This window comes from Pseudoalteromonas sp. G5_S1_54_S4, from assembly GCF_054968565.1.
The window spans coordinates 1-49,678 of the sequence record NZ_JBQKUL010000034.1 but is presented as its reverse complement, the minus strand read 5'-3'; the positions used below and the strand labels follow the sequence as shown (position 1 = coordinate 49,678).

Annotated in this window: 45 protein-coding genes and 2 tRNA genes; 35 read left to right on the top strand and 12 right to left on the bottom strand. The window is 40.9% G+C overall.

Features of this window, described 5'->3' with window-relative positions; genetic code table 11:
- Window positions 1–120 precede the first annotated feature (120 nt).
- The gene (locus tag ACTRWE_RS13325) at window positions 121–1,944 is read right to left on the bottom strand and encodes a DEAD/DEAH box helicase (RefSeq protein ID WP_350655142.1); all 1,824 of its coding nucleotides are present in this window, start codon (window positions 1,942–1,944) and stop codon (window positions 121–123) included.
- A gap of 160 nt (window positions 1,945–2,104) precedes the next feature.
- Window positions 2,105–2,368, bottom strand: a complete 264-nt coding sequence (locus tag ACTRWE_RS13320) for a GrxA family glutaredoxin (protein ID WP_008114535.1) — start codon at window positions 2,366–2,368, stop codon at window positions 2,105–2,107.
- A 289-nt stretch (window positions 2,369–2,657) separates the two neighbouring features.
- Between ACTRWE_RS13320 and ACTRWE_RS13315 the strand changes: the two genes are divergently transcribed.
- Complete coding sequence (locus ACTRWE_RS13315; protein ID WP_010391385.1) at window positions 2,658–3,104, top strand: Hsp20 family protein; 447 nt, start codon at window positions 2,658–2,660, stop codon at window positions 3,102–3,104.
- Between the two features lie 59 nt (window positions 3,105–3,163).
- Here the strand turns inward: ACTRWE_RS13315 and ACTRWE_RS13310 are convergent, their stop codons facing one another.
- The 4 genes from ACTRWE_RS13310 to ACTRWE_RS13295 all read right to left on the bottom strand — a co-directional run bounded on the left by ACTRWE_RS13310 (window position 3,164) and on the right by ACTRWE_RS13295 (window position 7,585).
- On the bottom strand, window positions 3,164–3,676 hold the full coding sequence (locus ACTRWE_RS13310; protein WP_013464529.1) for a hypothetical protein: 513 nt from the start codon (window positions 3,674–3,676) through the stop codon (window positions 3,164–3,166).
- Entirely contained in the window at window positions 3,673–4,863 is a 1,191-nt protein-coding gene (locus ACTRWE_RS13305; RefSeq protein ID WP_013464530.1) for a peptidyl-prolyl cis-trans isomerase, read from the bottom strand. The genes ACTRWE_RS13310 and ACTRWE_RS13305 overlap by 4 nt, the downstream gene beginning before the upstream one ends.
- A complete protein-coding gene (locus ACTRWE_RS13300; protein ID WP_462880135.1) occupies window positions 4,863–5,876 on the bottom strand; it encodes a phospholipase C/P1 nuclease family protein in 1,014 nt (337 codons plus the stop codon). Before ACTRWE_RS13300 ends, ACTRWE_RS13305 begins: the two co-directional genes overlap by 1 nt.
- Before the next feature lie 155 nt (window positions 5,877–6,031).
- Window positions 6,032–7,585 carry a cryptochrome/photolyase family protein gene (locus ACTRWE_RS13295; protein WP_013464533.1) on the bottom strand — a complete coding sequence of 518 codons (1,554 nt, stop codon included), beginning with the start codon at window positions 7,583–7,585 and terminating at the stop codon, window positions 6,032–6,034.
- 224 nt (window positions 7,586–7,809) lie between these two features.
- Between ACTRWE_RS13295 and ACTRWE_RS13290 the strand changes: the two genes are divergently transcribed.
- The 25 genes from ACTRWE_RS13290 (at window position 7,810) to ACTRWE_RS13170 (ending at window position 32,598) form a co-directional block, all read left to right on the top strand.
- Window positions 7,810–7,886 (top strand) — tRNA-Met (locus ACTRWE_RS13290).
- 279 nt (window positions 7,887–8,165) lie between these two features.
- Window positions 8,166–8,621 carry a ribosome maturation factor RimP gene (gene rimP, locus ACTRWE_RS13285; RefSeq protein ID WP_008114543.1) on the top strand — a complete coding sequence of 152 codons (456 nt, stop codon included), beginning with the start codon at window positions 8,166–8,168 and terminating at the stop codon, window positions 8,619–8,621.
- Between the two features lie 38 nt (window positions 8,622–8,659).
- Window positions 8,660–10,159 carry a transcription termination factor NusA gene (gene nusA / locus ACTRWE_RS13280; protein ID WP_013464535.1) on the top strand — a complete coding sequence of 500 codons (1,500 nt, stop codon included), beginning with the start codon at window positions 8,660–8,662 and terminating at the stop codon, window positions 10,157–10,159.
- A 25-nt stretch (window positions 10,160–10,184) separates the two neighbouring features.
- Window positions 10,185–12,842: a translation initiation factor IF-2 gene (gene infB, locus ACTRWE_RS13275; protein WP_013464536.1), complete on the top strand. Its 2,658-nt coding sequence runs from the start codon at window positions 10,185–10,187 to the stop codon at window positions 12,840–12,842.
- A gap of 157 nt (window positions 12,843–12,999) precedes the next feature.
- A complete protein-coding gene (rbfA, locus tag ACTRWE_RS13270; RefSeq protein WP_008467148.1) occupies window positions 13,000–13,407 on the top strand; it encodes a 30S ribosome-binding factor RbfA in 408 nt (135 codons plus the stop codon).
- Window positions 13,407–14,351: a tRNA pseudouridine(55) synthase TruB gene (gene truB / locus ACTRWE_RS13265; RefSeq protein ID WP_013464537.1), complete on the top strand. Its 945-nt coding sequence runs from the start codon at window positions 13,407–13,409 to the stop codon at window positions 14,349–14,351. Before rbfA ends, truB begins: the two co-directional genes overlap by 1 nt.
- Before the next feature lie 109 nt (window positions 14,352–14,460).
- Window positions 14,461–14,730 carry a 30S ribosomal protein S15 gene (gene rpsO, locus ACTRWE_RS13260; RefSeq protein WP_006793376.1) on the top strand — a complete coding sequence of 90 codons (270 nt, stop codon included), beginning with the start codon at window positions 14,461–14,463 and terminating at the stop codon, window positions 14,728–14,730.
- A gap of 362 nt (window positions 14,731–15,092) precedes the next feature.
- Window positions 15,093–17,219 carry a polyribonucleotide nucleotidyltransferase gene (gene pnp, locus ACTRWE_RS13255; protein ID WP_013464538.1) on the top strand — a complete coding sequence of 709 codons (2,127 nt, stop codon included), beginning with the start codon at window positions 15,093–15,095 and terminating at the stop codon, window positions 17,217–17,219.
- A 185-nt stretch (window positions 17,220–17,404) separates the two neighbouring features.
- Window positions 17,405–18,277, top strand: coding sequence for a lipoprotein NlpI (gene nlpI, locus ACTRWE_RS13250; protein WP_013464539.1), 873 nt, complete (start codon window positions 17,405–17,407; stop codon window positions 18,275–18,277).
- On the top strand, window positions 18,261–19,400 hold the full coding sequence (locus ACTRWE_RS13245) for a hypothetical protein (RefSeq protein ID WP_013464540.1): 1,140 nt from the start codon (window positions 18,261–18,263) through the stop codon (window positions 19,398–19,400). Before nlpI ends, ACTRWE_RS13245 begins: the two co-directional genes overlap by 17 nt.
- Before the next feature lie 289 nt (window positions 19,401–19,689).
- The gene (locus ACTRWE_RS13240) at window positions 19,690–22,482 is read left to right on the top strand and encodes a monovalent cation/H+ antiporter subunit A (RefSeq protein WP_462880134.1); all 2,793 of its coding nucleotides are present in this window, start codon (window positions 19,690–19,692) and stop codon (window positions 22,480–22,482) included.
- Window positions 22,482–22,829, top strand: coding sequence for a Na+/H+ antiporter subunit C (locus ACTRWE_RS13235; protein WP_013464542.1), 348 nt, complete (start codon window positions 22,482–22,484; stop codon window positions 22,827–22,829). Before ACTRWE_RS13240 ends, ACTRWE_RS13235 begins: the two co-directional genes overlap by 1 nt.
- Window positions 22,826–24,343 (top strand): monovalent cation/H+ antiporter subunit D, encoded by a 1,518-nt coding sequence (locus tag ACTRWE_RS13230; protein WP_350607728.1) that lies wholly within the window; start codon window positions 22,826–22,828, stop codon window positions 24,341–24,343. The genes ACTRWE_RS13235 and ACTRWE_RS13230 overlap by 4 nt, the downstream gene beginning before the upstream one ends.
- Window positions 24,343–24,879 carry a Na+/H+ antiporter subunit E gene (locus ACTRWE_RS13225; protein ID WP_350607731.1) on the top strand — a complete coding sequence of 179 codons (537 nt, stop codon included), beginning with the start codon at window positions 24,343–24,345 and terminating at the stop codon, window positions 24,877–24,879. Before ACTRWE_RS13230 ends, ACTRWE_RS13225 begins: the two co-directional genes overlap by 1 nt.
- The gene (locus ACTRWE_RS13220) at window positions 24,873–25,142 is read left to right on the top strand and encodes a K+/H+ antiporter subunit F (protein ID WP_008114565.1); all 270 of its coding nucleotides are present in this window, start codon (window positions 24,873–24,875) and stop codon (window positions 25,140–25,142) included. The genes ACTRWE_RS13225 and ACTRWE_RS13220 overlap by 7 nt, the downstream gene beginning before the upstream one ends.
- 9 nt (window positions 25,143–25,151) lie before the next feature.
- Window positions 25,152–25,484, top strand: a complete 333-nt coding sequence (locus ACTRWE_RS13215; RefSeq protein WP_013464546.1) for a Na+/H+ antiporter subunit G — start codon at window positions 25,152–25,154, stop codon at window positions 25,482–25,484.
- Between the two features lie 128 nt (window positions 25,485–25,612).
- The gene (locus ACTRWE_RS13210) at window positions 25,613–26,110 is read left to right on the top strand and encodes a DUF2059 domain-containing protein (protein ID WP_462880133.1); all 498 of its coding nucleotides are present in this window, start codon (window positions 25,613–25,615) and stop codon (window positions 26,108–26,110) included.
- Between the two features lie 209 nt (window positions 26,111–26,319).
- Window positions 26,320–26,757 carry a MerR family transcriptional regulator gene (locus ACTRWE_RS13205; RefSeq protein ID WP_013464548.1) on the top strand — a complete coding sequence of 146 codons (438 nt, stop codon included), beginning with the start codon at window positions 26,320–26,322 and terminating at the stop codon, window positions 26,755–26,757.
- Window positions 26,754–28,997 (top strand): heavy metal translocating P-type ATPase, encoded by a 2,244-nt coding sequence (locus ACTRWE_RS13200; RefSeq protein WP_462880132.1) that lies wholly within the window; start codon window positions 26,754–26,756, stop codon window positions 28,995–28,997. Before ACTRWE_RS13205 ends, ACTRWE_RS13200 begins: the two co-directional genes overlap by 4 nt.
- 22 nt (window positions 28,998–29,019) lie before the next feature.
- Window positions 29,020–29,373, top strand: coding sequence for a cupredoxin domain-containing protein (locus ACTRWE_RS13195; protein ID WP_016899462.1), 354 nt, complete (start codon window positions 29,020–29,022; stop codon window positions 29,371–29,373).
- 382 nt (window positions 29,374–29,755) lie between these two features.
- Entirely contained in the window at window positions 29,756–29,971 is a 216-nt protein-coding gene (locus tag ACTRWE_RS13190; RefSeq protein WP_008467123.1) for a TIGR02450 family Trp-rich protein, read from the top strand.
- A 577-nt stretch (window positions 29,972–30,548) separates the two neighbouring features.
- Window positions 30,549–30,761: an EF-hand domain-containing protein gene (locus tag ACTRWE_RS13185; protein WP_008467122.1), complete on the top strand. Its 213-nt coding sequence runs from the start codon at window positions 30,549–30,551 to the stop codon at window positions 30,759–30,761.
- 160 nt (window positions 30,762–30,921) lie between these two features.
- Entirely contained in the window at window positions 30,922–31,134 is a 213-nt protein-coding gene (locus ACTRWE_RS13180) for an EF-hand domain-containing protein (protein WP_008467121.1), read from the top strand.
- A gap of 69 nt (window positions 31,135–31,203) precedes the next feature.
- Window positions 31,204–31,419: an EF-hand domain-containing protein gene (locus ACTRWE_RS13175; protein ID WP_008467119.1), complete on the top strand. Its 216-nt coding sequence runs from the start codon at window positions 31,204–31,206 to the stop codon at window positions 31,417–31,419.
- A 231-nt stretch (window positions 31,420–31,650) separates the two neighbouring features.
- A complete protein-coding gene (locus ACTRWE_RS13170; RefSeq protein WP_462880131.1) occupies window positions 31,651–32,598 on the top strand; it encodes a general glycosylation pathway protein in 948 nt (315 codons plus the stop codon).
- A 31-nt stretch (window positions 32,599–32,629) separates the two neighbouring features.
- Here ACTRWE_RS13170 and ACTRWE_RS13165 read toward each other — a convergent pair whose 3' ends face one another.
- Complete coding sequence (locus ACTRWE_RS13165) at window positions 32,630–34,243, bottom strand: M28 family metallopeptidase (protein WP_350655128.1); 1,614 nt, start codon at window positions 34,241–34,243, stop codon at window positions 32,630–32,632.
- A gap of 162 nt (window positions 34,244–34,405) precedes the next feature.
- On the opposite strand from ACTRWE_RS13165, the gene ACTRWE_RS13160 reads away from it, so the two are divergent.
- Window positions 34,406–35,776 (top strand): Gfo/Idh/MocA family protein, encoded by a 1,371-nt coding sequence (locus ACTRWE_RS13160; protein WP_024602781.1) that lies wholly within the window; start codon window positions 34,406–34,408, stop codon window positions 35,774–35,776.
- Between the two features lie 53 nt (window positions 35,777–35,829).
- Here ACTRWE_RS13160 and ACTRWE_RS13155 read toward each other — a convergent pair whose 3' ends face one another.
- Together ACTRWE_RS13155 and gloB are read right to left on the bottom strand one after the other, a co-directional pair.
- The gene (locus ACTRWE_RS13155; RefSeq protein WP_350655129.1) at window positions 35,830–37,407 is read right to left on the bottom strand and encodes a lytic transglycosylase; all 1,578 of its coding nucleotides are present in this window, start codon (window positions 37,405–37,407) and stop codon (window positions 35,830–35,832) included.
- A gap of 153 nt (window positions 37,408–37,560) precedes the next feature.
- Complete coding sequence (gene gloB / locus ACTRWE_RS13150) at window positions 37,561–38,334, bottom strand: hydroxyacylglutathione hydrolase (protein WP_036956938.1); 774 nt, start codon at window positions 38,332–38,334, stop codon at window positions 37,561–37,563.
- 53 nt (window positions 38,335–38,387) lie between these two features.
- Between gloB and ACTRWE_RS13145 the strand changes: the two genes are divergently transcribed.
- Entirely contained in the window at window positions 38,388–39,149 is a 762-nt protein-coding gene (locus tag ACTRWE_RS13145) for a class I SAM-dependent methyltransferase (RefSeq protein ID WP_008465729.1), read from the top strand.
- Between the two features lie 14 nt (window positions 39,150–39,163).
- On the opposite strand, the gene rnhA is transcribed toward ACTRWE_RS13145, so the two are convergent.
- On the bottom strand, window positions 39,164–39,628 hold the full coding sequence (gene rnhA / locus ACTRWE_RS13140; protein ID WP_054202172.1) for a ribonuclease HI: 465 nt from the start codon (window positions 39,626–39,628) through the stop codon (window positions 39,164–39,166).
- A 68-nt stretch (window positions 39,629–39,696) separates the two neighbouring features.
- On the opposite strand from rnhA, the gene dnaQ reads away from it, so the two are divergent.
- From dnaQ to ACTRWE_RS13115, 5 genes are all read left to right on the top strand, one after another.
- Window positions 39,697–40,410 carry a DNA polymerase III subunit epsilon gene (gene dnaQ, locus ACTRWE_RS13135; RefSeq protein WP_010391424.1) on the top strand — a complete coding sequence of 238 codons (714 nt, stop codon included), beginning with the start codon at window positions 39,697–39,699 and terminating at the stop codon, window positions 40,408–40,410.
- Between the two features lie 9 nt (window positions 40,411–40,419).
- The gene (locus ACTRWE_RS13130; RefSeq protein ID WP_350655130.1) at window positions 40,420–41,790 is read left to right on the top strand and encodes a TIGR03503 family protein; all 1,371 of its coding nucleotides are present in this window, start codon (window positions 40,420–40,422) and stop codon (window positions 41,788–41,790) included.
- 98 nt (window positions 41,791–41,888) lie between these two features.
- Window positions 41,889–41,965, top strand: a tRNA-Asp gene (locus ACTRWE_RS13125).
- 214 nt (window positions 41,966–42,179) lie between these two features.
- Window positions 42,180–42,326, top strand: coding sequence for a helix-turn-helix transcriptional regulator (locus tag ACTRWE_RS13120; RefSeq protein WP_350607511.1), 147 nt, complete (start codon window positions 42,180–42,182; stop codon window positions 42,324–42,326).
- Between the two features lie 269 nt (window positions 42,327–42,595).
- A complete protein-coding gene (locus ACTRWE_RS13115) occupies window positions 42,596–43,159 on the top strand; it encodes a transcriptional regulator (RefSeq protein ID WP_335674757.1) in 564 nt (187 codons plus the stop codon).
- A 52-nt stretch (window positions 43,160–43,211) separates the two neighbouring features.
- Here the strand turns inward: ACTRWE_RS13115 and ACTRWE_RS13110 are convergent, their stop codons facing one another.
- Window positions 43,212–45,155 (bottom strand): S9 family peptidase, encoded by a 1,944-nt coding sequence (locus tag ACTRWE_RS13110; RefSeq protein ID WP_350607514.1) that lies wholly within the window; start codon window positions 45,153–45,155, stop codon window positions 43,212–43,214.
- Between the two features lie 162 nt (window positions 45,156–45,317).
- Between ACTRWE_RS13110 and ACTRWE_RS13105 the strand changes: the two genes are divergently transcribed.
- Window positions 45,318–45,908: an ABC transporter ATP-binding protein gene (locus tag ACTRWE_RS13105; RefSeq protein WP_350607516.1), complete on the top strand. Its 591-nt coding sequence runs from the start codon at window positions 45,318–45,320 to the stop codon at window positions 45,906–45,908.
- Window positions 45,905–47,017: a DUF6136 family protein gene (locus ACTRWE_RS13100; RefSeq protein WP_069439909.1), complete on the top strand. Its 1,113-nt coding sequence runs from the start codon at window positions 45,905–45,907 to the stop codon at window positions 47,015–47,017. The genes ACTRWE_RS13105 and ACTRWE_RS13100 overlap by 4 nt, the downstream gene beginning before the upstream one ends.
- On the opposite strand, the gene fadE is transcribed toward ACTRWE_RS13100, so the two are convergent.
- Window positions 47,018–49,480 carry an acyl-CoA dehydrogenase FadE gene (gene fadE, locus ACTRWE_RS13095; RefSeq protein WP_013464564.1) on the bottom strand — a complete coding sequence of 821 codons (2,463 nt, stop codon included), beginning with the start codon at window positions 49,478–49,480 and terminating at the stop codon, window positions 47,018–47,020.
- Between the last annotated feature and the right edge of the window lie 198 nt (window positions 49,481–49,678).

Below are 49,678 nucleotides of genomic sequence, written 5' to 3'. Positions count from 1 at the left end.
GTTAAAAATTTAACGCCTAGCTGCTCAAACCTTTCACCTTGAACCTATTATCTTCAAATTTCAGACACAAAAAAACCTTGGCACTTTCGTGGCAAGGTTTTTTTACTAAAGGGTCGTTGCTTACTTAGCGGTGAAGCTAACTGGGCGACGTTCTTTACGAGGACCGCTACGCTTATCAGGGCGTTGGCCTTCTTTATTAAAGCTACGCTTCTTGTCACCAGCAGGGCGTTCAGAACGCTCGCCGCGTGGCTCAGAAGGGCCTTGATCTTGTGTTAATGTCATACCCATTGGGCGTTTACAAATAAACACTTTTTGGAAGTGATCAAGTACATCTTTAGGCATGTTTTGCGGTAATTGTACCGTACTGTGACTGTCGTGAAGACGAATGTCACCGATAAACTTGCTTGAAATGTCTGCTTCGTTAGCAATTGCGCCAACAATGTTCTTAACCTGAACACCATGCTCACGACCTACTTCGATTCGGTATGTATCCATAGGGCCTGCATCACGGCTGTTGCGCTCGCGTGGTTTACGCTCAGCGCGCTCACCACCGCGTTCGTTACGACGACCACGGTCATTGCTACGAGGATTACGATCATTACGTTCGTTACGCTCACGCGGTTGAATCTTAACTTCTTCAACTTTAATTGGTGATTGTTGCTGTGCTAAACACAGTAACGCACCCGCTAAGTCTTCAGGAGCAAGCTCAAGTTTTTGTGCCATGTTAGCAGCCACTTCATTGAAGAAAGTAATATCTTTGTTTTCAAGAGCAAGCGTAAGCTTTTCTTGTAAGGCATTGATACGTTTTTCTTCAACAACTTTAGCTGTAGGTAATTCAACTTGTGCGATTTCAGATTTAGTATGACGAATGATATTTTTAAGTAAGTAACGCTCGTTATGCTTAACGAAAAGAATCGCTTTACCAGTACGACCAGCACGACCTGTACGGCCGATACGGTGAACGTAGGCTTCAGAGTCTTGTGGAATGTCGTAGTTGATAACTAAGCTTAAACGGTCTACATCAAGACCACGTGCCGCTACGTCTGTTGCAATAACAACGTTTAGCATGCCGCTTTTTAAACGATCAACTGTGCGCTCACGCGCTTGCTGGTTCATGTCACCGTTAAGTGGAGCAGCAGAGAAACCTTCGCGCTCTAATAACTCAGCTAGTTGCACTGTATCGTTACGTGTACGTACGAAAACAATAGCACCTTCATATTGTTCTGCTTCTAAGAAACGAACAATGGCTTTGTTTTTATGTACGTGTGCATTCCAAAACACTTGCTCTACTGACGATACAGTTGAGTTGCGTGCAGAAATATGAACCTGTTCAGGGTTGTTCATATATTTGCTGCTGATGTTTTGAATTTGCTTAGGCATAGTCGCAGAGAAAAGACATGTTTGCTTTTCACGCGGCGTTTTTTCCATGATGTTTTCAACATCATCGATAAAGCCCATACGTAGCATTTCATCGGCTTCATCAAGTACAAGTGCTTGTAAAGCATCAAACTTGATAGTGCCACGGTTTATGTGATCGATTAAACGACCCGGTGTAGCAACAATAATCTGTGCGCCACGACGAAGTGCGCTCAACTGGATGCTGTAGCTCTGGCCACCATATAGTGCCAGTACTTCAACACCACGAGTGTGTTTTGCATATTGTTCAAATGCCTCAGCTACTTGGATCGCAAGCTCACGGGTTGGTGTGAGTACAAGGATCTGTGGCTGTTTCACAGACGGGTCAATATTATTTAGTAATGGCAGTGCAAATGCTGCTGTTTTACCTGTACCCGTTTGTGCTAGTCCCAGTACGTCCTTTCTTTCTAGCAATAACGGTATACATTGAGCTTGGATTTCAGATGGTGTCTTGTAACCCAACTCTTCAACTGCCTTTAAAATTGCAGGAGAAAGATTTAGAGATTCAAACGTGACTGGTTCTGACATTAATACGCCTCAACGAATTTAAAGAGGCGCGCATTGTATAGGAAATACGAGGCAAATGCTTGTATAAATTACAACTAATTTATATGTGTTTGATGTTGGTCGAAATTTAACCAGCTCAAGTTGTGCGTTAATTAAGCTGGTTAACAATATACCTACAAATTTACTGGTAAAGGCCTAGGTTTTCTTTGGCGTAGGCTTCAAATTCAGTAAAACCACCAATGTGTGTTTGGTCTACAAAAATTTGTGGCACAGTCGGGCATGGCTTGCCTGCAGACTTCTCTAAATCTTCTTTACTGATACCTTCTTTGATGATGTCGATGTAGCGGTATTTAAAATCATCGCGGTCATTAGCAAGTTGCTCTGCAACATCTTTAGCGCGAACACAAAAAGGGCAGCCTTCACGGCCAAAAATTACTGTTAACATAACGCTCTCCTCAAATTAGTTGACCCTAGTTTAACTAATTTCATTATTTATTACAGTGCAAAAAAACGATTATTGTGTTCGCTTTTTTTAGGGCCTGTAAAAAAATAAAAAATATTTTATAAAAAATCTTGAAATAAAATTGTCCGCCCATAAATAGTTATTTGAGGACGCCTGATGGGTCTTCATTTAAACAGAACTATTTGAAAATTATATTATTAATTAAATTTTGCTGTTACTTGTTCAAACGAAAAGTGGCAGCAATATATCGCTTAAATATGAGGATATTATTATGCGTACAGTAGATTTATCACCCCTATACCGTTCATTCATTGGTTTCGATCATTTAGCATCATTAATGGATGCCGCTGCACGAACTGACAAGCAGCCAAGTTTTCCTCCATACAACATCGAAGCGCTTGATAAAGACAAATACCGTATCACTATGGCAGTTGCTGGATTTAGTGAAGACGAGTTAAGCCTACAATCTGAAAACAACACGTTAGTTGTATCAGGCACTAAAGCAGGTAAAGATCAAAACGATGAGCGCAAATTCATTCATCAAGGCATTGCCGAGCGCAACTTTGAGCGTAAGTTCCAGTTAGGTGACCACGTTAAAGTACTTGGCGCAGACCTAGCCAACGGCTTACTAAGCATCGACCTTGAACGTGAGATCCCAGAAGCGCTGAAGCCGCGTAAAATTGAAATTGGCTCAGGCAATATGCTCGAAAGCAAATAGCTAAGCTAGCACACGTATTTTCCCTGTGAAAAGCCGCCATTTGGCGGCTTTTTGCGTTGTTAGTCTTTTAAATCTATTTGCATTTGTTTTAAAGCGTTAATTTTATCTATCGCAACTTGCAGTTGTTCTTGTGAAAGCTTTTTTTGCCGGCCTTTAGCAAGTAAGTCTTCAAGCTTTAATATTTTGGCTTTTGCAGCAATAACAAAACGTTGCTCTAGCTGTCTTTGCTGTTCAAGGTGGAAATCTTGATATGCCTGGTGATTATTTAAATCACCGCTGTACTGAGCAACTGGCTGAGTATTTTTTACTATGTTGGGTAAATAGGCAGGAGAGGTTATTGGTGGCAAAGGCTGAGGGCTAGTATTACTAATTGTAGCCGTTTTCAATTGCGTGCTTTTCAGCTCTTGGGTCATGTCAGCAGTAGTCAGCTCAAGTGACGTTATTTGCTTAACACTTTTAGCTTGGTTAAGGGAATCAATATTCTTTATCGTTGGTTTACTAGTATATTGAGTAAAAAGTGCGTACATACCAACACAAGCTACAACAACAGAAACGAAAACTTTTTTGCTCATAAAATTACTCCTGTCTTATTTTGCCACTTGAGCCAAGTATCCTCATACTGTTGTACCGCTTTTTGTTTTGCGATGGCCTTTGTTGCTTGGTATCGAACGGTTTCATCTTCTGGCGAAAAGTACTCAAACTGATGCTCATAACTGTGTATCACCACCCATTCACCACTGGGTGTACGTATAACAGGAGAAATAGTGTTTTCTTTAGTTGTGAACGCAAGTTGTACAACCCAGCTACTTTTGTTTTTACGGTTTAATTCACTGTTGTATTGAGCATATATATCTTGTTTTCCTGATATTACTAATGCTTGTTTTAGCGTTTTGTTACCGGCCAAGGTGCGAAAACCTACAGCATTGGCTCGATGAGCAAATTGAGCTCCATGTGCTTTTACGTGGCTTAAAAATTTAAACTGCGATTTATTGGCTTGATAAAACGCTTTAATTTCGTTTTTGTTTACTTGTTTCTCTAGTTTTTCAAGAACGGGGCTTTGCATATGCATCATTGTATTTATGCCTAGCCAGCTTTGAATGGAGGGGCGCAGAATATCTCCTTTAGCTATTTCATACAGATGTACAATATCAATATTCTGTTTTGCCAAAATCGGTTTGGCTTTTGAAAACGCTATATTGAATTGCCGTTTTTTTATTAATTCACTTTTGAATAGTTCACTATCTCCTTTGTGGAGTTTAAAGCGTACCTGCATTGATAGTGAATCGACAAATTCATATAAATTAATAGCGTTATACAAAAGAGGGGTTAAATCAAACTGCTGCATTTTTTTGATGGCGCTTTGCACATACTGGCCATTTTTAGGGTAGGGCCCTAATGTGTGTTTAAGCCATTGGTTATCATAAGTTTCAAGCTTTATCGGGCTTGACTGTGTGCTTATAACTAATTGTGAATCGAACAGATTTTTTAAGTAACGTTCAACATGGTATTGAGTACTAAAACCAACGGCAGATTGTCGTTTTATTATCGCAGGTGTTTTTAGCGCAGCTTGTTGTAATAAAAACTGATTCTCATACAGACGAGTTCTAACTTCATTGATTGTAATATCAGGGTTGTGCTTTAAATAAGCACGATGCATAAAGTTAATTTCATCACTGCTGTATTGTGTAAATGATGCCATTACTAGGGAGTGGTAAAACACACCTAGTAATGTGATCACTAAAATAGCCATTTTTTTCATTAGCGAGCAACCATGGCGTGGTTTAATAAGTGCACCACCATTGCTATTGCATGGGGCACGACCTGCTTAGCTATATTAAGGCGATCAAAATGATCTTCTGAGTTGAGTACAATCCCACCTTGTGCATAAGAAAATGAACCGCCTTGAGTTAATAATGGGCGAACATCTTGGCTATTTTTATCTAAAGGCGAGAACGTTTGCATTGCTTGAGTAACGAGTGATAAATCGTTGAGCTGCTCTTGGTCATAGTAATCGTTTACCCAACTTTCCCAACTAGAATGATTTAGATCTGATGTGGTCCATGTGTGGTGAGGTTGTAATAAATCAGTAGTATGAAATACAAACCCTAATACTTGGGGATTGCCGCTTTGTAAGTAACTTTGATACCAATATTGCCCTAAATTATCGATAGGTTGAAATGGCATTTCTTCAAAGTCATCGTACATAGAATAGGTTGAGTTGCTATCGATTCTGTAGTGAGATTCTGTTACACCATAACTGTTATATTTTGAAGAATCGGCATTAAACCAACCTGTTTCTCCCCCTTTACCATCATCAAGATAGTCACCTTTAAGCCAAGCAGATGCAAGATTATCAATATTTCCCCAAACGGTGAGCTTTTCATAATTATAACCACCAAAATCGTTTCCATGTTGGTCTGCACCTTGGGTATGATTTTGAAAATGCCAATAGCTTGTATATTTAACTATACTTTGCGCTGCTCCCCATACTGGCGCTTGAACACATGAACCTGTAATAGCACCACAGAAAAAGGTGTCTTCAAAGTCATCTACATCATAAGCAGCTTGTCCCAGCAGCTCGGCTAATTCAGAGATTGTCAGATTGTTTTGTGCAGCGTACTGACGTAGGGCAGCATATTCGGTGCTGGCTGGGTGTTGCTGCATATAATTTACGGCATCAAGAACAATACGTTTGTGAGTTTCTTGACTAAAAGCTTGAGCTTGGCTTGTACCGAGTAATAAAAGTGTCGCTGCAATTAATTGTTTTTTCATTTTATTCTCATCATAGTTTGGAGTAAGAGGTGCTATTAAAAAATAAGCTCATTACACTGACATGACAAATAAAACATTTAATTAACAATATTACCTATTTTGGTACTTTAATATTAACTATCAAGAATGCTGCCGTCAATTGACGGCATTTATATTTAAAGCTTTTCAATATTATTTAAATAGTTGTTAGCTTGCTCTAAGGTTTCTTGGCGCAATGATTCATCTTGTTTATCCCAATTACGATAAACCATGCCTATTCGCGGGTTTTTCTCAAGTCGTTCTCGGTGTTTTTGCATAAACTGCCAGTAGAGGCTGTTTAGCGGACACGCGTCTTTACCCACTTTTTCTTTTACTTTGTATTGGCAGCTTTTACAGTAGTCGCTCATTTTATTTATATAGTTGCCGCTAGCCGCATAAGGCTTAGTGGCTATGATGCCATCGTCAGCAAACTGGCTCATCCCTCGGGCGTTAGGCATTTCTACCCATTCAATTGCATCGATATAAACACCTAAATACCATTCATCCACTTCATCGGGACTGATGGCGGTTAATAAACAAAAATTGCCTATTACCATTAAGCGCTGAATATGATGGGCATACGCGCTGTCTAAGCTTTGTGTTAATGAGTGGCTTAAGCAGTTCATTTTTGTTTTACCATTCCAAAAATAACGTGGCAGTGCACGGGTTGCATTAAGCTGGTTTTTGTAAGCGTAATCGGGCATGTTTTTCCAATACACGCCACGCACATATTCGCGCCAACCCAGTACTTGACGAATAAAGCCTTCAACCTGAGAAATAGATATTTCATCTTGGCGTTGTTGGTATTCTTTGACAACACGGTCGATAATATAGCGAGGGTGTAAAATTTTGGCATTTAACGCAAATGATAACCGGCTGTGATAAAAGGTATCTTTATCAGGGCATTGATCTGTCATCGCATCTTGAAATTGACCAAAGCGGGGGAGTAAATGTGCACAAAAGTGATCAAGTGCGCTTATTGCTTGTTTACGGGTTGTTGGCCAGCTTAATTGGGTTTCTATTTGCCCAAAGTATTTTATTTTATGTTTATCTAAACGCTCAATGATGGTGCTAACATCATTTTTAAATAATTTGGGTTTGGGGATATCGGCTAAATCGCTTTTTGAAAACTTATTACGGTTATTCGCATCAAAATTCCATTGACCGCCATGAGGTTTTTCATCGTCCATTAAAATATCAAACTGCTTTCGCATTGCCCGATAAAAATGCTCCATAGTGACGTGTTTATCTTTTTTAAAGCGTTTGTCTATATCGTTAAATGCTAATAAAAAATGCTCGCTGTCACAGGCAGTCACAGCTAATTCGCTGTTAGTGGCAAAGTCGTGCAGTTGTGTTTTTAAACGGTACTCATCTGGGTATTGATATTCAATTGAGGTGCATTCATGCTGCTTAGCTAAGCGAGTTAAAAGAGCGGGTAAGTTATTATCGTCTTTGGTGTCATCTAACGTTAAATGCAACACGTTAAAGCCGGCATCTTTTAAGGCGTTAGCTAAGTTTTCCATGGCTTTAAAAAAGGCTGATATTTTTTGCACGTGATGCTTTACGTACTGCGCTTCTTGCATGAGCTCGGCAATCACAAACACGGTGTCATCGGATTTATCTTTAAACCAAGAATGAGCGGGGTTTAGCTGGTCACCTAAAATTAGTTTTAAGGTTTTGAATTTTTTCATAATGAGCCAAAATTATTTTTATACGCTGTATTTTAAAAAGCGATCGATTTCTACATGTCGTTTTAATCATAGAGCAAAGCAATAAACAGCATTGCTTTTTTTATCAACTTATTACTTATTGTGGTTGCTAATTTAGGTGTATATCTTTATAATAACGGCCATTGTTTAGTAGGTTATAAAATTTACTAACAGCGATATTAAGTTATTAACTTTTTATCTATTGGCGCGGGATGGAGCAGTCTGGTAGCTCGTCGGGCTCATAACCCGAAGGTCGTTGGTTCAAATCCGGCTCCCGCAACCAATCTTAATAGTAGGTTTATGCTTACTACTTTATATCGCGCATTCTAAGTAATGCGCGTTTTGCGTTTAAGCTAATGAAGTTTAATTTGGTCAGGGTACTGACTCGCAACCAAGCTTGGCCCTAGGCCACACAGTTTTGCGTTTTTTGGTGTGACGCCCCGCTTGGTTCGGGGCGTTGTTGTATCTGCACCGTTTGATTTAATGTTTATCGATTAAATCAAAATTTAAACTCAGTATTTTAGGGCTATAAGCCCTTTTTTTGTTTGTATGGAGGATTTTCGTGACAAAACTTGAACAAGATTTAGTAACCATGTTAACGCCTGCGGTAGAAATGTTAGGCTTTGAATTACATGGGCTTGAGTTTGTACAAGCGGGTCGCCATTCTACCTTAAGAGTATACATTGCTCATGAGGATGGGATTTCAGTTGACAACTGCGCCGATGCAAGTCGTCAAATTAGTGCGATTTTAGACGTCGAAGACCCAATTACAAACGAATACGATTTGGAAGTGTCGTCTCCTGGTGTTGATCGTCCATTATTCAAACAAGATCACTACGAGCAGGCGCAAGGAGAGGAAGTACGCGTGCGTACTAAGCTTCCACAAGATGGTCGCCGTAATTTTAAAGGCGACTTAATAGCAGTTAGCAGCGATATGATCACACTATCTAGCGATGGTGCGGAGCATTTAATCATGCTTAGTAACATTGAACGTGCGAACATAATCGCAAAGTTTTAATTCGAGTGCGAAGGAATAGGGCAAGCGAGGCATTACCCATGGCAAAAGAAATATTATTGGTTGCTGAAGCCGTTTCCAATGAGAAAGCGGTTCCAAAAGAAAAGATTTTTGAAGCTCTAGAGTTCGCATTAGCGACAGCGACAAAGAAAAAGCATGATGGTGAAATTGATGTACGTGTTGCAATTGACCGTAAAACCGGCGATTACGATACCTTCCGTCGCTGGCAAATAGCTGAAGTTTTAGAAGATGGTTCTTTAGAGAATCCATACAGCGAAATCACGTTAGAAGCTGCTCAAGTTGAAGAACCTGACTTGAAAATGGGCGACTACGTAGAAGAGCAGATTGAATCAATTAAATTTGACCGCATAACAACACAGATGGCTAAGCAAGTGATCGTACAAAAAGTACGTGAAGCAGAGCGCGCCTTAGTCGTTGAAGCATATAAAGATCAAGAAGGCGAGCTGGTAACGGGTGTTGTTAAAAAAGCAACCCGTGATGCAATCGTACTTGATTTAGGTAACAACGCAGAAGCGGTTATTTATCGTGACGACATGCTGCCACGTGAAAACTTCCGCCCGGGTGATCGTATCCGCGGTCTTTTATATGAAGTGAAGCCTGAAGCACGCGGTGCACAATTATTTGTAACCCGTTCTAAACCAGAAATGCTGATGGAATTATTCCGCATTGAGGTGCCAGAAATTGGCGAAGAAATGATTGAATTACGCGCTGCAGCACGTGATCCAGGTTCACGCGCTAAAATCGCGGTTAAATCTAACGATAAGCGTATTGACCCTGTTGGTGCGTGTGTTGGTATGCGTGGCGCACGTGTTCAAGCGGTATCGTCAGAACTTGGCGGTGAGCGTGTTGATATCGTACTTTACGATGACAACCCTGCACAGTTTGTTATTAACGCAATGGCACCAGCAGAAGTGGCTTCAATCGTAATGGATGAAGATACACACTCAATGGATATTGCTGTTGAAGCTGATAACTTAGCACAAGCTATTGGTCGTAATGGTCAAAACGTACGTTTAGCAAGCCAATTAACTGGCTGGGAATTAAACGTAATGACCGTTGATGAAATGCGCGCTAAGAACGAAGCTGAGTCAGATAAGTTAATTAACTTATTTACTGAAAACTTAGATATTGATGACGAATTTGCATCATTACTTATCAACGAAGGTTTCTCAACACTTGAAGAAGTTGCTTATGTTCCGGCTTCAGAGTTTTTAGAAATCGACGGCTTAGATGAAGAAACAGTGGACGTATTACGTTCACGTGCAAAAGATGCATTAACAACGAAAGCGCTTAAAACGGAAGAAAGCTTAGAAGGCGCTGAGCCTGCTGAAGACTTACTTGCGCTAGAAGGCTTAGAGCGTCATTTAGCATTTGTTATGGCAAGTAAGGGTGTAGTAACACTTGAAGACTTAGCTGAGCAAGGCATTGATGAGCTTGTAGATATTACAGAGCTATCTTCAGAGAAAGCGGGCGAGCTAATTATGGCTGCACGTAATATTTGTTGGTTTGCAGACGAGTAATTTATTAACGGAGGTATTAGAGACTATGGCAGAAGTAAATGTTGAAAAACTAGCCGGTGATATAGGTACAACTGTTGATAAATTACTACAGCAGTTTTCACAAGCCGGTATTACTAAACAAGCAGGCGATAATGTAACTGAAGCTGAAAAAGCGACGTTACTTGATCACCTAAGCAAGCAACATGGTGGCACGGGCTCTGAAGGCCCTGCTCGCATGACATTGCAACGTAAGAGCAAAAGCACATTAAGTGTGACGGGCTCTACGGGTAAAGCAAAAGCTGTGCAAGTTGAAGTTCGTAAAACACGCACTTATGTGAAAAAAAGTGCCGTTGAGCAAGAGCAAGAACAGCAACGTCTAGCCGCTGAAGAAAAAGCACGTCTTGAAGAGCAGCAAAAAGCTGAACAAGCCGCTGCTGAATTAAAGGCAAAACAAGAGGCAGAACGTAAAGCGAAAGAAGATGCTGATCGTAAAGCCAAAGAAGAAGCTAAACGCAAAGCAGATGCTGAGCGTAAAGCGAAACAACAGCAGATGACCCCTGAGCAAAGTGCTAAGTCTGAGAAAGATCGCATCGAAGCTGAGCGTCTGCAAAAAGAAGCAGAAGAGGCCGCATTGAAGAAAGCTGAAGAAGAAGCGAAACGTCAAGCAGAAGAGGCAAGAAAGCTAGCTGAAGAGAACTCAGCACGCTGGAAGAAAGAAGAAGAAGAACGTAAGAAACGCGAAGAAACCGCGGATCACCACCTTACGACTTCAACGTACGCACGTGAAGCAGAAGATGTAGCTGATGCTCGCGAAGAGCAAGGCTCTCGCCGTGCGAAGAAAAAGAAAAAAGCGCCAGCAAAAGATAAATTTGCAGCGTCTAAAGGTAAAAAAGGTAAGCTAAAAGCGCCAGCGTCATTACAGCACGGTTTCCAAAAACCAACGGCTGATGTTAAAAACGAAGTGCGTATTAGTGAAACAATTACAGTTGCTGAGCTTGCATCACGCATGGCGGTTAAAGGTGCTGAAGTTGTAAAAACTATGATGAAAATGGGTGACATGGTTACTATTAACCAAGTTATTGACCAAGAAACTGCGCAACTTGTAGCAGAAGAAATGGGCCATAAAGTTATCATCGTTAAAGAAAACGAATTAGAGCAAACAGTACTTAATGACCGCCATGAAGATGGTAAGTCAGAGCCACGTGCGCCAGTAGTAACTGTTATGGGTCACGTTGACCACGGTAAAACATCGACGCTTGATTACATTCGTTCAGCTAAAGTTGCATCAGGCGAAGCCGGTGGTATTACACAGCACATTGGTGCATACCACGTTGAAACTAACGGCAACATGATCACTTTCTTAGATACTCCGGGTCACGCCGCATTTACATCAATGCGTGCTCGTGGTGCAAAAGCGACTGATATCGTGATCCTAGTAGTTGCAGCTGATGATGGCGTAATGCCACAAACTAAAGAAGCGGTACAGCATGCTCGCGCAGCTGGCGTTCCTTTAATTATTGCTGTTAACAAAATGGATAAAGAAGGCGCAGATCCAGATCGCGTTAAAAACGAACTAGCTCAGCTAGACGTTATCCCAGAAGAGTGGGGCGGCGATACACAGTACGTGCACATTTCAGCAAAAACTGGTTTAGGTATTGATGACCTACTAGAAGCTGTATTAATGCAATCTGAGCTTTTAGAGTTAAATGCGCCGACCGAAGGTATGGCTGCAGGTGTTGTTATTGAATCACGTCTTGATAAAGGCCGTGGTCCTGTTGCGTCTATTCTTGTTCAGTCAGGTACGCTTAATCAAGGTGACATTGTATTATGTGGTCTTGAATACGGCCGTGTTCGTGCAATGCGCGATGAAAACGGTAAAGACATTAAGTCTGCCGGTCCTTCTATTCCAGTTGAGATTTTAGGTCTGTCTGGTATTCCAGCTGCCGGTGATGAAGCAACTGTAGTTAAAGATGAGCGTAAAGCGCGTGAAGTTGCACTTTACCGTCAAGGTAAATTCCGCGATGTTAAACTAGCGCGTCAACAAAAAGCGAAGCTTGAAAACATGTTTACTAACATGACTGAAGGCGACGTATCTGAAGTTAACGTGGTACTTAAAGCAGACGTTCAAGGTTCAATCGAAGCAATTTCAGACTCACTAACTAAGCTTTCTACTGATGAAGTAAAAGTGAAGATTGTTGGTTCTGGTGTTGGTGGTATCACAGAAACTGATGCAACTCTTGCGGCAGCGTCTAACGCGATTGTGGTTGGCTTCAACGTTCGTGCTGATGCATCAGCGCGTAAAGTGATTGACTCTGAAAACCTAGATCTTCGTTACTACAGCGTAATCTACGCGCTAATCGAAGAAGTTAAGCAAGCCATGTCTGGTATGCTTGCGCCTGAGTTTAAACAAGAGATCATTGGTCTTGCTGAAGTACGTGACGTATTTAAGTCTCCAAAAATTGGTGCAATTGCCGGTTGTATGGTTACTGAAGGTACTATCAAGCGTAGCGCACCAATTCGTGTACTTCGTGATAACGTGGTTATTTACGAAGGCGAGCTTGAGTCATTACGTCGCTTTAAAGATGACGTTGCTGATGTTCGTAACGGCATGGAATGTGGTATCGGCGTTAAGAACTACAATGATGTTCGCGTTGGTGACCAAATCGAAGTATTTGAAACAGTTGAAGTACAACGTACTCTTTAATTGTTATTAGGTGGTGTTGGACATTCAAGGTTGTACCTCGATAGCCCAACATAACCTATGCTAAGATTTTAAATGGGGGCTCAGCCCCCATTTGTGTATCCATTATTTAGTTAGCTTATTATTATTTTTCAATAAGTTATAATTTTAGGAAAGTGAAATGAGAGAATTTTCTCGCACTGATCGTGTTGCTCAGCAAATTCAAAAAGAAATTGCGGTGATTTTACAACGCGAAATTAAAGATCCACGCTTGGGCATGGTGACAGTGTCTGCGGTAGAAGTATCGCGCGATTTATCTTATGCCAAAGTTTTTATCACCGTGTTTAACACTGAAGATGAAAATGCAGCCAAACAAAGTGCCAAAGTACTTAACGAAGCAACCGGTTATATCCGCTCGTTGCTAGGTAAACGTATTCGTGCGCGTATCATGCCTGAGCTTAAATTTGTGGTTGATAATTCATTAATGGAAGGGATGCGAATCTCTAACTTAGTGGACTCTATCATTCGTGAAGATAATGCTAAGCATGTTGATGATGAAACAGATAGCGAAGAAGGCACTAAAGACTAATGGCAAGACGCAGTAAAGGCCGTCCAGTTGATGGTATTTTGTTGTTAAACAAACCAGAAGGTATTTCATCAAACAAAGCACTGCAGCAAGCGAAAGGTATTTATTTTGCTCAAAAAGCAGGGCACACTGGTGCGCTCGATCCGCTTGCGACCGGTATGCTGCCTATTTGTTTTGGTGAAGCCACTAAGTTTACCCAGTTTTTACTCGATACAGATAAAACCTATGTTGTGCGAGCAAAACTGGGTGAGCGTACTACCACGTCAGACTCTGATGGTGAAGTGGTCGAAACGCGTGATGTTAATGTTACTGCTGAACTGCTTACACAGGAAATTGCTAAATTTTTAGGTGAGTCAGATCAATACCCATCAATGTACTCAGCGCTTAAATATGAAGGCAAGCCTTTATATAAATACGCGCGCGAAGGCATAGAAGTCCCTCGTAAGTGTCGAAAAATTAACGTATTTAGCTTAACGCTTGATGAGTTTGATGAGCAAGCTAACGAAATACAAATGACTGCCCATGTATCTAAAGGCACGTATATTCGTACTATTGTTGATGACTTAGGTGAAAACCTTGGCTGCGGCGCGCATGTGATTATGCTGCATCGTAGTGCTGTAGGGCATTACCCAGCAGATAAAATGGTCACACTTGAGCAGTTAGAAACGTTATTAAATCAAGCGAAAGAACAAGACGTTGCGCCTTCTACTTACCTTGACGAACTATTATTGCCAATGGATACCGCGTTAGTTGATTTACCTGTTGTGGAAATTACTAAAGAGCAGGGAATAGCATTTAGCCATGGTCAAGCTGTGGTGCTAGGTAAAGAATTACCTGAAGGTGCAATAAAAGTTCTGGCTGACGGAATTTTTATTGGTACTGGTGAACGTAATCCTGATGGCCATCTAAAATCAAAACGTGGCTTGTCTAATCAGCAACCAGAGTAAAGTTTAACTTGTAGTTATGCTGATAATTGGTAGAATACGCCCGCTTAATCGTTTTGGCTGAATTAGTGATCGGCTAAAGCACCTATTAAATTTAACTTTTGGAGTTATTATGTCACTAAGCAATCAAGAAAAAATCGATATCATTGCTAAATTCGCACGCGCTGAAGGCGACACTGGTTCACCTGAAGTACAAGTAGCATTACTTACTTTTGATATCAACAAGCTTCAAGGTCACTTTGCTGATCACAAGCATGACTTCCACTCACGTCGTGGTCTGCTTCGTAAAGTAAGCACTCGCCGTAAACTGCTTGATTACCTTAAAGGTAAAGATATCTCGCGTTACACTGCGTTAATCAAAGAGCTTGGCCTACGTCGCTAAGAACTTGATTATCAAAAAGGGAGCTTTTTAGCTCCTTTTTTTGTGCTTAAATTTTCTCGTCTTCCCCAGTACTTTTCAGTAAACCCCTTGAAATATCGAATAAAAGCCATACTATTATCATTCACAAAGCGAATGTTTTTGGCATTGCTGTAAGCACTATTTTATCTCGGTGCTAAGCTCGCAATTTTACCTGACTTTGTTATATACTATGGCGCGTAGATAAAAAGGTTTATCTACGGTTATTTACATCATTGCCAATTGTAGTACTTAATTGATTTCCAACTGAATACAATTATGTACTGTAATTGGTACTTTGATGAAAACTTAATTAATACTAAAAATACATTTAAGGAATATTTTAAGTGCAAGCAATTATAAAAGAATTTCAACTAGGTCAACACACAGTGACGCTAGAAACAGGTGCTATCGCTCGTCAAGCAGACGGCGCAGTACTAGCAAGCATTGGCGACACGTCAGTACTCGTAACGGTTGTTGGTAAGCGTGAAGCTCAACCAGGCCAAGACTTTTTCCCACTAACAGTTAACTACCAAGAGCGTATGTACGCTGCAGGTCGTATCCCAGGTGGTTTCCTTAAGCGTGAAGGTCGTCCTAACGATGGCGAAACGCTAATTGCACGTCTTATTGACCGTCCAATTCGTCCACTTTTTCCAAATGGTTTCGTAAACGAAGTACAAGTTATCGCGACTGTTGTTTCTGTAAACCCTGAAATCCAACCTGATATGGTTGCGATGATTGGTACATCAGCAGCACTTGCTATCTCTGGTATCCCGTTCAGCGGTCCAATTGGTGCATCACGTGTTGGTTACATCAACGGTGAATACGTACTTAACCCAACACTAAAAGAGCTTGAAGAAAGCCAACTTGATTTAGTTGTTGCTGGCACTGATAACGCCGTACTTATGGTTGAATCAGAAGCAGACGTACTTGCGGAAGACGTAATGCTAGGCGCAGTTGTATACGGCCATGAGCAATCACAGTCTATCATCAAGGCAATCAACGAATTTAAAGCAGAAGCAGGCAAGCCTACTTGGGATTGGACTGCACCTGAGAAAAACGTTGCATTAGAAGAGAAAGTAGCAACACTTGCTGCTGATAAAGTAGGCGAAGCTTACCGTATTACTGATAAAGTAGCGCGTAAAGAAGCATTAACTGCAGCAAAAGATGCCGTAGTTGAAGCGCTTACTAGCGAACTTGCTGAAGGCGAAACGCTTGATAAGCAAGAAGTAGGTAAAGTATTCGGTTCACTTGAGAAGAAAATCGTTCGTGGCCGTATCGCTGCTGGCGAAAAACGTATCGATGGTCGTGAACCAGATATGATCCGTGCACTAGATGTAATGACTGGTGTACTTCCACGTACTCACGGTTCTGCAATCTTTACACGTGGTGAAACGCAAGCATTAGTAACAGCAACACTTGGTACAGAACGTGACTCACAGTTAATCGATGATTTAACTGGCACGCACAAAAACCACTTTATGCTTAACTACAACTTCCCTCCATTCTGTGTAGGTGAAACGGGTTTTGTAGGTTCTCCTAAGCGTCGTGAAATCGGCCACGGTAACCTAGCTAAGCGTGGTATCCAAGCTGTAATGCCAACATTAACTGAGTTCCCTTACTCAATTCGTGTTGTATCTGAAATCACTGAATCAAATGGTTCATCTTCAATGGCATCGGTTTGTGGTACGTCTCTAGCGCTTATGAACGCAGGTGTTCCAATTAAAGCTTCTGTTGCGGGTATCGCGATGGGCCTAGTTAAAGAAGAAGAAAACTTTGTAGTACTTTCAGATATCTTAGGTGATGAAGATCACTTAGGTGACATGGACTTTAAAGTAGCGGGTACAACTAACGGTATCACTGCTCTACAAATGGATATCAAAATTGAAGGTATCACGCAAGAAATCATGCAAATCGCGCTTAAGCAAGCTAAAGCAGCTCGTTTACACATTCTAGGTGTGATGGACGAAGCGATTTCTGCACCTTCTGAAGAGTTATCTATGTTTGCACCGCGTATTTACACGATGCAAATTCCACAGAAGAAAATCGCAGAAGTTATCGGTAAAGGTGGCGCAACTATCCGTCAACTTACTGAAGAAACAGGTACTACGATTGAAATCGGTGATGATGGCACAATCAAAATTGCTGCTACAGACGGTGAAAGTGCAGCAAATGCAATTAGCCGTATTGAGCAATTAACTGCTGAGCTTGAAGTTGGGACTATCTACGAAGGTAAAGTTGTACGTATCGTTGACTTCGGTGCGTTTGTAAACATTCTTCCTGGTAAAGATGGCCTAGTGCATATCTCACAAATCAGCACAGAGCGTGTTAACAACGTTGCTGATCACCTTAGTGAAGGTCAAGAAGTTAAAGTTAAAGTACTAGAAGTAGACCGCCAAGGCCGTGTACGTCTAAGTATTAAAGAAGCAATGGAATCAGCAGCACCTGCAGCTGACGAGTCTAAAGACGCGTAATTGCTAATCTTTCATCCAGATAATTACTGGATAGTATAAAAAGGGGCTGTTTAGCCCCTTTTTTTATGCTTTAATGTTAGCAACCTATTATGTTCAAGACGTTAAGTAACATATAACAAGAATGAACCTTACAAGACAGCTTATGTCTTATCTATTTGCTACTTACCTCGGTATTAAGGATTTTAATGAGACTTAAACATTTAGCCTTGGCATCTTTTGCTATTTTGTCTTTAAGCGCTTGTCAGGCTACTACTAAACCCGCTGCTATTATTAATGTGCCATTTACTGCGCCACTTGCATCAGACTTTAGAAATGAAATTGCCATTGCTCGTTTTTCAGAGCTATTAAATAGAGCAGACTTAAGTACAGAGCAACAAGCAAAGCTCTATTATGACCGTGGTGTGCTGTTTGATAGCTTAGGCATGACCACTTTATCGCGAATTGATTTTAACCGAGCAGTTAAACTGAAACCTGATTTGGCTGAAGTGTATAACTTTTTGGGGATTCAACATACCTTGATGCAGCAATACGAAAAAGCATACGAGTATTTTGATTCAGCCATAGAGTTAGACCAAGAACATGAATATGCGTATTTAAATCGTGGTATTGCTTTGTACTATGGTGATAGAGCCACGCTTGCAAAGGATGACTTTAAAACGTTTTTGGAGCGCTCTCCTAACGATCCTTATCGTGTGCTGTGGCTTTATTTAGCGCAGGCCGCACAAGATAAAACTCAGGCACTCGCTTCGTTAAAAGCTAATGCGGCGGCCCTTGATGAAAATGAATGGGCATACCAGCTTATTGCCTTGTATGTAGGTGATATGAGTGAAAAAGCATTTTTTTCAGGGATAGCCGATGGTGTAAGTTCACAACAAGAATATGCTCAACGTTTATGTGAAGCTTATTTTTACTTAGCTAAACAGCACCAAGCCGCAGGTGAGCTTTCAATTGCAACAGATTACTTTAAGTTGGCGCTAGCAACGAACGTTCATGAATTTATAGAATATAAATATGCACGTTTAGAGCTTGAGTTGATGGCTAGTGAAAGCGCGGGCTAACTTTTTTAAATTAAGCGTTTTATTACTGTGCACTAGCTTAATTAGTGGCTCCAGTAATAAACAAAATAGCATTGGCTTTTGGCAAGTATTGCACGCCAAAGCCAATGTGATTGATAGTTATTGGCAATTCCCTGGTTACTTTGCATCGCATATTTTACAACTCCCCCCGACCTCATTAGCCACCTTAGCACGCAATAAAATAGCCCATGCACAATACGGATATGGGTTATCATTAATAGCCAATAATCAAACTGAAACCGCCAAGCTCTTTTGGCAAGCAAGCCTCGATGAGATAACAATTAAACAACAAAAACATCTCGCAGCTTCATTGCTTGCTCAACGGCGTTGGCAAGATTTAGCGTTATTAAAAGCTCACAATAAGTTACCTAAAGGGGATGCCTTTTATCATTTACAGTTACAACAGCGTGCTCCCTTCGATGCATTAAACCAACCCTTTATGAATAAATTAGGGTTTTTGGTAGCGAGCGAGCAAATTGAGATACAAAAGCAATGCACATTTAATGTGCTAATGCTGAGCGATCACCGTGATGGTTTATATAGGCTCAACCACTTTGTGAAAAAATACGCACAACACCCAGAGCCTAGTAGTAATGCATTTTGTTTTTCAAAGCCTATATATGTTGGTAATACAATTGCTTGTAACAGCACTAAAGCAACGCTTGCGCAGTGCGATTGGCAACAGTCATCACTTAAGCAGCGGCTTCCTAAAGGATTCGATTTTGCGATTATGATGCCCAAGCAAGGTACTGCCAATGTGCATCAGGGCTTAATGCATATTAACTCGCAGGCTAATTATGCAGTCTTTTTACATGAATTAATGCACTTTAATGGTTTTGAAGATGAATACGCTTTACCAGCAAAAAAACAAGCTTGGCTTTGTCAGCTTGAGGGGTTGGTTGCCCCTAACTTATTTATTGCTCATAACACTGATGCGCCAAAAGGATGGCACAAAAGCAAAAGCTGTCAGCAAGGAGGTGTTGCTTATAAGCCAAGCGCACAGTGGTCTATTATGCAATATCAACAGGTTGGACTTTCAGAGCAATATCGGGCTTTGTGGCAAACTCATATAGAGCAACATGCAGATTTATTCCCGCGCTTTTAATCATTAAATAGAGTGCTTTTAGGTTGTTTAACCAATGATTATATGAGCCTATTAAAACTGCTTAAAAGCTGAGCCGGTTTTATCCCAGTTCATTAATTTATAGACTTTTTTGTTTGATTATTGCCCCGCTAGAAGCGCTTTCTATAGACAAAAACCGTGTTTATCAGTATAACTGTACGTATTAATGTTGTTAAAAAACAGATATAAAACGTATACCCAAGTCACTTTGGTATTTAATAATAACAAGTAGCGAATTGATAAACTTTATGATTCAAAAAGGCCCTTCATTATGACTTTGCTCTGGATACCCCTGTTATCCTTATTAGGCAGTGTTATTTCTGCATGCACCGGCAAACTTTCTCGAAATCAGGCAACGAGCCTAACGGCTATTGCGCCTTTAGCCGCGCTTGCAATTACACTTTATCATGCGCCTGCGGTTCTCGCGGGAGAAACCATTCGTTTTAGCGCGCAGTGGATACCTGCTTTAGGGCTGGATATTTCCTTACGCTTAGATGGATTGAGTTTACTGTTTTTATTTATGATTTTAGGAATAGGGCTGCTGGTTATTTTGTATGCCCGTTATTACCTAAGTCAAAACGATTCACTGCCAAAGCTATTTAGTTACTTAATGTTATTTATGACTGCCATGCTGGGCATTGTTATGTCAAACAATGTGATTCAGTTATGGGTATTTTGGGAGCTAACCAGTATTAGCTCGTTCTTGTTGATTAGTTACTGGTGGCATAAATCAGAGGCGCGCAAGGGGGCGCGTATGGCACTGGCGGTAACCGGTGCGGGTGGTTTAGCATTACTGGGCGGCTTAATGCTGCTAGGTGATATTGTTGGAAGCTACAACCTAGACACTATTTTAGCTAGCAAAGCGATTATTCAATCACATGATTTATACGAATTAGCGCTGGTGTTAGTATTACTAGGCGCCTTTACCAAGTCTGCACAATTTCCGTTTCATTTTTGGTTACCCCACGCCATGGCAGCACCTACGCCTGTTAGTGCCTATTTACACTCTGCCACTATGGTAAAAGCGGGTATCTTTTTACTTGCGCGTTTTTATCCAGCACTGGCGGGAACCGACACTTGGTTTTTATTAGTCGGTTTGACGGGTTTAACTACACTTTTATTTGGCGCTTACATTGCGCTATTCAAACATGATTTAAAAGGCTTATTAGCCTATTCAACAATTAGTCATTTAGGCCTAATTACTCTATTACTCGGCCTAGACACACAACTTGCAACCGTAGCCGCTATTTTTCATATTATTAACCATGCTACGTTTAAAGCGTCGTTATTTATGGCCACGGGTATTATTGACCATGAAACCGGCACGCGTGATATGCGCAAACTCAATGGCATGTGGCGCTACTTACCTTATACAGCCACATTGGCGATGGTGGCCGCTGCCGCTATGGCGGGTGTACCGCTATTAAATGGTTTCTTATCTAAAGAAATGTTTTTTGCTGAAACACTGCGTCAGCAAGTACTTGGCTCTATGTCGTGGTTAATTCCTGTGCTGGCAACCGTTGCAGGTGCGCTGTCGGTAGCGTACTCATCTCGCTTTATTCATGACGTGTTCTTTAATGGTGAACCGATAGACTTACCACGCACCCCTCATGAGGCGCCACGTTATATGCGTGTGCCTATCGAAATTTTAGTGGTGCTATGTATTTTAGTGGGGATTTTTCCGCACTTTGCAGTAGATGGTATTTTATCGGCTGCCTCATTGGCCGTACTTGGTCAAGCTATGCCTGAGTACAAGCTAACTATTTGGCACGGTTTCAATTTACCTCTACTTATGAGTGGTATGGCGGTGATTGGTGGTTTATTTATTTACGTTAATCGTAAGTACTTGTTCCAGTTTCAGGCGTCGTTACCTCCTTTTAACGCTAAAAAAATCTTCGAGCGTTTTTTAGCGGTTGTGGTTAATTGGTGTCAAAACAAAATCCAATCAACAGAAAATGGCTCATTACAACGCTATGTATTTATTATGTTAGGCGTTGTATTACTTGCCTCAGGTTGGCCATTATTTGAAATGAAACAGCTAGCTGGCAGTGTACCTAACACCCCAGTTGATATTCAAAATGCTATAGGTGCAGGGCTACTGATTATTGGTGCTATTGCTACCGTTATTTGGCATCGAATTCGGATGGTGTCGTTATTAATGCTGTCGATTGTGGGATTAATGGTGTCGGTAGCGTTTACACGTTTTTCAGCGCCTGACTTGGCCTTAACGCAACTTACAGTAGAAGTTGCGACCATCATATTATTAATGTTGGCACTGTTTTTCTTACCGCAAAGTACGCCAAGAGAGTCAAGCTCGTTGCGTATTTTACGTGATGTGGTTATTTCCTCTACGGTGGGGGTAATTATTGCTAGTATTTGTTATGCATTACTGACCCGTCCTCTTAATTCAATTTCTGAATTCTTTGTTGCTAATGCTAAAACAGGCGGTGGGGGTACTAACGTTGTTAACGTTATTTTAGTTGATTTTAGGGGCTTTGATACCTTAGGTGAAATCACCGTGTTAGGGATTGCAGCACTGGGTATATTTAAACTGTTATCAAGAATTCCGCTTTATATGCCAGCAAGCGACAGTGAAGGGCGCCCATGGTCTAAAGACCGTCACCCTATTTTATTGGCTTGTATTTCACAAAGCTTATTACCATTGGCGCTATTAGTATCCGCTTATATTTTCTTACGTGGTCATAACTTACCGGGCGGTGGATTTATTGCCGGCCTAGTGACCTCTATTGCCTTTATTTTACAATATATGGCCCATGGTACTGCGTGGATTAATGAACGTTTTGATGTTAACTATCGAAAAATTATTGCATCAGGTATCGCTATCGCCATGTTTACGGGCGTCGGAAGTTGGTTCTTCGATAAACCATTCTTAACTACCTGGTTTGATTACTTTGATATTCCGTTTGTTGGTAAAACAGAGCTAGCTAGCGCCATTGTATTTGACTTGGGCGTGTACTTAACCGTTATTGGCGCGACGCTAATGATCCTTGCGAGCTTAGGTAATATGACAGCGAACGCAGAGAAAGAAGAGGTAAATATTTAATGGAACTGTTATACGCATCTTGCGTTGGCGTGCTAGTCACCTGTGGTGTGTTCTTATTATTAAGAGCGCGCACATTCCCAGTGGTACTGGGGCTGACAATGATTTCTTACGCGGTTAATTTGTTTTTATTCTCATCAGGGCGCTTAACTATCAATAAAGCGGTGGTACTTGGAACTGGCGCTGATTACGCCGATCCGCTGCCACAAGCCTTAGTATTAACAGCTATTGTGATAGGATTTGCCATGACTGCGTTTGTGGTTATTTTATCGATACGAGGGCGAGCAGATTTAGGGAATGATCATGTTGATGGCACCCTAACCAGAAGTAAACGCAAGGAGAGAAAATGATTCAGCATTTAGCATCTTTGCCTGTTTTAATGCCTATGCTAGCGGCAATCATTCTGCTACTGCCACCGTGTGGCAAAAGTTTATTTGCACGGCGATTAACTTCAAGCCTAATGGCTATTTTAACCTTTGTAATTACAGTATTACTGCTGGTTCAGGTTAAAGATAACGGGATTATTGTTTATGCAATCGGTAACTGGTCAGCGCCGTTTGGTATTGTACTGGTAGCAGATATGCTCTCAACTTTACTGGTTACTTTAACCGCCTTTTTAGGTCTTGGTGTGGTTTTATATGGGTGTGCCGGCGATGACGAGCAAGGCAGCTTTTTCCATCCCTTGGTTCATTTTTTAATATTAGGGGTAAATGGTGCGTTTTTAACGGGTGATTTATTTAACGTCTTTGTCTTTTTTGAAGTATTACTAATTGCTTCTTATGCGCTATTAATGCACGGCGGCGGTAAACCAAAAACACGTGCAGCACTGCATTACGTTATTTTAAACTTGGTTGGCTCAAGTGTATTTTTAATCGGCTTAGGTATTTTATATGGGGTATTGGGTACCCTAAACATTGCTGATATGGCTAATAAAGTACCGCAGTTAACCGGTGATGATGTTTATTTAGCTAAAGCGGGCGGGTTACTATTGCTTGTAGTATTTGCCCTTAAAAGTGCACTATTACCACTGCATTTATGGCTCCCAAATGCCTATTCAAGTGCGACACCTGTGGTTGCTGCATTATTCGCGATTATGACCAAAGTAGGTGTTTACGCCACTTTACGCGTATATACAGTGGTATTTGGTGAGCAAGCCGGTGAACTTGAGCATATGGCGCAGTCTTGGCTATGGGCGTTGGCCATTGCTACTATAGTGATTGGGGCAATCGGGGTGTTGGCAGCACAAGATTTACGTAAGCTTACCGCAAACTTAGTACTGGTTTCTGTGGGTACTTTAGTGGCACTGGTTGCACTTCAAAATATAAACGCCACAGCTGCACTATTGTATTATTTGGTGCACTCAACGTTAGTGACTGCAGCACTATTTTTACTGGCTGATTTAATTGCAACTCAGCGAGGTAAAGCCGGCGACAGATTAGTTGGCGGACGCGTAGTTAAACAACCATTCTTGTTGGGAGCGTGTTTTATTATCGCTGGACTAACCGTCATAGGTATGCCGCCACTTTCAGGTTTTGTAGGTAAAATTTGGATTTTAAAAACCACCTTAAACAGTGAGCAAGCACTGGTATTTTGGCCTGTTTACTTAATTATGAGCTTAGCGTTAATTGTTGCTATATCACGTGCAGGCACGAGTTTGTTTTGGGAGCATAAAGACAAAGGCGGTGAGGCTGCTGATGTTGCTAATGCACATCCGTTGCAAGTTATCGTACTTGTTGGCCTGCTCACAAGCTCAATACTGTTGGTTGTTTTTGGTGATTTGGCAACGCAATATGCACTTGAAACAGCAACACAACTTCACGATATTAGTGGTGGTATTAATGCGGTACTCAAGGGAGGTCTGTAATGCGCTTAGAAGCTCGTTTTCGTTGGTTACCCACACCGTTTCGTAGTCTATTTTTATTTATAGTATGGCTATTATTAAATAACAGTGTGTCTGTAGGGCATACTATATTGGGTGCATTGTTAGCACTGCTTATTCCTTTATTCAGTATGTCATTTAGAGATCCACAACCACTCATATTAAAGCCTGGCTTGGCGTTCAAGCAGTTACTTATTGTGCTTTACGATATTATTGTGGCTAATTTACAAGTGGCCTTATTAATACTGGGCCCTTCAAAAAATTTACGTCCAGGTTTTGTTAAAGTGCCTATCGATTTAATGCATGAAATGCCAATTACTATTTTAGCTAGTTGTGTGTCTTTAACGCCGGGTACAGTAAGTGCTGAGGTTTATCCTCTCATTAAGTCACTTAATGAAGATGATGAACCAGCGCAGCGATATTTATTAATTCACGTGTTAGATTTAGATGATGAGCAAGCACTTATCAAACAAATTAAAGCACGCTACGAAGCTCCCCTAAAGGAGATATTTCAATGTTAGATACAGTATTACTGATTGTTTTTTCAATGGTTGGATTGTCATTACTACTAAATTTATGGCGACTTATTATTGGTCCATCAGTACCAGATCGTATTTTGGCGCTCGATACAATGTATATTAACGTTATAGCATTGATTATTTTATATAGCATCAGTATGGGAACAGGTTTATATTTTGAAGCCGCTTTGCTTATCGCAATGTTAGGCTTTATAAGTACAGTGGCAGTATGTAAGTATTTACTTCGTGGCGATATAATTGAGTAAGGTATTAAAATGATAAGTGAATGGATCGTATCAATATTGCTGTTATTAGGTGGGCTCTTTATTTTAATTGGCTCTATTGGCTTAATTAAACTGCCGGACTTTTTTATGCGTTTACATGGGCCAACTAAAGCAACCACTTTAGGGATGGCAAGTATACTCACGGCTGCGATGGTATTTTTTGCCAATTCAGCTAGTGGCTTAAGCGTAAAAGAAATATTAATCACTATATTTTTATTAATCACGGCGCCCATTAGTGGTTATATGCTAATTAAAACCGCTATTCATCATAAGTTAAAAGCCAAAGATGGAACGAAAGGACTCGATAATATCGAAAAAGATTAACCCTAACAAACGACAAAAAGCCGAATAATGGTAGTTATTCGGCTTTTTGTTTTTTTGGTTGTTCCCATTTACAACACTTATTGAACATGTGAGTATGGCGTAAATTCAAATACAAAAAGGATATTAATATGGGTAAGGTATTACTTTTATCACTACTTATTTTTTCAACTAGCCTATATGCAGCGCAAACTACTAAGCAACAAAAAATTGATGAGCTGGTAGAGGTGATGGATATGGACGCCATGGTTGACTCTATGTATTCTCAAGTTGAGGGCATGATGCAAAATATGTCGGTGCAAATGGGGGTAAAGCCAGATGAAAAGCCAATATTTGACAAATATTATGCCGATATGACTGAGGTGCTAAAAACCAAAATGAGCTGGCAAAAAATGCAGCCTATGATGGTTAACCTTTATGATAAGCAATTTAGTGAGCAAGAGATTAGCGATATGCTCGATTTTTATAAAACAGAGTCAGGGCAAGCTATTTTGAAAAAAATGCCACAGGTGATGCAAGCATCTATGCAAATGTCACAATCTCTAGTGCAAGAAGCCATGCCTGAGATCCAAGCAATTGCTGGGCAGCTAGGTGAAGCACTTAAAAAATCGCGTAGTGAAGCAAACTAAACTATAGTTAACCTAAGTCGTAGCAAAATAACGTCTACATTTTCTAGCAGTCACTATTTTGTGACTGCTGTATTCTTCCTCTTCTTTAAGCAAACGTAATCACTTATTTAATGTGCCGAGAACGCATTCCCAGAGTTTTAAAATAGCGGTTGACCTGTGTGTTACACATAGGTTTATTATGTCACTATTAAAACCCGATGGAGTGAGTTATGTATGTTAAACAGCTAGCTAAAATCATGGGAGTGACCCAAGATACAGTGCGGCACTACACGCGTATAAAGCTACTTAAACCCATTCGTAGCCAAAACAATGGCTATCAGGTGTATACCAAAGACGATCAACGACGTTTAAAGTTTATTATTAGTGCACGGCAACTTGGTTTTTCTATTAAAGATATTCAGCAAATAGTTGCTCAGTCGGAGCAAGGGAATTGTCCGTGTCCACTGACACGACAATTAATAACTAAACGGCTCGAAGAAACAGAACGGCTATTTCAAGAAACACTCAAACTAAGAACGCGTATGCAAGCAGCGGTAAAACAGTGGGAAAACTCAAGCGATGGTGCTGTAAGTGCCGATATATGTAGTTTAATTGAGACCTTTGTAGATCCCCTTAACGAGCAAGTTAGTTCCGAGGAAGCAAAATGAGCAACAATAAAGACACAGTGCAAAACTTTATAATTGAAGGTGCTAATTGCGGGAGCTGCGTCGCAAAAATAGAAAAAGCGCTAAAAAGTGTATCAGGTGCGCAGCGTGTTGAAATGAACTTTGCTGATCGCAGTGTGCAAGTTGAAGGCAATGCGCCATCAGCAGAGCTGATTGAAGCAGTCGAAAATATTGGTTACAAGGCTAAGCCAATGAATAGCGAGTCGGAGCAAGACGCGTTAGATGAAAAAGCCAAAGCCGATAGCGCACACTATAAAAAGCTAATGCGTAATATGGTATTGGCGCTAGGCGTTGGCGCTCCGCTTATGTTGTATGGGCTTATTTTTGATATGAGTGTCACCACCAACGCGCAGCGTATTGGCTGGTTTATTGTTGGTATAGTCACTTTAGTGGTTATGGCCATTGCGGGTAAACAGTTTTACAACGGCGCATGGCAGTCATTTAAAAACCACACCGCCAATATGGATACACTGATTGCGTTGGGCACAGGTACCGCGTGGTTGTATTCTATGGTGGTAGTCATTGCGCCAAGCGTGCTACCCGAGGTGGCTAGGCATGTTTATTTTGAAGCCTCAGCGATGATCATCGGTTTAATTAGCCTAGGCCTTGCCTTTGAAGTAAAAGCCCGCGGTCGTACTTCTGAGGCGATAAAACGCTTAATCGGTTTGCAGCCAAAAACCGCTCGGGTAGTGCGTGATAACAAAGAGCAAGATATAGCTATTAGTGAGGTACTAAAAAACGAGACTGTGCGTGTACGCCCCGGTGAAAAAATCCCTGTGGATGGTGAAGTCATTGAAGGTCGCAGCTCAGTGGATGAGTCAATGCTCACGGGTGAGCCTATGCCAGTGAACAAAATTGAGGGCGATATCATTGTTGCAGGCAGCATTAATAAAAGTGGCACGTTACTATTTAAAGCCACCCATATTGGCAGTGAAACCACACTTGCCAGTATTATTAATATGGTTAAACGAGCACAAAATTCTAAACCCTCCATAGGGCGTTTAGCCGATGTAATATCCGGCGTATTTGTTCCTACGGTAATGATTATTGCAGTGCTCGCGGGCCTTGCATGGCTTAATTTTGGCCCCGAGCCGAGCATTGCTTATGCGGTAGTGGCCGTGACCACGGTGCTTATCATTGCCTGTCCGTGTGCGCTGGGTTTAGCAACCCCTATGTCAATTATGGTTGGGATAGGTAAAGCCGCTGAATCGGGAATACTTATTCGTAATGGAGAAGCGCTGCAAACCACCTCTAAAATAACCACCATGATTTTAGATAAGACTGGCACGATCACAGAAGGAAAACCCACCGTTACCGATATCATTAATTTTAATGACAGCGATAAAGTACACGTGCTAAAGCTTGCCGCTAGTCTTGAAAGCGGCTCCGAACATCCTTTAGCGCAAGCTATTGTAAGTTATGCTGAAAATGAAGATATCACGATTGAAAAAGTCAGCGATTTTAACGCTGTGACGGGGCAAGGTGTTACAGGCACATTAAATGGACAAACTTTATTGTTTGGCAATGAAGCGCTTATGAGCCAACACAATATCAGTATTGCAGAGGCAAAAGAGCAAGCTGAGCAATTAGCCAGCGCCGCTAAAACGCCAATGTATTTTGCTATTGATACCCAACTACAAGCCATTATAGCGGTAGCCGATCCGATAAAAGACGATTCAGCAGAGGCCATTAAACGTCTACAAAAAAAAGGTATCCATGTTGTTATGCTGACCGGTGATAACCAAGCTACCGCCAGAGCCGTCGCTAACAAAGTCGGTATTAAGGACTTTATTGCCCAAGTAATGCCTGATGACAAAGCCAGTGAAGTAACTAAACGCCAAGCTAAAGGTGAAATAGTCGGTATGACGGGTGATGGTATAAACGATGCGCCGGCACTGGCACAGGCCGATGTTGGGTTTGCTATTGGCACTGGCACCGATGTGGCGATTGAGAGCGCTGATATCACCTTAATGCGTGGTTCATTACAGAGTCTTGGCGATGCCATTGCGGTTAGTAGCGCCACTATAGTCAATATTAAGCAAAATTTATTTGGTGCATTTATTTACAATGTGGCAGGTATTCCAATTGCTGCGGGGCTGTTATATCCATTTTTTGGTATATTACTCAACCCGGTTGTTGCAGGTGCTGCTATGGCGTTGTCATCACTAACTGTGGTCACAAACGCCAATCGCCTGCGCTTTTTTAAACCCAGTAAATCGTAATTTTATAAATAGGAGTAGCATTATGTTGATGATCAATATACTCGGCGCGTTGTTAATTGCGGTTATTATTTACTGGTTTTGGCTATACAAACCTAAGCAAGTGCAGAGTAATAACAACAAAATAACGATAGTGGTTAATAACGGCGTTTATTATCCTGCCCATATTAAAGTGGCTGCTGATAAAAAAGTAACGCTGACGTTTAATCGACAAGACAGCGCCCCATGCGCCGAAACGGTGGTGTTTCCTTCACTCGATATCAGTAAAACGCTCGCTATGGGTGAAAATAACACTGTTGAGCTGCCGGCACTTAAAGTGGGTGAATATGCTTTTCATTGCCAAATGCAAATGTATAAAGGCACGTTAGTAGTGTCTTGAATATTAGGGTCTGTTGACCTTTGCGGATTACAATTTGTTCAAACTAGGAGCGGTTTAATCGCGGCGCGAGGTTTGTAACCTAGTGGACTAAGTAAGAACCGAGCAAAGCTTCCGCGTCCTGCTCACGCCCCTTACCTACATCCATGTAGGCAACAAAGAGTAAATCGCCCCTAGGCAGAACCCGAAGGGCAGCGCCTGTTTGGCATTGATGCTGCGTTATCGCCTATTTATGGGGAATAACCACACCACATAGGCTCTGCCTTGCCTAAATACCAAACAGACTGCTGCAAATTTAACCTTGAAAGGTCAACAGACCCTAGATTAATAAAACTAAAAATGGCTCTGATGCGTATGTTCAAGTAGAAAACTTAGAAGGCGTAGTATGAATAAATTAAATCCTAAAAAACTGCTTAATAGTAAATGGACAGCGATCCCAGCAATTAATAAGGAAAAACATTTTATTATTGTTGAGGTTGAGTTTGATGAAGACGGCAACGTCATTGAATGTATTACTGAGGCGGTAATGTCAAAAAACCAATACCCAATCCAGTGGCGCGATTTAAAAGATCAACAAAAATGGCTGCAAGGTTGGAAATAAAGCAGACTTTGTAAAACACATTGCTCACGCTCATAGCCCTTATGAGTATGAGCGACTAGTTTATTGATTTTTAGAGCAACACATTGCTAGCGACTCTCCTCTATTACAGCTTGTTTTCATCCCAATTCGCCATTTGGCAACAAAACGATAGTTTTTAAATCGTTCTTCAAAAGTTTTTATAAAAAATAATAGAAAAATTATTTTAGTTATTATATTTCAATGCGTTATATATACTATTTTACATTGTTAAAGTAAGCATGGCGCATGTGTTCAGAGTCGGTTTATTCTCATAACTGCTCTAAACATGATTTTTCCAGTTTTTTCATTCCCATGTCTCTTTTTATTATAATTTAACTTATTGATTTTAAATGTTTATTTATTTCAGTCCCTGTGGCTGTTGCTAAAAAGCAACAAAATCATGGTTTATTTTTATCAAAATACTTCAAAATCGTTCTAAATACATGTTTTTAAATAACTTTAAAAACATGGCATCGAAGTTGTAATACCTAAGCAGTATTTAGCAAAAACGTGATAAAGCACATCGCTTCATTGCACAACCTAATGAAGGAATTACATTATGAAAACACTTAAATCAACACTGGTATTAATGGCTTTAGCTTCTTCATCAGCGGCTTTTGCAGCAACCGATTTTGACACACTCGATGTGGATGGCAACGGCGCTATTAGCCAAGCTGAAGCATCAGTTGACGCCTCACTTATGAGCCAGTTTACTGAGCTTGATACTGACCAAAACGGTGAGTTATCTAAAGCAGAGTTTTCTAAGGCGTAACCAGCTTTAGTGCTCAATACTACCACTGATTCTGAGTTGCCCAAGACAACCTAAATAGGCAAGGGAGCCTATGACAAAGAATCGCAAGGATATGAGGTTGATAGTTTTGAGCCAATTATTTTTTATTTGACGAACATTGCACACTTTGAAGGATTATATTATGAAAAAGTTACAATCAACACTGGTATTAATGGCGCTTGCTTCTTCATCTGCAGTATTTGCAAGCACAGACTTTGAAACGCTTGATGTAGATGGCAGTGGCACCATCAGCCAAGCAGAGGCATCGGTTGCTGCTGAGCTTATGGAGCAGTTTGCAGAGCTAGATGTAGATGGTAATGGTGAACTTTCTAAAGACGAATTTTCAGCGTACTAGTTTCCCTTAAGGATCTTTGAAAAGGACTTCTTACCATTTTAATTAAGGCATTTAGCCTAAGGATTAATTATGAAAACATTTACTAAAACACTCGCTTTAATTGCACTTGCTTCATCTTCAGCGGCTTTTGCTGCGGTTGACTTTGATTCTTTCGATACTGATGGCGACGGCGTTATTAGCCAGTCTGAAGCACAAGCTAACTCACAACTAGCTCAATTATTTGATGATTTAGATGTTGATAGCAACGGTGAGCTTTCAAAAGAAGAGTTCGCAAAAGTTCAGTAATTACATTACGGATGAAAGCGTTTATGTAATTTATAAACGAGACATAAAAAGCAGCTAAGTAGTAAATACTCAGCTGCTTTTTTGTGCGTGGCGGGAAATAGTGTGTGCAGTTGTCACTAAAATAGTGCAATGGCGTCAATGAATTTAAATTAAGTTATTGATTTTTAAGTTCTTTAATTTTTGGTTTTAAACTTGCTTAGCTGTTGATTAGGGTATTTAAGGAGCCTAATTATGGCGAGAATGAGTTATATCAGTAGTGTAGAGCGCTATAACGAATATGAGCAGATAATACATAGCTTATTAGAATCAATTTTAATGAGTATAGATGACGGCATCGCTAATAATCGTGATATGCGCTATTTAACAAAGCATTATCCTTTTTTAGAATTACAATACTGTTTGGACGAGAAGGGCTCACAACAGGGCAATAACGTTTGTTTTAAACGTGCCTACAATAAAAAATTAGCACAGAGAGGCAATAATCAGGATTTAAGTGAGCGGCCTTATTTTTTAAATGTAAAAGCCTGTAATGCTATTTGTTTTACTGCGCCTTATATTTCTATTGCGACCAACCATTTATGTATATCTGCGATTAAAGAATTAAACAAACCTATCAATAATCAACATTATTTAGTTGTTGATGTAAGTTTAACGCAGCTTATTGAGTTTGTGATGGGTGATACCGCTCGTGCGACTATGTCACCTTATTTTAAAGCAGGTTATGGCATTATTGTGGCGTGCTTATTTAGTTTGGTGCTTTTTTTACTCAACATCGTATTTATCGACATCTATGAATTAATAACTCACGTAAATAGTTCGTCCGATCCCCTAGAACCCTTTAGCATCATTATTTATATCACGTTAGCATTGGCTGTTTTTGATCTTGGCAAAACAATTCTTGAGGAAGAAATCCTCATGCATAAAGATATTTTTAGACACTCATCAACACGACGAACCATTACCCGGTTTATCTCTACCGTGTTAATTGCTATATCAATTGAAGCACTACTCACTATGTTTAAAGCCGCATTAGGGCAATCAGAGTATTTAATGCCAGCTATAGCGATGATGCTTGCAGTGGTGGGACTTTTAATTGCTTTAGCAATATATGTGTATTTAGGAGCAAAAGCTGAAACATTACTTACACAGGCACGGGTAAAACTAAAACCCTCCGAGTAGGAGGATTTTAAGTAGTAATGTTTAATTGTATTTATTGTTTGTCAGCGGTGCGTTTGGCTTTAAAGTCAGACGCGCTTGTCCATTTTGGCCAATCACCGTTATTCGCCAGTTGTGAGGCTATATCAACAATCAGTTCTACATCTTGTTTTACCCCACCTAATGACCAATCAGCTGAGTAATCGTCAGCTTCTTTATGGTATTTATGAGTGATGTAGTCAGGATCGGTATCACCTAGGCTCATAAACAGTAAGCTTGGCACACCTTGTTTGGCGAGTGAAAAATGATCCGATCTAAAAAATAAGCCATTTTGCGCACGAGGATCCAGTTTAACTTGACGTCCTTGCGCGTTTGCGGCTTTAGTTAAATAGTGTTCCATAGTCGAGAGGTCTTTACCGTACTGTAAAATATAGTCGGTGCTATCGAGTACGTTCATCCCATCAATATTTAGTAGGGCAACCATATTCTTTGTTGGGATCACGTCACCAGAGGCAAACTGCGCTGAACCAATTAAACCGGTTTCTTCGGCGGTGAAGTTGGCAAAAATAATCGAGCGTTTAAACGGTGTTTGCTGATGCATTTTTTGCATTATTCGAGCAATCTCAAGGGTGGCCGCGGTGCCTGATGCGTTATCAACGGCGCCATTATAAATTTTAGGACCGCTGTCGGTTTGTTTAGTGCCAAAGTGATCCCAATGGGCACTAATAACGATGTATTCATCTGGGCTTTCACTGCCTGTGATTTTTGCGACCACATTATGTGATTTTGCATGTGACACTTCGTTTTTAAATGCAAGGGTTGCTTTTAAATTCAACGCTTTAGCTTGAAATTGCTCACTAAGTGCTTGTTGTTTTAATTGTTGGTAATTTAAGTGTGCTGATGCAAATATTTGCTCGGTGGCATCGAGTGTTAGCCAGCCCATAACGGGCAATTCAGATGCATTGAGGTTGTTATCCATTAGACTGTATTTAGTGCCGGTATTTGAGCTTTCAACTACCCCCCAAGGGTATGCGGCAGGAGCTGTTTCGTGAACAATAAATACCGCTTTAGCGCCTTGGCGCGCGGCTTCTTCATATTTATAAGTCCAACGACCATAATAAGTCATGGCATTACCAGTAAATAACGTATCGTCTTGAGTGGCAAAGCCCGGATCGTTTACCAGCACAATAACGGTTTTACCGGTTACATCAATATTGGCGTAGTCGTTCCAGTTATATTCAGGGGCATTTATACCATAACCGACAAAGACCACATCAGAATTGCGAACATCAATAACAGGCTGCAATTGTTTAGTACGAGCAGTAAAGTCTTTACCCGCTTTAAAGCTTAAATCACCCATGGTCAATTGCATGTTTTGATCTGCGGTGATCATGGCCATTTTAACCGGATGTAAAAAATCACCGTTATAGGCACCAGTTAACCCTATGGCCTTGTATTGTTCACTCAAATAGCCAACGGTTTTTACTTCACCCAATGTTAAAGGACCGCGACCTTCAAAGTCATCAGAGGCAAGGGTTTTAATATGCTGTTTTATATTATTTAAACTAACGCCCGGACTGTTTTCGAGCGAGGAAGTGGGGGTTGCAGACTCTGAGCAACCCGTTAGTACAATAACTAAAAAAAATGTGATGGTTTTTATATAAGACATAATAAGTTAGGAAATAATATTTTTTTCGACTATAACCCCAAACAATAACACAATGCGAATTTTTATCCCTTTTAAACCTATTTTTATGCAGCTTACCTCTTTGGCCCTTTACCCATTAATCGCCATTAGGTAAGTTAAAAATAATAACAAAAGGGATATGTAATGAAGCAATTTAATCGTCGGGATTTTTTAAAGGCAGCCAGTGTAGCTGCCGCTGCTGGTGTGGTTAGTGGCTGTGCATCTAGTGGCAGTGTTCATACTAGCGCGCCTATGCAACAAGGGCGCTCCGTTATCGGTTTGGTCGCACCTAAAATGGATGTGGTGAGAGTAGGGTTTATTGGTGTGGGTCAGCGCGGGTTTGGCCATGTAAAGCGTATGAGCCACATTGAAGGCACTCAAATAGTGGCTATTTGCGATACTCATACAGAGGTTTTAGAACGTGCCGCTAATTATTTAGTTGATACGGGAGTGGCAAAGCCTGCATTGTATAGTGGCAGTGAGCGCGCTTATCAACAAATGCTCGAACGACAAGACATTGATATTGTGATTATTTCAACACCATGGGCATGGCATGCGCCAATGGCTATCGATACCATGAACAGCGCAAAACATGCTTTTGTTGAAGTGCCTCTAGCACTGACTGTTGATGAAATGTGGCAAATTGTCGATACCGCAGAGCGTACGCAAAAAAACTGCATGATGATGGAAAATGTTAACTACGGACGCGACGAGTTAATGGTATTAAACATGGTACGCCAAGGTGTATTTGGGGAGCTGTTACATGGCGAAGCGGCGTATATTCATGAACTGCGCTGGCAAATGAAAGAGCTTGAGCACAAAACAGGCTCATGGCGAACGCAGTGGCATGCAAGACGTGACGGTAATTTATATCCTACGCATGGATTAGGGCCGGTATCGCAATACATGAATATAAATCGTGGCGATCGGTTCGATTTTTTAACCTCAATGAGCTCACCTTCACTTGGCCGAAGCGCCTATGCGCAACGTGAGTTTGCTGCCGAACACCCCCGTAACCAGCTCAATTATATTGCCGGTGACATGAACACGACGCTGATTAAAACTCTCAAAGGGCGCAGTATTATGGTGCAGCACGATACGACAACCCCTCGGCCGTACTCACGACATAACTTAATACAAGGCACGAATGGCGTGTTTGCCGGTTTCCCTAATCGTATTGCCCTTGAAACTGGTGGCTCAAAAAGTTTTCATGAGTGGGATTATGATATGAGCGCATGGTATGAGCAGTACGACCATCCCTTATGGACAAAAATGGGTGAAGAGGCGCAGCGCAATGGTGGTCACGGTGGCATGGACTTTTTAATGTTTTGGCGGATGATTTACTGCTTAAGAAATGGTGAACCGCTAGATCAAGACGTTTATGACGGGGCGGCATGGTCGGTTATTTCGCCGTTATCAGCCCAGTCTGTGAGTGAGCGTAGCCGCTCAATAGATATTCCCGATTTTACTCGCGGGGCATGGCAAACCGCACAGCCTTTGGGCATTGTAAGCTAAGCCAAATAAAAAAAGAGCGCATGCGCTCTTTTTTTATTTATTGGTTATGTTTATTAGCTACTTCTCACATCAACCTTGAGTTTAAGCTTTTGGCCTGGCTGTAAGTATTTTTGCCCAGCCAAGTCATTCCATTTAATTATATCGCTCACGGTTAAATTAAACTTAGAGGCTATACGCGCTAATGAATCACCCCGACGCACTTTATAAGTAATAGTGCGATTGGTGTTATTCGCTGACTCTTTAGGCTGATTTGCTGATTTATAAACAACCAATTTTTGATTTAAACGCAGCACTGCATTTTTCTTCAGCTTATTCCACTTAGCTAATTCACCCATAGTGACATCGTATTCGCGGCTTATGTCCCACAATGTGTCGCCACTTTTTACCGTGTGTGAGAGCTTAGTGCGCAAACTTTTATTAGCGGCCGCGCGTACTTGCTGAGGTAAATGTTCACTGTTAATTTTACCATCAGTTAGCGGTACTAAAATTTGTTGGCCAATACGAATTACGTTTGAATCAAGCTTATTTAATGACTTTATTGCATTGGTGCTAGTGGTGAATTTACTGGCAATTACCGACAGGCTATCACCTTTTTTTACTTTATATTGTTGCCAGCGAAGACGATTTTTAATGTCAGTTGCAGCCAATTTTTCTGTAAATTGCTCTACTTTATCGGTAGGAAGTAATAAAAAGTGTGGGCCATCAGGATCGGTTGCCCAGCGGTTAAACCCTGGATTTAATCGATATAGTTCGGTAAGGGTCATATCGGCCATGTCTGCAGCCAGTGCTAAATCTATTTGTGACTCAATATTAACCACTTCGACTACTTGTGCGTTAATTATTGGCTTCCACGACACTTTAAACTCATCTGCACGTTTTAATAAATCAGCTAAAGCTAATAATTTAGGCACGTAGGCGGTGGTTTCACGAGGTAAATCTAGTGACCAAAAGTCGGTAGGCAAATGCTTTTTACGATTCTTTTTTATCGCACGCAGCAAGCGGCCTTCACCTGAGTTATAGGCGGCAATTGCGTTCAGCCAATCACCTTCAAGGGTTTTGTGTAAGTACGAGAGATAATCAAGTGCAGCGCGAGTAGACTGCACAATATCGCGACGACCGTCATACCACCAGTTTTGTTTTAAATCAAAACGCTCGCCGGTTGCGGGCATAAACTGCCAAATACCCGATGCAGTACGGTGCGAATAGCCATAAGGGTCGAACGCACTTTCTACAATGGGTAAAAGTGCAATTTCGATGGGCATTTCACGCTTTTCAATTTCTTCAACAATAAAATGTAAATACGGCTCAGCACGTTTAGAGATACGATCTAAGTATGCCTGATGACGTGCATAATAATTACGCTCAGCGACCACTGGGCGATTTTGTGGAATATCAATAGATAATTGGTAACGAATACGCTCCCAAACATCGTCAAACACAGGGGCTTCTTCTTCAATATCGTTTACTTGTTGATATTGCGCATTCATCATTAATGCAGTGCTAATATCATTTGGGCTGGCGCCTTCAAGCTGGTTTTGAGCTTGATTTTGTGAATCTGTGTTTAACGTTGTCAGTGTTTGACAACCGCTTAGCGTCATCGCTAAGACCAGTAAAAGAGGAGATTTATTCATAAATACCAATACATAGGGTAAAAAACTCGGCGAATACTACCCATAATGAGTCAACATTGCCACTTATGACCGTTAAAAGTTCCAAACAAATATGATTAGAAAATGTTAACTTATTGTTTGTTAACTAATCGTTTTATTATTGTTGTTACTAGCTTAAAAATGATCTTTGAACTTTCTCAGACTAGCAAAGTTTTCCCAAGGTTCATTGTTTTTTGTAACTAAACAATATTCTTTTGGTATTAATTCTATAATGTTTGGCAAATTGCTACGCATAAAAGGGTTAATTTTTAGCTCATTGCCTATGGTACTTGGCAACGTTATTTCATCTTTATTACGCAATTCATCCACTTGCTGGCTGTAAGCGAGTAACTCGGGGTTTCGTGGCTCAACCGCTTTTGCAAACGCCAAATTCGCCTGGGTGTATTCATGAGTACAATACACTTTGCAATCACTCGGTAGTGCACTAAGTTTATTAAATGAATGCCACATTTGTTCTGGAGTGCCTTCAAATAAGCGCCCACAACCACCGCTAAATAATGTGTCGCCAGTAAAGGCAAGTGCATCATTAACATAACAAATATGATCGAGTGTGTGGCCAGGCGTGGTGATAATATTAAATGAGGTGCCTAAAACGGTAATCGTTTGGTCTTCATTTAAAGGCTCTGTTATTCCTTTAAATGGACTGTTACTTGGGCCGTAAACCTCAACGTTTGGATACTGTTTTACTAATTGGGCAACGCCATCAGTGTGATCATAATGATGATGCGTTATTAAAATACCGCCTAGGGTTAAATTATACTGTGCTAAATGCTCAGTGACCGGCGCAGATTGGCCAGGGTCAACCACCCACGCTTGATTATTATGCTCGGTGGTTAAGCACCAAATGTAGTTATCAGAAAAGGCTTTAATTGCTTTGACTTGCACCATGTATCGTTGCTCTATAAAGTGGTATTTAATTAATATTATAACGAGCTTATATAATGAAACCAGCCCTTAGTTTTCAAGAAGGCCCCAAACCGTTGTCATGGCAACAGTTTCCGCATGGTGATTATTTACGTTGTGATATAGAACGCAAATTGTCGCCGTGGTTACCACGTATGTTTGGCTATCATATGCTTAAATTGGGTAATTTAAGTGGCGAGTTAGATACCAGCAAAAGTTCCATTAAGCATCAAGTATGCGTTGCAGAGCCAGGCCCTTATACCGGAGTGGTGGCTGACATAGACGAACTGCCTTTTTATGAGCACAGTATAGATGCGTGCATTATGAGCCATTGTTTAGAGTATCACTCAGATCCACATCATATATTACGTGAGGCTCATCGTACGCTTATTCCCGGCGGTTATATTGCCATTACCGGTTTTAATCCTTTTAGCTTTTGTGGGTTAGCGCAATTACTGCCATTTAGTGGTCAAAAATTACCGTGGACAGGGCGCTTTTTTACCCCTGCACGGGTAAAAGACTGGCTTAATTTGCTTGGGTTTGAAATTGTGGCCGATGAGCGCTTTATTTATTCATCGTTGGCACGCGGTAACCGGTTGTCGCGGTTTGCGTTTTGGCGCAGCTTTACCAAGCAATATTTAAAACCTATGGGCAGTGTATATTTGCTGGTGGCACGAAAGCGTGTTGCGCCACTTACGCCAATAAAACCTAAGTGGCATGCACGGCCACAATTTGCGCCAATAAAAGGGGTAGGGCTTAGGCAGACCTCAAAGCAACATTATCAGCAAAATAAAAAATAGTGCGATATTGAGGGTTACGGTTGGTAACCTTCATCATCGAGTAAGTTGTTGCCGCTGGCTGCATCACGAGCAAGGTCGTCAACAATTTCGTTATATTTGTGGCCACTGTGGCCTTTTACCCATTTCCAAGTAACGTCGTGCTCGGCACAGGCCTTGTCGAGACGTTTCCATAAATCGACATTTTTAACCGGCTTTTTAGCCGAGGTTTGCCAACCGCGTTTTTTCCAATTGGTGATCCAAGACTCAATACCCTGCTTAACATATTGGCTATCGGTAGTCAGGGTTACAGGGCAGGCACGATTAAGAGATTCTAGCGCCACAATGGCTGCCAGCATTTCCATACGGTTGTTGGTCGTAAGCTTATAACCTTGGCTTAATTTTTTTTCATGGGCTTCATAAATCATAAAAATACCATAACCACCGGGGCCTGGATTACCTAAACACGAACCATCGGTGTAAATCTCTACGGTTTTTTGCACTGTTTTACCTTGATATTATGTACAATAAAGTGATTATAGAAAGATACCAGAGTCAGGCTTAATTCGATATGGCACGCAGACAAATAGTTTTAGATACAGAAACCACCGGCATCGACCCTAAACAAGGGCACCGTATCATCGAGATCGGCTGTGTGGAGCTTATGAATCGCCGGTTAACCGGCAATAATTTTCACGTTTACATTAATCCGCAGCGCAGCATTGAAGAAGAAGCAATCGATGTTCACGGTATTACTAATGAATTTTTACGCGATAAACCGCTTTATCGTGATATTGCCCAAGAGTTTTTTGACTATATTAAAGGGGCTGAGTTAGTCATTCATAATGCGCCGTTCGATATTGGCCATATGGATAATGAATTTGCGTTATTAAATCAAGGCTATCAAAACACCCATAGTTTTTGTGGTGTGCTTGATACCCTTAAAATGGCGCGTGACTTGCATCCAGGGCAAAAGAACAACCTAGATGCACTTTGTCGCCGCTACGATGTTGATAACACTAAGCGGACGTTACACGGCGCCTTACTGGATTCTGAAATTTTAGCCGATGTTTACCTGGCAATGACCGGGGGGCAAGTAAAGCTAAACCTAAATCAAAACAAAGATGACTCAAGTGAAGATCAAAAAGGCGGTATTAGACGCCTAAGTAGCGACAGAGCACCTTTGGTAGTTATAGCAGCTAACGATGCAGAGCAAAGCGCACATCAAACGCGTTTAGACATTGTACAAAAGGAGGGCGGCCATTGTTTATGGCGCGCTGAATAGGGCATTATTATGAAAACGCTATTAGTAGTTTCACTGCTTTTAATCGCCGTGTGTTTCCACCCCGATGCACACAGCGTAAAGCAAGTTGAAGAGTTAAAAGGCAGCGGTAAACAAAATGAAATCCCGTTACTGGATAACCGTTTTCGTGTTGATGACAAAATTGATGAAATAAAATTAATATTTTTTAGACGCCCAGGATCGCCTGCCGTAATTTTAGTAAGACCCGATGGTACTAAATACTTTGCAACCAATGCGGTGAGAAACACTAGTCTTGATTGGTACGATGAATTAAATTATGACTTAGTGGTTATTCGCAATCCCATGCCTGGGCCGTGGCAAGTTATTGGCCAAATAATGCCAGAAAGCCGCATTGTTGTTATTGGTGAGTTATCGCTAAAAGTAGACCCACTGCCTAAAATTCTGTTTCAGGGTGAAACTGTAAAGGTAACTGGTGAGATTTTAAATGATGGCGAGCCGATTCGCGCCAACCTATTTAAAGATGCGGTATCGCTTAATGTAAGCTTTGTGAGCACCAATAATGAAAACTTTGAAAACTTTGGTGCAGGCATACAACAAGTAACTGAATTCAAAGATGATGGCTACGGGTTCGATGAAAGCGCTAAAGACGGTGTGTTTACCGGTGAGTTTACTTTAAATTTCACACCTGGCGAGTGGCGCCCTGAGCTTTATATTACCACTGATGTATTAGAGAGGCGGGTGGTTCAAGATCCTATTGTTGTGCATGAGCCGCCTTTCAGCTTTACCTCCGTTGAAGCAACCGAAGAGGGGGATGATCATCGCATTACCATCAATATTGATGATGAGCTTTTAAAACCTGATACGGTGATCATGCAAGGTAAAATTTATTATCCCAATGGTGAAGAGCAGGTATTTTACTTAGATAGCAACAGCACTACTGCTAGAGAGCTGGCTTTACAAGATTATGATTGGGGGCGCTACAACATTGAAATCTCTGTTTTTGGCTCAACAATCAATGACCGAGAGTTTATGGCTACATTGCCAACCTATTTATTTGAAATAGAAAGACCGATTGAAGTGATTCCAGAAATTCCAGTTGCCAGTGTTAGCGAACCAGAAATTATTCCTGTGCCAGTTGTAAAACCAAAAGTAATGTCCACGGGATTAATGGTTAGTTTAATTGTTGGTGGAAATTTGGCCATTTTATTTATAGGTTGGTTATGTATTCGTGTTTTTGTGCAGAACAAACCATTAAAACTTAAATTGAATTTAGCTTTTTTAAATAAAAAGAAAGCTGTTGAGTCAAAAAAAGCTGAACAGCAAAAATCAGATGAACCAGAAAATAGCTCAAAAAATGATAAATCAGGTGGAATTTTAAACCTTTCGATGTCAGATGACTAAAAAACCTGTAAAAAAACAAAAAAGCCCTTGACGAAGCAGGGGCTGGTTCGTATTATTCACGCCGCTGTCAGGGGAGACTCAGACAGAAACGAAAATGCGGAGTGGTAGTTCAGTTGGTTAGAATACCGGCCTGTCACGCCGGGGGTCGCGGGTTCGAGTCCCGTCCACTCCGCCACTTGTTATTTCCTCAATAACAAGCAATAAATAATTTCCTTATTAATAAATCCAAATATAATTTTTTATCAGCTATCAGCTATCAGCTATCAGCTATCAGCTCGACTCTTATATACTAACCTGCTAATATTCTTGTCTATTCTTCAATATTCAGCTTCTTATATCTGCATGAATTACCAAGAATCTAATCTCACTTTAAAAAAGGAAGCATTAAGATGAGCACATTAGGTCCACAATTAAAGCAGCTAAGAAATAATAAAAAATTGAGCCAACCTGAATTTGCCCAGCAAGTAGGTATAGAGCAAAGTTATACCCAAACCACCTCAAGATGCGAGTTTCAGTTGGAATTAAAAGCGATTTAGGCAAGGCATTGATTGCAAGTAATAGTGGTTCTATTGTTAAAATCAATAACGCAGTATAAATCGCTTTTAAACCAACCCATAGGGCGTTTCACAGGCACTTACTTTCATCGTTGTTACTTCTTAAAAGGGATTGCCATTCTTGCAAAGTAACGCCTTGATATTAAGCACCTGTGAAACGCTGAATTCTGCACCTTGAGGTGGCTTGGGTATATATATCAAAACTTGAAAACGATAAATCAATTCCCTCCAATGAAATATTTAGAGCTTTATTGATAGCATTAGATCTTTCAATTGATGAGTTTATGAAGCCACTAGTATCGAGTCACGATAAAGTTAGACTGATGCAAATACCCGATGTAGAGCTGTGGTATAAAAGTAAAGCAGTAAAGAGCTCAGCCACACAGCGTAAGTTTATTTATCTCGCAATGTTTTTAATATCTATTGGTTGTGCATTGTTTTATGCAGGACATAAAAACTATGTGTTCAATGAGCGCTTTTACGAATATAAATCACAAGGTGTGATCAAAACAGGTGAACCTCTGAATGTTTTTACTCATTGGAGCAATTATATTATTGAGTCGAATCGAGAAAAAAGAGATGAGAAAAATCGGGAAATGCTGGCCAGAAGGGTACCAAGTTTTAAGTTAATGGATGAGTATGTCGGTGAATCATTTGTTGAAGAGGTTGAGGGAGGTAAACGTGTTTATACTGCAAATGAGCTTTCGCGGACTATGCCACATGCAGGCAATAGTTGGTTTGAGTTTTTAGGTGTTTTTGCTGCTGTATTTGGTTTGGCGCTCGCTTTACTGGAACCTAGATTAACCAAGCAATAAAAAGCCTGCGTACATGAAAACGCAGCAGGCTTTAATATAAATTGGCTTACAATTACCCTTGTGGGCCAAAGCGTTCTTTCAAGTAAGTATCTAAAAAGTTTAGGTAGGCGTTGGAGGCGCTGATACGGTTTTCTTTTTTGCTAAAACCGTGGCCTTCATCATCAAATAATACATACTCTACAGGCACACCATTAGCTTTAACCGCAGCAACCAACTCATCGCTTTCAATTTGTAATACGCGTGGATCATTAGCACCTTGAATAACCATTAAAGGCTTAGTGATGTTATCGGCATGAAATAGCGGTGAAATAGCACGGTGACGTTCACCATCGGTGGCAGGATCGCCCATTTCATCGTATAGCGCCTTTTTAAAGCTTTCCCACCATGGTGGAATTGAGTTCAGTGTGCGTACCCAGTTAGTCACACCAAAAATATTGATACCTACTTTGAACTCTTCCGGTTCAAAGGCAAGCGCGGCTGCGGTCATAAAGCCGCCGTAGCTACCACCCATGATGCCGATTTTATCTGCATCGACCCAATCTAGGCTTTGTAAGTGTTTTTTACCGTAGACAATATCTTGTAGATCATCGGTGCCATGTTTTTTATCGTCTAAATGGAAAAATGTTTTACCATAGCCTGAGCTACCGCGGTTATTGACGGCAAAAATAGCATAGCCATGATTAACTAAATGTTGCTGCATTGCGCTATAACCAGTTCGGCTTTGCCCACCTGGGCCGCCATGCACCCAAATAAGTGCAGGTACTTTATTGGTGCTGCTGGCTTGTTTTGGTTTGTATAATACGCCCGGTATTTCTAAATCATCAAAACTTTTAAAGCGCACAATGGTGCTCTCTACTAAGTCGTTTTGATCTATATCTTCACTTAATGTGTTGGTAAGTTGCTTGGCTTCATTACTGCCAACTTGCCAAACAAATAAGTTGCTTGGTGAGGTATCTGAATTTAAATAAAACGCCATGGTTTTCTCATCGCTTGAGAAATTCACACCACGTAGATTTCCCGCAGGTAATTTAGGCATGGCAATTTCATCCGCTGTTTGCGTGTCTTTTACTGTGACCTTTGTGCTGGCATCAGCATTTACACCGCTTACTTGGTAACGCCCAGATTTAGAAAAGTAAATAAAGCTAACGTCCCAATCATCTTTTAATGCTGGGCTGTGCTTGCCTGTGGCGAGCTCATATTGCCACACCTCTGAAAACTCTCCTTTAGCGTCTGTTGAGTAGTATAAATATTTGCTGTCTACAGAGAAGGTCTCAGGCGTATATTGTGCTGGTGTATCGTGTTTTGAAATTAATTGCGGCTTGAGGGTTTTCTTAGAGGTATCAAGAATAAACGTATCGCTGTCTTTATTGGTATTATTTTTAGACAGTGCAATGTAGCGTCCATCGGGGCTAATTGCGCCCACATCTAGTCCTTGTGTGTTTTGATAAACGGGCGTGACTTTATAGGTTTTGCTATCTACACGATACAAGTCCATAAACTTGGCATCGCGTTGATTACTGGTAATAAAAAACTGACTGCCATCTTTAGTAAAGCCTGCAAAACTCGCGCGGGTTTCTTCCCCTGGAGTTAAATCTTTGATTGAACCATCAACTTCACGCACATAAACATGGTAGCGCTCATTACCGCCTGAGTCCTTGGTAAATAGTACACGCTCATCATTTGGGAAATAGCGAATAGGGTAGGTGCTATCTTCAAAATTGGTTAGGCGCATTTTGCTACCTGTTTTTATGTCAACTTCATACAAGCTGTAAATACCGCTTTCATCGCTACTAACTAGAACTTTATCGCCAGTCGGGGAAAAGCTACTGCCCATGATAGATGTTGTATCAAAAAAGGTTTTAGCGTTATAGGTTTTTACTTGTTGTTTTTGCTCAGTTGCCACAGGGGTAGAGGCTGAATTATTAGATTGACTGCAACCTGTTAATGCAATTGATACTGCACAGGTAATACAAGCAAATTTGAGGGCTTTTTTCATAGATACATTCCTTGGATTATAATTATAGACTTTTAGTGTTAACCGAACATTTTTTAAACGCAAGTAATTAGCCTATTCGAACTGCAATAAAGTGTTACAAACCATGTAGCCCACGAAAATAGAAAACCAGTTATAATTCACTTTCAAAATCAGGGAGTATTTATGATAGAAGTCATTGGGTTACATAAACAGTTTGCTGAAAACGTATTGTACAGTGGCTATAGTGTGCAGTTTTGTGCACCTAAAATATGCATTGAAGCGCCTAATGGCCAAGGTAAAACAACGTTGTTGATGATGTTGGCAGAGCTCGAAACGCGCCAAAGTGGGCAGATTTTATTTTCTAAAAAAGCATTAACCGAACCGCATAAACAAGTTGCTATAGCCTCAGACTGTATTGCTTTACCTGACTTTCTTACGGCAAAGCAAATTATTAACTTGTCCGTGAATACGCTGGATTGTAGTTGGCCAACAACAATAATAGATGGGTTTAATTTCAATGAATTTTTAAATACTCGTTTTGATGCGCTGTCGTCAGGTAATCAAAAGAAATGCCAGTTAATTTTAGCGCTTATGCGTGATGCACCTTATTTACTTCTAGACGAACCCAGCGCAGCACTTGATCAAGCCAGTATTCAGTATTTATTAGTGCTGCTTGATGAATATCTAATAGATAAGCCAAATGGGCAAATAGTCATCACTTGCCATGAACCAGCGCCATTTATTGAGCGTGGCTTTGAGTGTATACCGTTATGATTGCAAATTTAAAACAATCAATCGGGCAATATCGCTCCTTTATGGATTATCGTTATCAGGCTTACAAAACTGAACTCACGCAATTATTGTTGCAACTAAAAAGCTTTGGGTTGTTATTTTTAGTGGTGTTAGGCTCGTCAGTGTTGGGTTTGATATTGCTACTTTTTTTAGGCCTTGGAAAAATTATAGACAGCAGCGCAGCACCCCAATACGGTGCACAAATGGCTTTATTTTATTTGTTACTACAAAGTGTGATGCTCAGCGCAATGAAGTCAGCAATTAAAAATAGTAAGCAGCGGTTATTTCAGCAAACTATTGCACGATCAGTTTGGTTATATTTAGTCGATATTAAACTATTAACGCTCAGTAATGCATGGCTTATAGCCAGTGTATTAATTGCGCTAGATTTAACGCTATCACAATGGGTTAAAGTACCGCATTTTATTGTATTTATGTTGCTGCAGTTTAGCTTGGGCGTTTTGTGTTTATACAAAACCAGCGCACTGGTATATGGCTTTTTGTTTAGCGTGATATTAGTGCGTGTTCCTATTCATATGCAGCCGCTCACTTATCATATGGGCTTTACTTTATTGTTTGCGCTGAGCCTTTTTGTCCCCGTGGTTAATGTTAAAGGGCGTATTGCAGTAAGTTCATTATTGGGCTTTTGGTTTTGTTATTTATTAAACCATTGTTGGACACTTGTTTGGCGCGTGTCGTTACTTTTATGTGTATTCATGGCAACAGCTGCGCTAATAAACGAACGTGCTGATTTAGTACCTATACTTGTGATATTAGCCATGGCTTTTATTGTACTCTTTAGTAGTTCATTGCAATTTGATTGCGGTAGGGTGTATGAGCAGTATCGATTATTTTTTAAAACATGCGAGCAAGAACGCGCCTTTTATATTAGCCATTTTTTACCTAGCATATTGCTGTTTTTATTAGCCACAATAAGTTATAGCGTTATTTTTGGTTACACTCATATTGTATTATTTGTCATTGGAAATATGTGGTGTGTATTACAGGTTTACCTTGCACAAAAAAAACCAGCGCATTATGCGCTGGTTTGGCTAATTTCAACAGGGTTGCTGCTAGCTTTACTAAATTAGTTAAGCGGCATCTGCCTTTTTAGATTTAGCTTTGCTATTACGCGCTGCTTTGCCGGCAAGTAAATCTGCAGGGTCAAAGTCGTCAACGTTAATAACGTCTAAGCGAGCTTGTTCAACAGCTGCTAACTTATCAGCTTCAGCTTGGCTTAAAATGCCGGCTTCTAAGCCCATTTGCGCCACTTTATCAAGTTGGAAGAATGGCAATTTAACGCCTTTCTCTTTACATACGCGTTCAAATAAAGGCTCTACCTCTAGCACGTCTTTAAGCGTTTGCTCTTGACGACCTACAAGGTTAAGCGGCTCGTTTGTAAGGTATACATAACTTGCTAAACGATTACGCGTTTCGCTAGGCACTTGCAGTAATTGCGCTAGTTTATGCTCAAGTTTGTCGGTAGGTTTACGAACCGGGCGACCAAACGGGAATAACAATACTTTTAATACGCCACGAAGTGGTGCAGATGGCATATTGTTGATTAAATCAGCAAGCGCACGTTGACAGTGGTAAAGGTGATCCTGACAGCTCCACTGAACCAGTGCAAAATCTTCTTTTTTACGGCCTTCGTCGTTATAACGTTTAAGCGTTGCAGACACTAAGTAAAGGTAGCTTAATAAGTCACCTAAGCGTGCTGAAATACGTTCTTTACGTTTAAGTGAACCACCAAATACTGCCATACTAATATCAGACATAAGTGCAAGCGATGCACTAAAGCGTGAAGCTATACGATAAAACTCTGCCGTTTCGTCTTTGTACGGCACGCTAGTAAAGCGAGCGCCAGTAAGTGCAAGCCACTTAGTGCGCACTAGGTTAGACATGGTAAAGCCAATGTGGCCCATTAGCGCTTTATCAAATACGTTAAGCGCTTCTTCGCGGTCTTCAATTTCACACGCACCTAGCTCGGTAAGTACAAATGGATGACAACGAATAGCACCTTGACCATAAATAATCATATTACGGGTCAAGATGTTTGCACCTTCAACGGTAATGGCAATAGGTGCACCTTGATAGCCACGACCTAAATAGTTATTTGGCCCAAGCATGATCCCTTTACCGCCTAGCACGTCCATTGCATGAATGGTGGCATCGCGCATTTGCTCGGTAAGGTGGTATTTAATAATAGCCGAAATCACAGATGGTTTTTCGCCTAAATCAACAGCACCGGTAGACATACTTACTGCAGCGTCTGAGCTGTAAGCATAACCGGCAAGTTTCGCCATTGACTCTTCAACCCCTTCCATTTTACCAATTGGTAAGCGGAATTGACGACGAATACGGCTATAAGCACCGGTTGCTACAGCAATCATTTTAATGCCACCGGCTGAATTTGACGGCAATGTAATTGCACGACCAACCGATAAACACTCAACCAGCATACGCCAGCCTTGACCAGCCATTTCTGGGCCACCAATAATGTAATCAAGTGGTACAAAAATATCTTTACCGCGAGTAGGGCCATTTTGGAACGGCACATTAAGCGGGAAGTGACGACGACCAATTTCTACCCCTGGGGTATCTGTTGGGATAAGTGCACAGGTAATACCAGGCTCTTTAACGTCACTTAATAATCCATCTGGATCTTGTAATTTAAATGCTAGACCAAGAACCGTAGCTACAGGTGCAAGTGTAATGTAACGCTTGTTCCATGTAAGGCTTACACCGACTACTTCTTCACCATTCCATTGCCCTTTACATACTACACCGTAGTCTGGAATTGAGCTTGCATCAGAACCTGCCTCTGGCGAAGTAAGAGCAAAACATGGAATTTCTTGACCGCTTGCTAAACGCGGTAAGTAATGATTTTTTTGATCTTCAGTACCGTAGTGCTGTAATAACTCACCCGGGCCTAACGAGTTAGGTACACCAACAATTGACGAAAGCAATGTTGATTTACTGGTTAGTTTTTGCAGTACACACGATTGTGCAAATGCAGAGAATTCTAAGCCGCCGTATTCCTTTTTAATGATCATGGCAAAGAATTTGTTATCTTTCAGATATTGCCATACATCCTGAGGTAAATCAGTTAGCTCATGCGTAGCTTCCCAATCGTCCAGCATACTACATACAACTTCAACAGGGCCGTCGATAAATGCCTGCTCTTCAATAGTAAGTTTTGGAACTGGATACTGGTGAAGCTTTTTCCAATCTGGGTTACCACAAAATAAATCAGCTTCCCACCAAGTTGTACCGGCATCAATAGCTGACTTTTCGGTGTCAGACATGCTCGGTGTAACTTTTTTGAAGACCTTGAAAATAGGCTTGATAATATATTGCTGACGAATGCCAGTAACAGAAAGAGGCACTGCGATGATTAAAAAGATCACCCAGCTAATTAAACCAAAAGCACCAGCAAAGGTACCAATTAATAATGTTGCGGCAGAAACACCAAGTGCTGTGTTCCAACTCGCTCTGTGGTAAAGCGCAATGCTGAGCAGTGCGATTAAACCGAGTGTAAATATGAGTGTCATTGCTAATTCCTTAATAGAGGTCAGACCACCTCGTTTAGAGTAGCGCTAGTAACGCTAAGTTTCAAGTACATTACTTAGATTAAAGTGTAGTTATCGGTACGATTATTACAATCCGTTGTATGTTATACGAACAGTTTGGCTGTAATCGTTTATTTTGGCTTATCATAAAAAATATAAGCGTTAAAAAATCAATTAATC

What these genes read in the sequence shown, in the direction of transcription:
- ACTRWE_RS13325 (WP_350655142.1), bottom strand. Translation starts at nt 1,944, where the DNA reads ATGTCAGAACCAGTCACGTTTGAATCTCTAAATCTTTCTCCTGCAATT.
- ACTRWE_RS13320 (WP_008114535.1), bottom strand. Translation starts at nt 2,368, where the DNA reads ATGTTAACAGTAATTTTTGGCCGTGAAGGCTGCCCTTTTTGTGTTCGC.
- ACTRWE_RS13315 (WP_010391385.1), top strand. Translation starts at nt 2,658, where the DNA reads ATGCGTACAGTAGATTTATCACCCCTATACCGTTCATTCATTGGTTTC.
- ACTRWE_RS13310 (WP_013464529.1), bottom strand. Translation starts at nt 3,676, where the DNA reads ATGAGCAAAAAAGTTTTCGTTTCTGTTGTTGTAGCTTGTGTTGGTATG.
- ACTRWE_RS13305 (WP_013464530.1), bottom strand. Translation starts at nt 4,863, where the DNA reads ATGAAAAAAATGGCTATTTTAGTGATCACATTACTAGGTGTGTTTTAC.
- ACTRWE_RS13300 (WP_462880135.1), bottom strand. Translation starts at nt 5,876, where the DNA reads ATGAAAAAACAATTAATTGCAGCGACACTTTTATTACTCGGTACAAGC.
- ACTRWE_RS13295 (WP_013464533.1), bottom strand. Translation starts at nt 7,585, where the DNA reads ATGAAAAAATTCAAAACCTTAAAACTAATTTTAGGTGACCAGCTAAAC.
- nusA (WP_013464535.1), top strand. Translation starts at nt 8,660, where the DNA reads ATGGCAAAAGAAATATTATTGGTTGCTGAAGCCGTTTCCAATGAGAAA.
- infB (WP_013464536.1), top strand. Translation starts at nt 10,185, where the DNA reads ATGGCAGAAGTAAATGTTGAAAAACTAGCCGGTGATATAGGTACAACT.
- rbfA (WP_008467148.1), top strand. Translation starts at nt 13,000, where the DNA reads ATGAGAGAATTTTCTCGCACTGATCGTGTTGCTCAGCAAATTCAAAAA.
- truB (WP_013464537.1), top strand. Translation starts at nt 13,407, where the DNA reads ATGGCAAGACGCAGTAAAGGCCGTCCAGTTGATGGTATTTTGTTGTTA.
- rpsO (WP_006793376.1), top strand. Translation starts at nt 14,461, where the DNA reads ATGTCACTAAGCAATCAAGAAAAAATCGATATCATTGCTAAATTCGCA.
- nlpI (WP_013464539.1), top strand. Translation starts at nt 17,405, where the DNA reads ATGAGACTTAAACATTTAGCCTTGGCATCTTTTGCTATTTTGTCTTTA.
- ACTRWE_RS13240 (WP_462880134.1), top strand. Translation starts at nt 19,690, where the DNA reads ATGACTTTGCTCTGGATACCCCTGTTATCCTTATTAGGCAGTGTTATT.
- ACTRWE_RS13235 (WP_013464542.1), top strand. Translation starts at nt 22,482, where the DNA reads ATGGAACTGTTATACGCATCTTGCGTTGGCGTGCTAGTCACCTGTGGT.
- ACTRWE_RS13230 (WP_350607728.1), top strand. Translation starts at nt 22,826, where the DNA reads ATGATTCAGCATTTAGCATCTTTGCCTGTTTTAATGCCTATGCTAGCG.
- ACTRWE_RS13225 (WP_350607731.1), top strand. Translation starts at nt 24,343, where the DNA reads ATGCGCTTAGAAGCTCGTTTTCGTTGGTTACCCACACCGTTTCGTAGT.
- ACTRWE_RS13220 (WP_008114565.1), top strand. Translation starts at nt 24,873, where the DNA reads ATGTTAGATACAGTATTACTGATTGTTTTTTCAATGGTTGGATTGTCA.
- ACTRWE_RS13215 (WP_013464546.1), top strand. Translation starts at nt 25,152, where the DNA reads ATGATAAGTGAATGGATCGTATCAATATTGCTGTTATTAGGTGGGCTC.
- ACTRWE_RS13210 (WP_462880133.1), top strand. Translation starts at nt 25,613, where the DNA reads ATGGGTAAGGTATTACTTTTATCACTACTTATTTTTTCAACTAGCCTA.
- ACTRWE_RS13205 (WP_013464548.1), top strand. Translation starts at nt 26,320, where the DNA reads ATGTATGTTAAACAGCTAGCTAAAATCATGGGAGTGACCCAAGATACA.
- ACTRWE_RS13200 (WP_462880132.1), top strand. Translation starts at nt 26,754, where the DNA reads ATGAGCAACAATAAAGACACAGTGCAAAACTTTATAATTGAAGGTGCT.
- ACTRWE_RS13195 (WP_016899462.1), top strand. Translation starts at nt 29,020, where the DNA reads ATGTTGATGATCAATATACTCGGCGCGTTGTTAATTGCGGTTATTATT.
- ACTRWE_RS13190 (WP_008467123.1), top strand. Translation starts at nt 29,756, where the DNA reads ATGAATAAATTAAATCCTAAAAAACTGCTTAATAGTAAATGGACAGCG.
- ACTRWE_RS13185 (WP_008467122.1), top strand. Translation starts at nt 30,549, where the DNA reads ATGAAAACACTTAAATCAACACTGGTATTAATGGCTTTAGCTTCTTCA.
- ACTRWE_RS13180 (WP_008467121.1), top strand. Translation starts at nt 30,922, where the DNA reads ATGAAAAAGTTACAATCAACACTGGTATTAATGGCGCTTGCTTCTTCA.
- ACTRWE_RS13175 (WP_008467119.1), top strand. Translation starts at nt 31,204, where the DNA reads ATGAAAACATTTACTAAAACACTCGCTTTAATTGCACTTGCTTCATCT.
- ACTRWE_RS13170 (WP_462880131.1), top strand. Translation starts at nt 31,651, where the DNA reads ATGGCGAGAATGAGTTATATCAGTAGTGTAGAGCGCTATAACGAATAT.
- ACTRWE_RS13165 (WP_350655128.1), bottom strand. Translation starts at nt 34,243, where the DNA reads ATGTCTTATATAAAAACCATCACATTTTTTTTAGTTATTGTACTAACG.
- ACTRWE_RS13160 (WP_024602781.1), top strand. Translation starts at nt 34,406, where the DNA reads ATGAAGCAATTTAATCGTCGGGATTTTTTAAAGGCAGCCAGTGTAGCT.
- ACTRWE_RS13155 (WP_350655129.1), bottom strand. Translation starts at nt 37,407, where the DNA reads ATGAATAAATCTCCTCTTTTACTGGTCTTAGCGATGACGCTAAGCGGT.
- gloB (WP_036956938.1), bottom strand. Translation starts at nt 38,334, where the DNA reads ATGGTGCAAGTCAAAGCAATTAAAGCCTTTTCTGATAACTACATTTGG.
- ACTRWE_RS13145 (WP_008465729.1), top strand. Translation starts at nt 38,388, where the DNA reads ATGAAACCAGCCCTTAGTTTTCAAGAAGGCCCCAAACCGTTGTCATGG.
- dnaQ (WP_010391424.1), top strand. Translation starts at nt 39,697, where the DNA reads ATGGCACGCAGACAAATAGTTTTAGATACAGAAACCACCGGCATCGAC.
- ACTRWE_RS13130 (WP_350655130.1), top strand. Translation starts at nt 40,420, where the DNA reads ATGAAAACGCTATTAGTAGTTTCACTGCTTTTAATCGCCGTGTGTTTC.
- ACTRWE_RS13120 (WP_350607511.1), top strand. Translation starts at nt 42,180, where the DNA reads ATGAGCACATTAGGTCCACAATTAAAGCAGCTAAGAAATAATAAAAAA.
- ACTRWE_RS13110 (WP_350607514.1), bottom strand. Translation starts at nt 45,155, where the DNA reads ATGAAAAAAGCCCTCAAATTTGCTTGTATTACCTGTGCAGTATCAATT.
- ACTRWE_RS13105 (WP_350607516.1), top strand. Translation starts at nt 45,318, where the DNA reads ATGATAGAAGTCATTGGGTTACATAAACAGTTTGCTGAAAACGTATTG.
- ACTRWE_RS13100 (WP_069439909.1), top strand. Translation starts at nt 45,905, where the DNA reads ATGATTGCAAATTTAAAACAATCAATCGGGCAATATCGCTCCTTTATG.
- fadE (WP_013464564.1), bottom strand. Translation starts at nt 49,480, where the DNA reads ATGACACTCATATTTACACTCGGTTTAATCGCACTGCTCAGCATTGCG.